At 70.3% G+C, this 56325-nt stretch carries 52 protein-coding genes and 2 tRNA genes (2 of these 54 running past the window's edge); 23 read left to right on the top strand and 31 right to left on the bottom strand.

Annotated features, from left to right (window positions below; translation table 11 throughout):
• On the bottom strand, positions 1–184 hold the start of the coding sequence (locus BLU79_RS06930; RefSeq protein ID WP_093904699.1) for an MMPL family transporter. Its footprint begins 2045 nt before the window's first position; the window shows 184 of its 2229 coding nt (coding positions 1–184); it begins with the start codon at positions 182–184; its stop codon lies off the left edge, out of view.
• Between the two features lie 181 nt (positions 185–365).
• Positions 366–965 (bottom strand): TetR/AcrR family transcriptional regulator, encoded by a 600-nt coding sequence (locus tag BLU79_RS06925; RefSeq protein ID WP_093904698.1) that lies wholly within the window; start codon positions 963–965, stop codon positions 366–368.
• Between the two features lie 188 nt (positions 966–1153).
• Between BLU79_RS06925 and BLU79_RS06920 the strand changes: the two genes are divergently transcribed.
• Positions 1154–4387: a S41 family peptidase gene (locus BLU79_RS06920; RefSeq protein WP_093904697.1), complete on the top strand. Its 3234-nt coding sequence runs from the start codon at positions 1154–1156 to the stop codon at positions 4385–4387.
• Between the two features lie 253 nt (positions 4388–4640).
• Here BLU79_RS06920 and BLU79_RS06915 read toward each other — a convergent pair whose 3' ends face one another.
• From BLU79_RS06915 to BLU79_RS06900, 4 genes are all read right to left on the bottom strand, one after another.
• Positions 4641–4859: a hypothetical protein gene (locus BLU79_RS06915; RefSeq protein WP_093904696.1), complete on the bottom strand. Its 219-nt coding sequence runs from the start codon at positions 4857–4859 to the stop codon at positions 4641–4643.
• A gap of 89 nt (positions 4860–4948) precedes the next feature.
• Positions 4949–5842 carry an SDR family oxidoreductase gene (locus tag BLU79_RS06910; protein WP_093904695.1) on the bottom strand — a complete coding sequence of 298 codons (894 nt, stop codon included), beginning with the start codon at positions 5840–5842 and terminating at the stop codon, positions 4949–4951.
• A complete protein-coding gene (locus BLU79_RS06905) occupies positions 5839–6789 on the bottom strand; it encodes an alpha/beta fold hydrolase (protein WP_093904694.1) in 951 nt (316 codons plus the stop codon). The genes BLU79_RS06910 and BLU79_RS06905 overlap by 4 nt, the downstream gene beginning before the upstream one ends.
• On the bottom strand, positions 6786–8309 hold the full coding sequence (locus BLU79_RS06900; RefSeq protein WP_093904693.1) for a flavin-containing monooxygenase: 1524 nt from the start codon (positions 8307–8309) through the stop codon (positions 6786–6788). Before BLU79_RS06900 ends, BLU79_RS06905 begins: the two co-directional genes overlap by 4 nt.
• Positions 8310–8465: 156 nt before the next feature.
• Here BLU79_RS06900 and BLU79_RS06895 point away from each other — a divergent pair, with 156 nt between their 5' ends.
• The gene (locus BLU79_RS06895; RefSeq protein ID WP_093904692.1) at positions 8466–9146 is read left to right on the top strand and encodes a MerR family transcriptional regulator; all 681 of its coding nucleotides are present in this window, start codon (positions 8466–8468) and stop codon (positions 9144–9146) included.
• Here the strand turns inward: BLU79_RS06895 and BLU79_RS06890 are convergent.
• On the bottom strand, positions 9143–9946 hold the full coding sequence (locus BLU79_RS06890; RefSeq protein WP_093904691.1) for an exodeoxyribonuclease III: 804 nt from the start codon (positions 9944–9946) through the stop codon (positions 9143–9145). The genes BLU79_RS06895 and BLU79_RS06890 overlap by 4 nt on opposite strands.
• Before the next feature lie 77 nt (positions 9947–10023).
• Here BLU79_RS06890 and BLU79_RS06885 point away from each other — a divergent pair, with 77 nt between their 5' ends.
• Complete coding sequence (locus BLU79_RS06885; protein WP_093904690.1) at positions 10024–10500, top strand: GNAT family N-acetyltransferase; 477 nt, start codon at positions 10024–10026, stop codon at positions 10498–10500.
• Positions 10501–10512: 12 nt separating this feature from the next.
• On the opposite strand, the gene BLU79_RS06880 is transcribed toward BLU79_RS06885, so the two are convergent.
• The 8 genes from BLU79_RS06880 to galU all read right to left on the bottom strand — a co-directional run bounded on the left by BLU79_RS06880 (position 10513) and on the right by galU (position 17456).
• On the bottom strand, positions 10513–11724 hold the full coding sequence (locus BLU79_RS06880) for an MFS transporter (RefSeq protein ID WP_093904689.1): 1212 nt from the start codon (positions 11722–11724) through the stop codon (positions 10513–10515).
• Positions 11725–11865: 141 nt separating this feature from the next.
• Positions 11866–11939 (bottom strand) — tRNA-Ala (locus tag BLU79_RS06875).
• 88 nt (positions 11940–12027) lie between these two features.
• Entirely contained in the window at positions 12028–13272 is a 1245-nt protein-coding gene (glpR, locus tag BLU79_RS06870) for a divisome protein SepX/GlpR (RefSeq protein ID WP_093904688.1), read from the bottom strand.
• A 184-nt stretch (positions 13273–13456) separates the two neighbouring features.
• A complete protein-coding gene (locus BLU79_RS06865; RefSeq protein ID WP_093904687.1) occupies positions 13457–14128 on the bottom strand; it encodes a GNAT family N-acetyltransferase in 672 nt (223 codons plus the stop codon).
• Positions 14129–14148: 20 nt separating this feature from the next.
• The gene (locus BLU79_RS06860; protein ID WP_093904686.1) at positions 14149–14649 is read right to left on the bottom strand and encodes a MogA/MoaB family molybdenum cofactor biosynthesis protein; all 501 of its coding nucleotides are present in this window, start codon (positions 14647–14649) and stop codon (positions 14149–14151) included.
• The gene (moaC, locus tag BLU79_RS06855) at positions 14646–15140 is read right to left on the bottom strand and encodes a cyclic pyranopterin monophosphate synthase MoaC (RefSeq protein ID WP_093904685.1); all 495 of its coding nucleotides are present in this window, start codon (positions 15138–15140) and stop codon (positions 14646–14648) included. The genes BLU79_RS06860 and moaC overlap by 4 nt, the downstream gene beginning before the upstream one ends.
• Positions 15141–15226: 86 nt before the next feature.
• On the bottom strand, positions 15227–16549 hold the full coding sequence (gene glp / locus BLU79_RS06850) for a molybdotransferase-like divisome protein Glp (RefSeq protein ID WP_093904684.1): 1323 nt from the start codon (positions 16547–16549) through the stop codon (positions 15227–15229).
• 4 nt (positions 16550–16553) lie between these two features.
• The gene (gene galU, locus BLU79_RS06845) at positions 16554–17456 is read right to left on the bottom strand and encodes a UTP--glucose-1-phosphate uridylyltransferase GalU (RefSeq protein WP_093904683.1); all 903 of its coding nucleotides are present in this window, start codon (positions 17454–17456) and stop codon (positions 16554–16556) included.
• Between the two features lie 133 nt (positions 17457–17589).
• On the opposite strand from galU, the gene BLU79_RS06840 reads away from it, so the two are divergent.
• Complete coding sequence (locus tag BLU79_RS06840) at positions 17590–18171, top strand: 5-formyltetrahydrofolate cyclo-ligase (protein WP_371131824.1); 582 nt, start codon at positions 17590–17592, stop codon at positions 18169–18171.
• 73 nt (positions 18172–18244) lie between these two features.
• Here the strand turns inward: BLU79_RS06840 and BLU79_RS06835 are convergent, their stop codons facing one another.
• Positions 18245–21031, bottom strand: a complete 2787-nt coding sequence (locus BLU79_RS06835; protein WP_093904681.1) for a penicillin acylase family protein — start codon at positions 21029–21031, stop codon at positions 18245–18247.
• A 239-nt stretch (positions 21032–21270) separates the two neighbouring features.
• Between BLU79_RS06835 and BLU79_RS06830 the strand changes: the two genes are divergently transcribed.
• From BLU79_RS06830 to mscL, 6 genes are all read left to right on the top strand, one after another.
• Entirely contained in the window at positions 21271–22797 is a 1527-nt protein-coding gene (locus tag BLU79_RS06830) for a potassium/proton antiporter (RefSeq protein ID WP_093904680.1), read from the top strand.
• A 270-nt stretch (positions 22798–23067) separates the two neighbouring features.
• Positions 23068–24360, top strand: coding sequence for an MFS transporter (locus BLU79_RS06825; RefSeq protein ID WP_093904679.1), 1293 nt, complete (start codon positions 23068–23070; stop codon positions 24358–24360).
• Positions 24361–24427: 67 nt separating this feature from the next.
• The gene (locus BLU79_RS06820; protein WP_093904678.1) at positions 24428–24757 is read left to right on the top strand and encodes an FmdB family zinc ribbon protein; all 330 of its coding nucleotides are present in this window, start codon (positions 24428–24430) and stop codon (positions 24755–24757) included.
• 77 nt (positions 24758–24834) lie between these two features.
• Positions 24835–25677: an S-methyl-5'-thioadenosine phosphorylase gene (locus BLU79_RS06815; RefSeq protein WP_093904677.1), complete on the top strand. Its 843-nt coding sequence runs from the start codon at positions 24835–24837 to the stop codon at positions 25675–25677.
• A 164-nt stretch (positions 25678–25841) separates the two neighbouring features.
• Entirely contained in the window at positions 25842–26414 is a 573-nt protein-coding gene (locus BLU79_RS06810) for a hypothetical protein (protein ID WP_093904921.1), read from the top strand.
• 129 nt (positions 26415–26543) lie between these two features.
• Positions 26544–27002: a large conductance mechanosensitive channel protein MscL gene (gene mscL / locus BLU79_RS06805; RefSeq protein WP_093904676.1), complete on the top strand. Its 459-nt coding sequence runs from the start codon at positions 26544–26546 to the stop codon at positions 27000–27002.
• Between the two features lie 47 nt (positions 27003–27049).
• Here mscL and BLU79_RS06800 read toward each other — a convergent pair whose 3' ends face one another.
• Positions 27050–27238 carry a hypothetical protein gene (locus BLU79_RS06800; RefSeq protein WP_093904675.1) on the bottom strand — a complete coding sequence of 63 codons (189 nt, stop codon included), beginning with the start codon at positions 27236–27238 and terminating at the stop codon, positions 27050–27052.
• Between the two features lie 158 nt (positions 27239–27396).
• Between BLU79_RS06800 and BLU79_RS06795 the strand changes: the two genes are divergently transcribed.
• The 4 genes from BLU79_RS06795 (at position 27397) to BLU79_RS06780 (ending at position 32140) form a co-directional block, all read left to right on the top strand.
• Positions 27397–28635 carry a low temperature requirement protein A gene (locus BLU79_RS06795; protein ID WP_093904674.1) on the top strand — a complete coding sequence of 413 codons (1239 nt, stop codon included), beginning with the start codon at positions 27397–27399 and terminating at the stop codon, positions 28633–28635.
• 129 nt (positions 28636–28764) lie between these two features.
• Complete coding sequence (locus tag BLU79_RS06790) at positions 28765–29793, top strand: P1 family peptidase (protein WP_093904673.1); 1029 nt, start codon at positions 28765–28767, stop codon at positions 29791–29793.
• Positions 29794–29997: 204 nt separating this feature from the next.
• Entirely contained in the window at positions 29998–31215 is a 1218-nt protein-coding gene (locus tag BLU79_RS06785; protein ID WP_093904920.1) for a L,D-transpeptidase, read from the top strand.
• A gap of 178 nt (positions 31216–31393) precedes the next feature.
• The gene (locus tag BLU79_RS06780) at positions 31394–32140 is read left to right on the top strand and encodes a DUF6227 family protein (RefSeq protein WP_093904672.1); all 747 of its coding nucleotides are present in this window, start codon (positions 31394–31396) and stop codon (positions 32138–32140) included.
• 71 nt (positions 32141–32211) lie between these two features.
• Here BLU79_RS06780 and BLU79_RS06775 read toward each other — a convergent pair whose 3' ends face one another.
• From BLU79_RS06775 to BLU79_RS06755, 5 genes are all read right to left on the bottom strand, one after another.
• A complete protein-coding gene (locus tag BLU79_RS06775; protein WP_093904671.1) occupies positions 32212–32469 on the bottom strand; it encodes a hypothetical protein in 258 nt (85 codons plus the stop codon).
• 120 nt (positions 32470–32589) lie between these two features.
• On the bottom strand, positions 32590–34710 hold the full coding sequence (locus BLU79_RS06770) for a PTS fructose transporter subunit IIABC (RefSeq protein WP_093904670.1): 2121 nt from the start codon (positions 34708–34710) through the stop codon (positions 32590–32592).
• 250 nt (positions 34711–34960) lie between these two features.
• Positions 34961–35908 (bottom strand): 1-phosphofructokinase, encoded by a 948-nt coding sequence (gene pfkB, locus BLU79_RS06765; protein WP_093904669.1) that lies wholly within the window; start codon positions 35906–35908, stop codon positions 34961–34963.
• The gene (locus tag BLU79_RS06760; protein WP_093904668.1) at positions 35905–36666 is read right to left on the bottom strand and encodes a DeoR/GlpR family DNA-binding transcription regulator; all 762 of its coding nucleotides are present in this window, start codon (positions 36664–36666) and stop codon (positions 35905–35907) included. Before BLU79_RS06760 ends, pfkB begins: the two co-directional genes overlap by 4 nt.
• A gap of 238 nt (positions 36667–36904) precedes the next feature.
• A complete protein-coding gene (locus BLU79_RS06755; protein ID WP_371131823.1) occupies positions 36905–38500 on the bottom strand; it encodes an MFS transporter in 1596 nt (531 codons plus the stop codon).
• A 62-nt stretch (positions 38501–38562) separates the two neighbouring features.
• Here BLU79_RS06755 and BLU79_RS06750 point away from each other — a divergent pair, with 62 nt between their 5' ends.
• Positions 38563–39528: a helix-turn-helix transcriptional regulator gene (locus BLU79_RS06750; RefSeq protein ID WP_093904919.1), complete on the top strand. Its 966-nt coding sequence runs from the start codon at positions 38563–38565 to the stop codon at positions 39526–39528.
• A 489-nt stretch (positions 39529–40017) separates the two neighbouring features.
• On the opposite strand, the gene BLU79_RS06745 is transcribed toward BLU79_RS06750, so the two are convergent.
• Positions 40018–41016 carry a sigma-70 family RNA polymerase sigma factor gene (locus BLU79_RS06745; RefSeq protein WP_093904666.1) on the bottom strand — a complete coding sequence of 333 codons (999 nt, stop codon included), beginning with the start codon at positions 41014–41016 and terminating at the stop codon, positions 40018–40020.
• Positions 41017–41196: 180 nt separating this feature from the next.
• Between BLU79_RS06745 and BLU79_RS06740 the strand changes: the two genes are divergently transcribed.
• A complete protein-coding gene (locus BLU79_RS06740) occupies positions 41197–41727 on the top strand; it encodes a GNAT family N-acetyltransferase (RefSeq protein WP_093904665.1) in 531 nt (176 codons plus the stop codon).
• Between the two features lie 12 nt (positions 41728–41739).
• Here BLU79_RS06740 and BLU79_RS06735 read toward each other — a convergent pair whose 3' ends face one another.
• Entirely contained in the window at positions 41740–42525 is a 786-nt protein-coding gene (locus tag BLU79_RS06735) for a dioxygenase family protein (RefSeq protein ID WP_093904664.1), read from the bottom strand.
• A 120-nt stretch (positions 42526–42645) separates the two neighbouring features.
• Here BLU79_RS06735 and BLU79_RS06730 point away from each other — a divergent pair, with 120 nt between their 5' ends.
• The gene (locus tag BLU79_RS06730) at positions 42646–43200 is read left to right on the top strand and encodes a MarR family winged helix-turn-helix transcriptional regulator (RefSeq protein ID WP_093904917.1); all 555 of its coding nucleotides are present in this window, start codon (positions 42646–42648) and stop codon (positions 43198–43200) included.
• A 110-nt stretch (positions 43201–43310) separates the two neighbouring features.
• Here BLU79_RS06730 and BLU79_RS06725 read toward each other — a convergent pair whose 3' ends face one another.
• On the bottom strand, positions 43311–44852 hold the full coding sequence (locus tag BLU79_RS06725) for an MFS transporter (RefSeq protein ID WP_093904918.1): 1542 nt from the start codon (positions 44850–44852) through the stop codon (positions 43311–43313).
• A 119-nt stretch (positions 44853–44971) separates the two neighbouring features.
• Positions 44972–45616, bottom strand: a complete 645-nt coding sequence (locus tag BLU79_RS06720; RefSeq protein WP_093904663.1) for a TetR/AcrR family transcriptional regulator — start codon at positions 45614–45616, stop codon at positions 44972–44974.
• Positions 45617–45882: 266 nt separating this feature from the next.
• Between BLU79_RS06720 and BLU79_RS06715 the strand changes: the two genes are divergently transcribed.
• Both BLU79_RS06715 and BLU79_RS06710 read left to right on the top strand, forming a co-directional pair.
• On the top strand, positions 45883–47166 hold the full coding sequence (locus tag BLU79_RS06715) for a M6 family metalloprotease domain-containing protein (RefSeq protein WP_177000898.1): 1284 nt from the start codon (positions 45883–45885) through the stop codon (positions 47164–47166).
• A 124-nt stretch (positions 47167–47290) separates the two neighbouring features.
• The gene (locus tag BLU79_RS06710; RefSeq protein ID WP_093904661.1) at positions 47291–48967 is read left to right on the top strand and encodes an IclR family transcriptional regulator domain-containing protein; all 1677 of its coding nucleotides are present in this window, start codon (positions 47291–47293) and stop codon (positions 48965–48967) included.
• Positions 48968–48969: 2 nt separating this feature from the next.
• Here BLU79_RS06710 and BLU79_RS06705 read toward each other — a convergent pair whose 3' ends face one another.
• The 3 genes from BLU79_RS06705 to BLU79_RS06695 form a co-directional block, all read right to left on the bottom strand.
• Complete coding sequence (locus BLU79_RS06705) at positions 48970–49581, bottom strand: NADPH-dependent FMN reductase (RefSeq protein ID WP_093904660.1); 612 nt, start codon at positions 49579–49581, stop codon at positions 48970–48972.
• A gap of 138 nt (positions 49582–49719) precedes the next feature.
• Positions 49720–50331: a TetR/AcrR family transcriptional regulator gene (locus tag BLU79_RS06700; protein ID WP_371131822.1), complete on the bottom strand. Its 612-nt coding sequence runs from the start codon at positions 50329–50331 to the stop codon at positions 49720–49722.
• Entirely contained in the window at positions 50328–50663 is a 336-nt protein-coding gene (locus BLU79_RS06695; RefSeq protein WP_093904659.1) for a non-heme iron oxygenase ferredoxin subunit, read from the bottom strand. Before BLU79_RS06695 ends, BLU79_RS06700 begins: the two co-directional genes overlap by 4 nt.
• A 455-nt stretch (positions 50664–51118) precedes the next feature.
• On the opposite strand from BLU79_RS06695, the gene BLU79_RS06690 reads away from it, so the two are divergent.
• Positions 51119–51191 (top strand) — tRNA-Arg (locus tag BLU79_RS06690).
• Between the two features lie 87 nt (positions 51192–51278).
• Positions 51279–52931 (top strand): tyrosine-type recombinase/integrase, encoded by a 1653-nt coding sequence (locus tag BLU79_RS06685; protein WP_093904658.1) that lies wholly within the window; start codon positions 51279–51281, stop codon positions 52929–52931.
• 811 nt (positions 52932–53742) lie between these two features.
• Here BLU79_RS06685 and BLU79_RS06675 read toward each other — a convergent pair.
• Positions 53743–53979, bottom strand: a complete 237-nt coding sequence (locus BLU79_RS06675; protein WP_093904657.1) for a hypothetical protein — start codon at positions 53977–53979, stop codon at positions 53743–53745.
• Between the two features lie 70 nt (positions 53980–54049).
• On the bottom strand, positions 54050–54418 hold the full coding sequence (locus BLU79_RS06670) for a hypothetical protein (protein ID WP_143052462.1): 369 nt from the start codon (positions 54416–54418) through the stop codon (positions 54050–54052).
• Between the two features lie 708 nt (positions 54419–55126).
• Between BLU79_RS06670 and BLU79_RS06660 the strand changes: the two genes are divergently transcribed.
• Together BLU79_RS06660 and BLU79_RS06655 are read left to right on the top strand one after the other, a co-directional pair.
• Complete coding sequence (locus BLU79_RS06660; protein WP_093904655.1) at positions 55127–55492, top strand: hypothetical protein; 366 nt, start codon at positions 55127–55129, stop codon at positions 55490–55492.
• A gap of 346 nt (positions 55493–55838) precedes the next feature.
• Positions 55839–56325: the start of a pentapeptide repeat-containing protein gene (locus tag BLU79_RS06655; protein ID WP_256333178.1), read on the top strand. The gene runs 617 nt beyond the window's last position; the window shows 487 of its 1104 coding nt (coding positions 1–487); it begins with the start codon at positions 55839–55841; its stop codon lies off the right edge, out of view.

Genomic DNA, 56325 nt, shown 5'->3' with positions numbered 1-56325 from the left:
GCTGGTCCAGCAGGTCGAAGGCCTTCTGCGCCTCGGTGCCGGGGATGGAGAAGGAGCTGGATCCGGCGCTGGGGGCGCTGGCCGCGCCGACGCCCGCGAGGGTGAGCAGTGCGACCCATATGAGGGCGACGAAATGCCGTCGCCTGAAGGCGAGCCGGCCGAGTTTGTAGAGGAACGTGGCCACGAGGGCAACTCCCGGTCAGGTCGTGTGTTGGGGCGCCCGGCCGGAGTTCCGACACAGGCCCCAGGGCAGGGGTGATCAGCCCGACGACGTGAGCGGTTACGTCAGGTGGAGGGCTTGCTTGGGGAACCCGTCAGCCAAGGGGACTCGTCGGCTGAGGGGAATCGTCAGGTGACGGGACTCGTCAGGTGACGGGTGCGCCGAGGGCGGGGAGGACCACGGCGTCGATGTACGACATGAGAAACGCCTGCGTCGGCGGCCGGTCGTCGATCAGCGTGCGGGTGGCGAACGCGCCGACGAGCATGTGCACCACGTAGTCCAGCGCGGGACAGTCGGCGCGGACCTCGCCGCGGTCGACGGCCCGTTGGACCACCCGGTGGAACTCCTCCATCTCCGGCTCGATGAGCAGTTCCTTGAAGGCCTGGAGAAGGTCCGGGTTGGCGTGCACCGCCATGAACAGACCCCGCATCAGCGCGGCGTTCTGCTGCATGGCGCAGTCGTCCTCACGGGACGTGAGGGCGTGCAGGTCGCCCCGCAGGGTCCCGGTGTCGACGTCGGAGATGTTGCCCGGCTTGTTGTGCCGGATCGCCTTCGCCACCAGCTCCGGCTTGCCGCCCCACTGGCGGTAGAGCGTCGCCTTGCTGGACCGGGTGCGGGCCGCCACGGCGTCCATGGTGAGGGCGTCGTAGCCGACCTCCCGGAGCAGGTCGAGCACGGCGCCGTACAACTCGGCCTCGCGCTCGGGGGTGATACGACTGCGCCGTGCTGTTGCCGCCTCGGTCACGGTCCTCACCTTCCCACTCCGAACGACACGGTTTCGTACACGACGACGATAGCGCACCCCGACTGCGAAACGAAACGGTTTCGTTCGTGTTCTGGCTCACGCAGGTCTCGGCCATGTCCCACTCGGATCCCACTCGGATCCTTATGTCACGAGTTGCTCAGGTACGTCTGTGGGAAAAACATGGGGACGTGAGCTATCTGCGCCTGCCGCACCTCCATGACGACCTGCTCTGCTTCGTGGCCGAGGACGACCTGTGGCTGGCCCCCCTCGACGGCCCCGGCCGCGCCTGGCGGCTCACCGTGGACCGCACCAAGATCGGCCACCCCCGCTTCTGCCCCGAGGGCCGGCGCATCGCGTACACGAGCTGGCGCAGTCTGGTCCCCGAGATCCATCTGGTCCCGGTGGACGGCGGCCCCGGCGAGCAGCTCACCCACTGGGGCTCGGCGGACACCCAGGTGTGCGGCTGGACACCCGACGGCGTGATCCTCGCCGTCGCCTCCCACGGCGAGCCCTTCTCCCACTTCACCTGGGCGTACAAGGTCCGCCCCGACGGCGACCCCGGCCGCAAACTCCCCTGGGGCCCGTGCTCCGACATCCAGGTCGCCGACATCGACGGAGAGCGCAAGAGCCTGCTCCTGACCGGCACCCCACCGCACGAACCTGCTTCCTGGAAGCGCTACCGGGGCGGGGCCACGGGCCGCCTCTGGCTGCACGGCGAACGCCTGCTCCCGGACATCGGCGGCCATCTGCACTCCCCCATGTTCGTCGGCGGCCGGATCGCCTTCCTCTCCGACCACGAGGGCGTCGGCAACCTCTACTCGTGCGCGTACGACGGCTCCGACCTGCGCCGGCACACCGACCACGACGCCTTCTACGCCCGGCACGCTTCCGGCGACGGCACCCGGGTGGTGTACCAGTGCGCGGGCGACCTGTGGATCGTGGACGACCTCGCCGCGGACAGCAAACCGCGCAAGCTCGACGTACGCCTGAGCGGGCCGCGTGCGGGACGCCGTACGTACCAGGTGCCGGCCGCCCACCACATCGACGGCATCTCCGTCGACGAGACGGGCCGCGCGAGCGCGGTGGTCGTACGCGGCAGCCTCTACTGGCTCACCCACCGGGACGGCCCCGCCCGCACGATCACCGACACCCCGGGCGTACGGGTCCGGCTCCCGGAGATGCTCGGCTCGGTCGGCCAGGTCGCGTATGTGACGGACGCCGAGGGCGAGGACGCGATCGAGATCGCCTACCTCCCCCGGGCGACCGGCGACCGGGAACCCCGCCGGCTGGCCTCCGGCGAGCTGGGCCGGGTCCTGGAGATGGTCGCCGACCCGGGCGGAGAGCGCCTCGCGATCGCGGCGCACGACGGACGGCTGCTCCTCCTCGACGTGACGGAGGACTCGAACGGCGAGGTCACGGAGCTGATCCGGTCGATCAACGGCCCCGTACGGGACCTGGCCTTCTCCCCGGACGGGACCTGGTTGACCTGGTCGCACCCGGGGATCGGCCGCTCCCTGCGCCAGATCAAGCTGGCCCGCATAAAGGACACCCTGATCGTCGACGTCACCAACGGCCGCTTCGAGGACGAGAACCCCGTGTTCACCCGGGACGGCCGCTACCTCGCCTTCCTCTCCTGGCGCGGCTTCGACCCGGTGTACGACGTCCACACCGGCGACCTGTCCTTCCCGCTCGGCTGCCGCCCCTACCTGGTCCCCCTGTCCTCGGCCACCCCCTCCCCGTTCGCCCTCAACCCCGAGGGCCGCCCGGCGGCCGGCGGTCTGGACCCGGTGGAGGACGAGGAGGGCGGGGAGGCCGGCACGACGACCATCGAGGTCGAGGGCCTGGAGAGCCGGGTCACCCCCTTCCCGGTCGCCGCCTCCAAGTACTCGGCGCTGTACCCGGTCGCGGGCGGCGGACTGGTCTGGCTGCGCTGGCCGATCTCGGGCGCGCTGGGCGAGACGTTCGCCAACCCGGACGACATGACCGGCCGGCCGACCCTCGAACACTTCAACATCAGCAAGGCGAAGAAGTCCGAACTCGTCGACCATCTGGACTGGTTCGCGGTGAGCGGCGACGGCAGCCGCCTGGTCCTGGTCGACGAGGGCGACCTGCGCGGGGTGCCCGCGAGCGAGTCCGGCGACAGCGACACGACGGTCTGGATCGACCTGCGCCGCATCCTGCACGAGGTGGACCCGACGGCGGAGTGGCGACAGTCGTACGAGGAGGCGGGCCGCCTGATCCGGGCGTACTTCTGGGAGCCGGACATGTGCGGCATCGACTGGGACGGAGTGCTGGCCCAGTACCGCCCGTTGGTCGACCGCGTGGCCTCTCCCGACGAGTTCGCGGACCTCCTGCGCGAGGTACTGGGCGAACTCGGCACCTCCCACGCGTACGTCTCCGCCGCCCGCCGCAACGAGGGCCCGCCCCACTACCAGCGCCGGCAGGGCCTGCTGGGCGCCAACTTCGAGCGCAGGGACGAGGGTTGGACGGTCCGGCGCATCCTCCCCGGCGAGTCGTCCGACTCCAAGGCCCGCTCTCCCCTGGCGGGCACCGGAATCCGCGAGGGAGCGGTCCTCACCCACGTGGACGGCCGCCCCGTGGACCCGGTCACGGGCCCCTTTCCCTTGCTGGCCGGCTCCGGCGGTACGACGGTGGAGCTGACGTTCAGTCCGGCGGAGGGCGAGGCGGGCAGATCACGCCGGGCGGCCGTGGTCCCGCTGCTCGACGAACGCCCGCTGCGCTACCAGGACTGGGTGGCCAAACGGCGCGCCGTGGTCCGGGAGTTGAGCGGCGGCCACTGCGGCTACCTGCACATCCCCGACATGGGCGGCTCGGGCTGGGCCCAGTTCAACCGGGACCTACGGATGGAGATGTCACGCCCCGCACTGATCGTCGACGTACGCGGCAACGCGGGCGGCCATATCAGCGAGCTGGTCGTGGAGAAACTGACCCGCACGATCCTGGGCTGGGACCTGACGAGAAACGCCCAGCCGGTGTCGTACGCGTCAAACGCCCCGCGTGGCCCGATCGTCGCCCTGGCCGACGAGGCGACGTCCTCAGACGGCGACATGATCACGGCGGCCTTCAAACTCCTGAAGCTCGGCCCGGTGGTCGGCCAACGCACGTGGGGCGGAGTGGTCGGCATGACCGGCCGCCACCGCCTGGGCGACGGCACGGTGATCACGGTCCCGATGAACGCGGCGTGGTTCGACGCGTACGGCTGGACCATCGAGAACAAGGGCGTAACCCCCGACCTGGAGATCCTCCGGACCCCCCTGGACTGGGCGGAGGGCAGACACGCCCAGCTGACGGACGCGGTGGAACTGGCCCTGAAACTACTGGAGTCCAACCCCCCGGCAACGCCCCCGGACTACGCACACGTACCGAATCGATCGAGGCCAGAGCTTCCCCCACGCCCCTGAGCTCTTGAGCGACGCCGGCGCAGCCTGCCTAGGGGCGCGGGGCTGTATCAGTTTGCGGCTCCGCCGCGCGGGCGCGACAAACCCCCACGTCTCTCGAGACACGGCAACCCATGCAACCCAGGGGCGCGGGGAACTGCGCGACCAGCCCCCACTCACCCGCACCCGACAACGCACCTCTCAACGCACGCCAAAACGCGGGGCACCCACCAAACAGGGGGCACCCCGCGTCCATCGGCTCAGCCGACCACGACACTTACCGGTCGTAGTCCTGGTCGAACCGCTCCTCATCGTCACGAGTAGGGCGCTCGCGCTCATCCTCACGCTGCGGCCGCTGACGACCCCGCTCCGGCTGACCCGGCTGACCGGGGTGGCCCGGCTGACCCGGACGCCCCTGCTGACCCTGCTGCCGCTGCTGCTGCGCGCGCTGCTTGAGCTGCTCGGACTTCTCCTGGAACTGGTCCTTCATACCCATGTGGGTTCACTCCCGTAGTGAGTGGGGGGGTTGGCCCCTCGCTGGGGCCTCGACCAGATTCACACGGGCGATAACCTCACGCATGTCGATCAGTTACGCGGCGTTATCCGCCCAGTTCGCTCCCGCTCATCGGCGGAGCCCCCCGCCCCGACCAGCCCCGTCCGCATCCCCTCCAGCCGGTCCGCGAACCGCCGCATCTCCCGCTGCCCCACGGTCCCGATGACCCCCGGCAGATACCCGCGCACCCCCTGCATCCCGCGCAGCCACCACTGCCCGTACACATGGCTCGACCGCCGCTCGATCCCGGCCACGATCCGGTCGACCGCCGGCCCCAGCGGATACGTCTTGTTGGACGGCCACGGCAGCCGCTTCCTCAACTCCCGCATGACGTCGTCCTGATCGGCCCCGCGCACCATGTCGGTGTCGGTCCAGGACAGATACCCGACGCCCACCCGCACGCCCTTGTACCCGACTTCGGCCCGCAGGCTGTGCGCGTACGCCTCCACACCCGACTTGGACGCGCAGTACGCGGTCATCATCGGCGCCGGAGTGATGGCGGCCAGCGAGGCTATCTGCAGCAGATACCCCCGGCTCTCCATCAGCACCGGCAGAAACGCACGGGCCGTCACCGCCGACCCGATGAGATTGACCTCGATGACCCGCCGCCACGCGTCCGGATCGGAGTCGACGAAGGGCCCACCGGAGGCGACCCCCGCGTTGGCGACCACGATGTCGACCTTCCCGAACCGCTCCTTGACCTCCCGCGCGACCCGCGACATGGCCTCATGGTCCGTCACATCGGCGTACCAGTGGTCGCTGTCGCTGTGCAGCCGCTCGGAGACCTGCTTGAGCTCGTCCGGCTCCAGCCCGACGAGCGCCACCTTCGCCCCGCGCGCGGAGAGCTTACGGGCGAGCAGCTCACCGACACCCCGCGCCGCCCCGGTGACGACGGCGACCTGACCTTCGAGACTCACCTTGCTCATGCGCCCTCCTTCACCTGCGTGTACGGCACGTCCTGCGGAGCCGTCGCCTTGGCATACGTGGTGACAAGCCGCCGTATCTTCCCGGTCACCAGCTCCGGCGCCTCCACGGGTGTCATGTGCCCGAGGCCGGGCAGTTCGGTGACACCGAGGCAGTCGGGCAGCGCGGCGGCCAGCGCACGGGCGTGCACGGGCGGCGTCAGCCTGTCCGCCGTACCGACGACGACCTCGGTCGGCACCGTCAACTCCCGTACCCCGTGGTCGAGATCGAGCAGGTCGAGCACGTGCGACCAGGCGTACCGCACCTTGCGCGGGCACGCGTGCACGATCCGCGCGCACGCCTCGACCATGTGCGGGGCCGAACCCGGGCCCATCGTGGCGTACTTGAGGATCGCCCGGGCGACCGGCGTGACCGGCCCGAGCGGCGCCCGCGACCCGAGGATGTGCTTGGTCAGCCAGGTCCGCAGCCGCCCCGGCCGCATCGGCAGGACGGTCGACTCGGCGACCAGCCGCGAGGAGCCGGTGCTGCACAGCAGGACGGCAGCGGCGTGCTCCCGCAGCGCCGGGCGCGTGGCGGCGGCCATCACCGTCATGCCGCCCATGGAGTGCCCGGCGATCACGGCCTGCTCACCGGGTGCGAGGGTCGCCTTCAGTACGGCTTCGAGGTCGTCGGCGAGCGCGTCGGAGGTGCAGCCGGAGCCGGCCGGGCTGCGTCCGTGACCACGCTGGTCGTAGGCGATGACGCGGTGGTCGGCGGCGAGGTCCCGTATCTGCGCCGCCCAGAAGGCGGTCGAGCAGGTCCAGCCGTGCGCGAGGACGACGGCGGGCGCGTTCTCGGGCCCGTGCACCTCTATGTGCAGCCGGGCGCCGTCGGCGGACACGGCCGTCAGCTCACGGGCGGGGACGGGTGGGGCGTACGGCCCAGAGGCCACGTGCATGAGACGGCTCATGCCGTCACCTCCGCGTTGTCGTTGCTGTCGTTGCCTTCTGCGCTTCCCCCGTCGGCCCGGACAACGGCGTACTCCGCGAGATCCACCCGCCGCGTGGCCCGCCGGAACTCCGAGGTCGTACCGGGCCAGATGGTGGAGTTACGGCCGTTGGCATCCAGGTACCAACTCGTGCACCCACCCGTGTTCCACACGGTCCGCTTCATGCGCTCCTGCACCCGCCGGTTCCAGGCGTGCACGGCGCTGGGCCGCGCGTCGAGGGCGACCTTGCCACCGAGGACGTTCAACTGCCGTACGAAGTCGGCCATGTAGTTCAGCTGGGACTCGATCATCAGGATCATGGACGAGTTCCCGAGTCCGGTGTTGGGCCCGATGATGGTCATCCAGTTCGGGAACCCGGCGGCGGAGGCGCCCCGCAGGGCCTCCATCCCGCCCTTCCAGGTCTCGGCGAGCGTCCGGCCGTCCGCGCCCACCACCCGGTCGGCGATGGGCATGTCGGTGACATGGAAGCCCGTACCGAAGACGATCGCGTCGACCTCGGCCTCGCTGCCGTCGGCGGCGACGACGGTCGAGCCGCGGATCTCGCTGAGCCCGCTCGCGACGACGTCCACGTTGGGGCGGGCGATCGCCGGGTAGTACTCGCTGCTCAGCAGGATCCGCTTGCAGCCGATGCGGTAATCGGGGGTGAGCTTGGCGCGCAGGGCGGGGTCCTTGATGGCACGCCCCATGTTCCGCTTGGCCAGCTGCTCGATGAGCCCTAGTTCGTTGGGGTGCTTGGTGAACGCCTGGACCTGCAACTCCCGGAGCCCCCACAGCAGTCCGCGACGCATCTGGGTGGTGAAGGGCAGGGCCCGGTGCAGGGAGCGCTCGGCGCCGCTGATCGCGCGGTCGACGCGGGGCATGACCCACGGCGGGGTGCGCTGGAAGAGCGTGAGCCGCTCGACCTCCGGCTGGATGGCCGGCACGATCTGGATGGCGGAGGCGCCGGTGCCGACCATGGCGACGCGCTTGCCGCGCAGGTCGTAGTCGTGGTCCCAGCGGGCGGAGTGGAAGACCTTGCCGGGGAAGGAGTCCAGCCCCGGGATGTCGGGCATCTTGGGGTCGGACAGCGGCCCGGTGGCGGAGACGACCAGGTCGGCCGACAGACTCCCGCTGCTGGTCTCGATGTCCCAGCACAGCCGCTCGGCGTTCCAGGTCATCCGCTTCACCTCCGAGTCGAAGCGGAGGTGCGACCGCAGCCCGAAGACGTCCGTGACGTGCTCCAGGTAGGCGCGGATGTGTTCCTGGCCGGAGAAGGTGCGCGGCCAGTCGGGGTTGGGCGCGAAGGAGAACGAGTACAGATGGGACGGCACATCGCAGGCGCACCCCGGGTAGCTGTTGTCCCGCCAGGTGCCGCCGACGCTGTCGGCCCGCTCCAGGACGACGAAGTCGGTGACGCCCTCGCGCCGCAGCCGGACGGCGGCCCCCAGCCCGCCGAACCCGGACCCGACCACCGCGACCCGCACATGTTCGCGTTCGGCCATGCCTGTGCCTCCATGCCTCAACCGGAACCATGCCAGTGAACACTGGCGCAATGGGAGAGTAGAGGAGGTCCGTACCGACCGGTAGGGGTCGTTCGGGGTTCGTTTACATCAGCGGCTGCCGCCGCGGGTACCGCCCGTACGAATTAAGGTTCCGGAGTGACCGAGAAGCGCGAGTACCGCATGGAGGAGCTGGCCCGCCTGGCCGGCATCACGGTGCGCACCCTGCGCTTCTACCGCGAACGCAAGCTGATACCGCCGCCCCGCCGCGAGGGCCGTATCGCCTGGTACGACGACCACCACCTGGCCCGCCTGCGCACGATCGCGGCCCTGCTGGAGCGCGGGCACACCCTCACCGGCATCGGGGAACTGGCGGAGGCCCTCGACCACGGCCGGGACGTCGCCGACCTGCTCGGCGTCGCCGCCCCGACCGAGGAGGAGCCGGTCCGCCTCACCCCCGAGGAACTCGCCGCCCGCTTCGAGGGCCAGGTCACCCCGGAGAACCTCGCCGCCTCGCTGGAACTCGGCTACCTCGGCACCGACGGCGACGAGATCGTGCACGTCAGCCGCCGCCTGCTGGACGTCTCCTCGGCCCTGGTCCGCGAGGGCATCCCGCTCTCGGAGGTGCTGGCGGCGGCCAAGAAGGTCCGCGAACACGTCGACGACCTGGCGGAGATGTTCGCCGACCTGGTCCTGCGCCACACCCACGAGGACGACCTCCAGCGCCTGCGCCCGCTCGCCCGGAGCGTCGTGGAGGCGGAGCTGTCCCTGGCACTGGACCGCCGCCTGCGCAAGCAGACCGAGCGGGACCAGCCCGAGCGGCCGCCGGACAGGCCCTAGCGGTCGTAGACCACCGTCACCGGCGCGTGGTCCGACCAGCGCTCCGCGTGCGTCGCCGCGCGCTCGACATACCCCTTGAGCGCCTTGGCGGCGAGCCCCGGCGTCGCGATCTGGTAGTCGATACGCCAGCCTGTGTCGTTGTCGAAGGCCCGCCCGCGGTACGACCACCACGAGTACGGCCCCTCGGCGTCCGGGTGCAGCGCTCGCACCACATCGACATAGCCGCCGTCGACGGGGTCGAGCACCTGCGTGAGCCACTCCCGCTCCTCCGGCAGGAAGCCGGAGTTCTTGGTGTTGCCCCGCCAGTTCTTCAGGTCGGCCTGTTGATGGGCGATGTTCCAGTCGCCGCAGACGACGACCTCACGGCCGTCGGCGGCGGCACGCTCGCGCAGATCCTTCAGATGGGCCAGGAACTCGCCCATGAACCGGACCTTCTCGTCCTGCCGCTCGGTGCCGACCTCACCGGAGGGCAGATAGAGCGAGGCGACCGTCACACCCGGCAGATCGGCCTCGACGTACCGTCCGCTGCCGTCGAACTCGCTCGACCCGAAGCCGACCTGGATCCGGTCGGGCTCACGGCGGGTGTAGAGGGAGACGCCGGCGCGGCCCTTGGCGGCGGCGGGGGCGTGCACGACATGCCAGCCGTCGGGCGTCCGCACCTGCTCCGGCAGCTGCTGCGGCTCCGCGCGCACCTCCTGAAGGCACAGCACATCGGCTTCCGTACCGCCGAGCCACTCCACGAAGCCCTTCTTCGCGGCGGCGCGCAGCCCGTTCACATTCACAGAGGTCACAGTGAGCACCCGGGCACCTTACCGGCACACTGGACGGTGTCCGGTTCTGGAACCTCTTGATCTTGAATTGATATACGGTATCTAGCATGCATATACGTCACGTCTCCTTCGACCACCCCGACGCCGTCAAACTCAACGACGAGGTCCAGGCCGAGTACGGCGTCCGCTACGGCGACGGCGGCGACGCGACGGCCATGGACACGGCGGACTTCGAGCCGCCGAACGGCCGGTACCTGATCGCGTACGACGACCTCGGCGCCCCGGTCGCCTCCGGCGGCTGGCGGGTCCAGGACGAGAACGGCGAGGGCAACCGGGACGGGGACGCCGAGCTCAAGCGGATGTACGTGGTCGAGTCGATGCGCGGCCGGGGCCTCGCCAGACGCATCCTGGCCGCACTGGAGGAGGACGCGCGGGCCGCGGGCCGCATCCGCATGGTGCTGGAGACCGGCATCAAGCAGCCGGAGGCGGTGGCGCTGTACGCGTCCAGCGGGTACGAGCCGTGCGAGAAGTTCGGCTACTACCGCCACCACGAACTGAGCCTGTGTTACGCGAAGACGCTGTAGACCCTGTAAGCGTCACCTCCGTGGCGCGTTGCCGCGCTCCACGGCCTGGTCGGGTGCCACGGCGTCGACGCGTTTCACGGCGTTGATGCGATACACGTCCCGCACACAGAGGTTGAGGACGGCGGAGGCAACGACCAGACCGGCGCACGCCATCAGCACCGTCCGGTTGCCCCAGGTGCCGGCCGCGAGGGCGGTCAGCAGATAGCCGAGCGGAATCGCCAGCCGCTCACCCACACTGTTGAAGGCGCTCATGCGCCCCAACTCCCCCTGCGGCACATGCTGTTGGAAGGCGGTCGTCCACGCGACGATCGCCACGTCCAGCCCGATCCCCGCGAGCAGCATGGCCAACAGCAGCCAGGGCAGCGACAGTCCCCAGCCCATGACGAGCAGGGGCGCGGCGAGGGGCGCACCGGCCGCGACGGCCACGACCAACAGCCGATACGGCCGCCAGCGCAGACACACCACCGTGCCGGCCAGCAGCCCCGCCGCGAACGCGCCCTGCGCAAGCCCCCAGTCACGCGCCCCCGCGTACCGCTCCGCCGCGACAACCGGACCCAGCAGCTGGAACCCCGCCAGCCACGCGGCGACAAGGACGGTCCCCGCGACCGTGTACGTCCACAACCAGGTCCGCGCCCAGAAGCCGGCCCACCCCGCACGCAGGTCACTCAGCGCGCTGGTGGCGGTGACTGGCGCGTCCAGGCGCAGCCCGAGCAGCAGGAAGGCGGCGACGGCGAAGGTGAGCGCGTCCCAGGCCAGCGCCCAGGCCGGACCGCTGACCGCGACGACGACTCCACCGACCGCCGGCCCGAGCACCTTGACCGCGTTGGTCGGCAGCCTGAGCAGGGCGTTGGCCCGCTGCAACTGCTCCGCGGGGACGATCTGGGCGACGGCCCCCTGAGTGGCGGGCACGGTGAAGGCCACCGCCGTCCCCGAGACGAAACCGCAGGCGGCGATGGAGGCGGTCGTCGCGTGCCCGGTGGCCACCAGGGCCGCCAAGGCCCCCTGGGCGACGGCCGCCAGCAGATTCCCGAGGAAGAGCAGCCGACTGCGGGACACACGGTCCGCGAGCACTCCGCCCACGAGGAGGAAGACGACGGTCGGCACGGTGTTCATGGCGAGCACCACACCGAGGTCCCCGGCTCCTCCGCCCTCTTCGATGACGGAGTAGGCGAGCGCGAGGGTGGCCATCGCGGATCCGGTGGCTGAGATCAGACTGGCAGCCATGAACCGCCAGAAGTTCGCCCTCAAGACACGCCCCCCTGGGAACAAGCCGGGAACTAGCTGGGAACAACAAAGATCCCGCCCGATCAACCGATCGGACGGGATCTCGCCAACTCCCCAAGTTCCCTTGGAAAGTCGTTGCTGTGGACCTGAGGGGATTTGAACCCCTGGCCCCCTCGATGCGAACGAGGTGCGCTACCGGACTGCGCCACAGGCCCTTGCAACGAGTGAAACTTTAGCACCCCGATCGGGCTGCTTGGAAATCCGTTCCTGGTCGGCGGCCCGGCCCGCCACCGGGGCGGTCGGCTACTCGTTCGCCGCGCGCGGCCGGCCGCCGTCCTCGTACTGGTCGAACAGTGGCGTACGGCCCCGCTCGCGCGCCCGGCGAGCGGAGGCGGCGCGGCGGGCGTCGCTGCGGCCGCTCCCGTCGTCCTTCTCCTCACCGCGGTCCGCGTCCGCAGGCTCCGCGCCCCGTGCGGCACCGTCGCCCGCGTCGGCGCGCGCGTCCCGGTCCCGGGTGACGGAGCTGGACCGGGCCGAGCTCCATGCGTCCGGGGCCCCGAGGTCCACGTCGGAGGTGGCCCGCGGAGCGACCGGCGCGGTCACATACGTCGGCAACGGCACCGGGACCGGGTCCCAGCTGTCCCCGTGTCCGGGCCGCCGCTGCCGCTCGCGCTGCTGGTCGACCCACTCGGCGTGGTCGGTCTGCTCGACGAGGGCGCGGCGGTCCGCGGCGAGCGCGGACGTCCCGGTGTCGGTACCTGGTTCGGGCCTCTCGTCGGGCTCGTCGACGCCGTCACCGGCGTCGACGGCGCCGCGCCGGCGCGACTGGCGGGCGTGCTCGCGCACCCGCTGGGCGGCGGCCTCCGCCTGGCGCCGGTCCATCTGGTAGGCGAAGCGGCGGCGCTCCTGGGAGCGCAGGTACGCGATGTACCCGCTGAGCATCACGGCCGGAACGCCGGGCGCCCACAGGAACGCGAGCCCGCCGACCGCGGCGACGATCGCGCCGAGCGTGAAGGCGAAGAAGAGGACGACGGTGGTACGCCGACGGCGAGCGAGCGCCTTGGAGCGCCGCGCACGTGCCACGGCCGCCTCGTCCGCGGGGGCACGCCGAGCGGCGGGTACCCGCTTGGGCGCCGCCTTGCGGGCCGGGGCGGAGCCCGGTTCGTGGACGGGCGCGTTGCCGCGTTCGGAGGCCGGCCTGGACGCCTGTTCAGGCGTCGGCTCAGGGCGTCCGGGCGGTTGTGTCGGGACCGTTGCCTGGGTCTGCGGACGGGTCGGAGGCATGGCGAAGGCCCGGACGTCCACCGACTCGGTGACATCGCCCGGATCATCGGCGCTGGGCTCCCCCTCCTCGGTGGAGCGCGCGCGCAGGTCCTTGGCGTACCGGCGCTCCATCCCCGCCCGTCCGGACAGCAACCGGATGGCCGTGCTGAAGCGTTCCGTCGGACGGGCCTCGTTCAGCTCGTCCTGCCTACGGAGCCACATCGGCACCAAGTAGGCGGCCCAGGCCCCGACAATGACTGCGTAGATGAGGCCGCTGCTGCTCACGCCTCACACGGTAGAGGGGTTTGCGTGAGGCCATCTGCCAATTGAGCCGGTGTGTCGCACGATCTGGCTGATATTTCGAACTTTTTTTGTGACCGATGCGATCAGCAGCCCACCGAGGGAGCGAATTTATTGCCCCGAGCCGGTCATCGGGCGATCAATTTCGAACACTTATTCAATTTCCGGGCTACGCGGGATTCCCCTGGGTGTTGTGCCGGGTGTTGTGCCGGGTGTTCTGTCGGGTGTCCTGCGGGTTCGTGCGCGGCGTCTGCTGCGAGCGTGCCCGCTGCCAACGGCTCAGCAACCCTTCCGGCACCTCTTCCGCCGTGAGCGCGAAGACGAGATGGTCGCGCCAGGCCCCGTCGATGTGGAGATATCGCGGACGCAGCCCCTCCTCACGGAATCCGAGTTTCTCCACGACCCGGCGGCTGGGCCCGTTCTCGGGGCGAATGCAGACCTCGATGCGGTGCAGACCGACGGACCGGAAACAGTGGTCCACGGCGAGCGCCACGGCGGTCGGCATCACCCCGCGGCCCGCCACCGCCTCGTCCACCCAGTAGCCGACGTGCCCCGAGCACATCGAACCCCAGGTGATCCCGGCCACCGTCAACTGCCCGACCAGCCGCCCCTGGTACTCGATGACGAACGGCAGCATCCGGCCCGCGTTCGCCTCGGACCGCAGGTGCCGGACCATCTGGCGGTAGGTCGGCCGGTGCGTGATCGGCCCGCTGGGCGTGGGCGGCGGAATGGTCGCCTCCCAGGGGCGCAGCCAGTCCCGGTTGCGTCGGTTGACCTCGCGCCAGGCCCGTTGGTCGCGCATCTTTATCGGCCTCAGGACAACATCGCCGTCCCTCAGCACGACGGGCCAGGATGGGCTGTTCAGCTCGCACCCCCACTGCTGTGTCTGGGGTGGTCGCCGCCGCGGATCTGGTCGACGGCATGGACCAGCAGGGGCTCCAGGACGGCCAGTCCGTCCTTCACCCCGCCGCTGGAACCGGGCAGGTTCACGATCAGGGTGGCTCCCGCCACTCCGGCCAGGCCCCGGGAGAGCGCGGCGGTCGGCACCTTCTCCCGACCGAACGCCCGGATGGCCTCGGCGATGCCCGGCACCTCGTGGTCGATCACCTCGCGGGTCGCCTCGGGCGTGCGGTCGGTGGGCGAGATGCCGGTGCCGCCGGTGGTCACGATGACGTCGTACCCCGCCTCGACCCCCGCGCGCAGGGCGGCCTGGACCGGGTCTCCGTCGGGCACGACCTGCGGCCCCTCGACGTCGAATCCGAAGCCCTTCAGGCCCTGGGCGATCAGCGGACCGCCCTTGTCCTCGTAGATCCCGGCGGCAGCCCTGTTGGAGGCCGTGACCACCAGAGCGCGATACGTCATGACCGGCTCCAGTCGCCCGACTTGCCGCCCGTCTTCTGCTCCACCCGCACGTCCGTGATGACCGCTCCCTTGTCGACCGCCTTCACCATGTCGATCACGGTGAGCGCGGCGACGGAGACCGCGGTGAGGGCCTCCATCTCGACGCCCGTACGGTCCGTGGTCTTCACGGTGGCCAGGATCTCCACGGCGTCGTCCGCGACCGACAGGTCCAGTTTCACACCGGACACCGCGAGCGGGTGGCACAGCGGGATCAGATCCGGGGTGCGCTTGGCACCCATGATGCCCGCGATGCGCGCGGTGGCCAGGGCGTCGCCCTTGGGGACGCCCTCGCCGCGCAGCAGCTCGATCACACGGGGCGAGACCAGGACGCGTCCGCTGGCGCGTGCCGTGCGCGCGGTGACGTCCTTCTCCGAGACGTCGACCATGCGGGCGGCGCCCGCGTCGTCGATGTGCGTGAGGTGGTCCTGGCTGGGTGGGTCCTGCGTGCTCATGCTGGCGTGGCGCTCCCGGTCCGGGCCCGTCGCGGTGCGGCGCACGGGCCTGCTGTGCGCGACACGGTACCGCGGGCCAGGGCCGCTCAGCCGAGCAGGACCACCTCGACCTCGGTGCCGGGCTCGACGCTCTCCACGTCCTCGGGGACGACGATCAACGCGTCCGCGTGCGCGAGGGCCGCGATCAGATGGGATCCGGCGCCGCCGACCGGCCGCACCTCGCCCGCGGCGTACGTCCCGCGCAGGAACTGTCTGCGCCCCTTGGGCGAGCTCAGCGCCTCGTCGGCCGTCAGGGTCGCGGTCGTCCGCGTCCGGTGGACGTCCTCCAGGCCCATCAGCGTGCGGATGGCGGGGCGCGCGAAGACCTCGAAGGAGACGTACGACGACACCGGGTTGCCCGGGAGGGCGAGCAGCGGGGTGTGGTCGGGGCCGATGGAGCCGAAGCCCTGGGGCTTGCCGGGCTGCATGGCGAGCTTGCGGAAATCGACGCCGCTGCCCGCCTCGTCCTCGTCGCCGACGTGCGACAGCGCCTCCTTGACGACGTCGTACGCCCCGACGCTCACCCCGCCGGTGGTGACCACGAGGTCGGCGCGGACGAGCTGGTCCTCAATGGTGGACCGGAGTGTCTCGACGTCGTCGGCGACGGCGCCCACGCGGTAGGCGATGGCGCCGGCGTCACGGGCGGCCGCGGTGAGGGCGAAGCTGTTGGAGTCGTAGATCTGCCCGCTGCCCAGGGTCTCGTCGGGCTGGACGAGTTCGCTGCCGGTGGACAGCACGACCACACGCGGGCGCGGGCGCACCCGTACCGTGCCGCGGCCGATCGCGGCGAGCAGGGCGATCTGCGACGGCCCGAGGACCGTGCCGGCCTCAAGGGCACGGTCGCCGGCCTTCACGTCGCTGCCCTTCGCCCGCACATGCGCGCGTGCCTCGGCGGGCCGGTAGATGTGCACATCGCCCCGGTCGCCCTCGGGGGCCAGGCTGCGGGCGCGCATGCCGGTCACCGGGCCCTCCCCGAGGCCTCCGTCGGTCCACTCCACCGGAACGACGGTCTCGGCGCCGGGCGGCAGCGGGGCGCCGGTCATGATGCGGGCGGCCTGGCCGGGGCCCACGTGGGGCGGTTCGGCCTGGCCCGCCGCGACGTCCCCGACGACCTCCAGGACGGCGGGGAACTCCTCGCTCGCGCCCGCGACATCCGCGACCCGCACCGCGTACCCGTCCATGGAGCTGTTGTCGAACGGCGGCAGGGAGACCGGCACCGTGACGTCCTCGACCAGGACGCAGCCCTGGGCGTCGAGCAGTTGCAGCTCGATGGGTTCGAGGGGACGGACGGTCGCGAGGATGTCCTCCAGGTGTTCGTCCACCGACCAGAGGTGGTCCTGGTCGGCCGGGCGGGTCGCGGCGGTGCTCAAAGCGCTACATCTCCTCGGCTACGTAACTGCGAAGCCAGGTCCGGAAGTCCGGGCCCAGGTCTTCACGTTCGCATGCGAGTCTGACAATGGCACGCAGGTAGTCGCCGCGGTCACCGGTGTCATAGCGGCGGCCCTTGAAGACGACGCCGTGCACCGGGCCGCCGACCTTCTCGTCCTGCGAGAGCTGCTGGAGGGCGTCGGTGAGCTGGATCTCGCCGCCCCGACCGGGCTCGGTCTTGCGCAGTATGTCGAAGATGTGCGGGTCGAGGACATAGCGGCCGATGATGGCGTAGTTCGACGGGGCGTCCGCCGCGGCCGGCTTCTCGACCAGGTCGTGGACCTTGACCACGTCACCGTCCTCGGTGGGGTCGACGGCCGCACATCCATAAAGGTGAATCTGCTCGGGCGCGACCTCCATGAGCGCGATGACGCTGCCGCCGCGCTGCTCCTGGACCTCGACCATCCGCTTGAGCAGCGGGTCGCGCGGGTCGATCAGGTCGTCGCCGAGGAGGACCGCGAAGGGCTCGTGGCCGACGTGCGGGGCGGCGCACAGGACGGCGTGGCCGAGGCCCCTGGGGTCGCCCTGGCGGACGTAGTGCATGGTGGCGAGGTCACTGGACTCCTGGACCTTGGCGAGCCGTTCGGCGTCGCCCTTCTTCTCCAGGGCGGACTCGAGTTCGTAGTTGCGGTCGAAGTGGTCCTCCAGGGGCCGCTTGTTGCGGCCCGTGATCATGAGGACGTCGTCGAGGCCCGCGGAGACGGCCTCTTCGACCACGTACTGGATCGCCGGCTTGTCGACGACCGGCAGCATCTCCTTGGGAGTGGCTTTGGTGGCCGGAAGGAAGCGGGTACCTAGGCCCGCTGCTGGGATGACAGCCTTGCTGATCCGAGGGTGCGACTGAGTCATGCCCGCCACCTTATCCGGTGCCTTTGTAGGGAATCTGAGGCTCCGGTTATTTGGAACTCATATGAGCCCATTGGGATGGGTACGGAAGCGACGGGTGAGTCACATCGGACGTTCGGGCGAGACTGACAAGCGAATGTTGCGGCGAGAGTTCCTCGCGGTGAGAAGCAGGTTGACGGCGGATGACGTGCGGGCGTCCGCTGTCGCGTTGGCCGAACGGGCCCTGGACCTGCGCGAACTGGCGCACGCGCGCGTGGTGGCGGCGTACGTCTCCGTCGGCACCGAACCGGGCACGCTCGCGCTGTTGGACGCACTGCGCGCGCGGGGCGTGCGCGTCCTGATCCCCGTCCTGCTGCCCGACAACGACCTCGACTGGGGCGCGTACACCGGGGAGGACTCCCTCGCCCGGGTCCAACACGGCAAGTTGATGGCCCTCTTGGAGCCGAGCGGCGAACGCCTCGGCCCGGACGCCGTGACCGACGCCGACGTGGTGCTGCTGCCGGGCCTCGCGGTCGACGCGCGCGGGATGCGGCTGGGGCGCGGCGGCGGGTCGTACGACCGCGTTCTCGCCCGTCTGGAACGCGCGGGCGCCCGTTCCTCGCTCGTGGTGCTGCTGTACGACTCCGAGGTCGTCGAGCGCGTCCCCGAGGAGCCGCACGACCGTCCGGTGCACGCGGTGGTGACACCGTCGGGTGTGCGCCGCTTCCCGGAGCCCTGAGACGCGTCCCGCATGCGAAGGGGCCCTCACGCGTGCGCGTGGAGGGCCCCTTCGGTCGTTCGCCGTCAGCGGGTCACGGCCTGAGCACCAGGGTGTCCTCGGTGCTCTCGTCGACCGCGCCGTCCGAGAAGGACCAGTCGAGCAGTTCGCCGTCGGCCCACTTGTCCGTCTGGTCGGTGTAGTGGGCGTTGTAGGCGTGCCCGGAGGCACCGGTGAGGTTGATCCACTTCGACTTGTCGAGGTCGCCGAGGTTGACCACCATCCGCATCGACGGCACCCAGACGACGCCGTAGCCGCCCGCGGCGTTCCAGCCGGTGGCGTTGACCGTGGCCTCGCCGCCGCTGAGCTTCCAGGGGCCGCGGTTGAGGGCGTACTGCAGGAAGCCGGGGCCCTCGGTGCCGAGGGTCTGGTTCTTCAGGAACAGGCGGTGCAGCCGGCCCCAGCTCCAGGTGTCGATGTCCTTGCCGAGCTTGGCGGTCAGCTCCCATCGGGCGTCGACCATGGCGCGCATGAAGAGGTCGTCGCGGTTGGTGGCGCCGGGGCGGTTGCCCGAGCTCGGCGTCGTCCACCAGTCGCTGTCCTCGTCGTCCATGAGGCTGCGCACGACCTCGAACCAGCGGTCGCCGCCGTCCGGCTGCGCCTGGTCGGCGTCGCGCTCACCGCACTCACGCACCTTGTCCGTCTGATCCGCGGGGCCCGTGGTGTTGACCGGGTCGACCAGCAGGCACTGGCCCTTGACCCGCAGCTCCTTGGGCAGCTTGTTGCCGAAGGCGAGCTTGAGGATGTTGCGCCAGACCGAGTTGAAGTAGGCGGCCGCCGCGGAGTCGGCGTCCTGGGTGTAGTCCCAGCCCTCCAGGAGCTCCTGCGCCTCCCGGACGTCCTCCGCGTCCCGGACCTTCTTGTCGTCGATGTCGATCTTCAGCAGCTTGGGCACGAGCAGCTTGGCGATCTCGCTGCTGTTGTCGAGCTGCATCTGGCGCATGTCGTCGGTGGAGATCTTGCCGCCGTCGTCGATCTTCGACTGGATCAGGTCGGTGATGCGCTGGCTGCGGCTGCCGTAGCCCCAGTCCGTGGTGAGCGTGTAGGGGTACTTGGTCTTGTCGACCACGGCCTGGTTGGCGGTGACGATGTAGCCGCGGGACGGGTCGTACTCGTACGGCAGCTCGTCGTCGTCGATGTAGCCGGTCCAGCGGGACTTGGAGTCCCAGCCCGGCGCCGGCACGGAGCCGTCGTAGCCGCTCGCGCGCGTGGGGATCTTTCCAGGCAGCGTGTAGCCGATGTGGCCCTTGGTGTCGGCGTAGACCAGGTTCTGCGAGGGCACGTCGAACAGGGTGGCCGCGGCGCGGAAGTCGTTCCAGTCCGCCGCCTTGTTCATGGCGAACACGGCGTCCATGGAGGTGCCCGGATCCAGCGCGGTCCAGCGCAGCGAGATGCCGTAGCCGTCGCCGCGGTCGGGGGCGGCGGTGTTGACGGAGGCCTTCTTGCCGACCTTCACCAGCTCGGAGCTGCGGTCGGACAGCAAGGGGCCGTTGTTGGTCTCACGGACGACGATCTTCTTGGACTCGCCGCCGGCGACCTTGATGGTCTCCTCGCGCGTCTTGAAGGGGACCGTCTTGGCGTCGTACAGGTAGCCGTCGCCGGACAGCTTCTCCAGGTAGAGGTCGGTGACGTCCACGCCGGAGTTGGTCATGCCCCAGGAGATGTTCTGGTTGTGGCCGATGATCACGCCGGGCATGCCCGCGAAGGTGTAGCCGCTGACGTCGTACTGGCACTTGCTGGAGACCGCGCGGCAGTGCAGGCCCATCTGGTACCAGACGGACGGCAGCGAGGCCGACAGGTGCGGGTCGTTGGCGAGCAGCGGCTTGCCGGTGATGGTGTGCTTCCCGGCGACCACCCAGGAGTTGGAGCCGATGCCGTTGCCGTTCACGCCGACGGCGGTGGGGAGGCCGTCCAGGACGTCCTGGAGGCCCGCCAGCTGGCTCTGCAGGCCGTTGGCGGCCGAGGAGGAGGCGGTGCCCGTCGAGCCGCTCGTGGAACCGCCGGTGGACGAGCCCGCGGTGGACGCGGAGCCGCCCTGCTCGAACGTCTTGGTGATCTCGTCGTACTGGCCGCTCTGGACGATCGTCTTGTTACGGCTGTACGGATACCCCGGGTACAGGTCCGCGATCTCCTTGGGGCCGAGGCGGCTGGTCATCAGGGCCCGGTCGATCTCGTCCTGCATGTTGCCGCGCAGGTCCCAGGCCATCGCCTTGAGCCAGGCGACCGAGTCGACCGGGGTCCACTTCGCCGGCTTGTAGTCGTTGGCGAACCCGAGCGCCGCGTACTCCAGGGAGATGTCCTTGTTGTCCTTGCCGTCCAGGTAGGCGTTGACGCCCTTGGCGTAGGCCTGGAGGTACTTCTTGGTGGAGGCCGACAGCGTCTTGTCGTACTCCTCCTGCGCGATCCGGTCCCAGCCCAGGGTGCGCAGGAACTCGTCGTTCTCGACCTGGCTCTTGCCGAACATCTCCGACAGGCGCCCGGAGGTCATGTGCCGGCGCACGTCCATCTCGTAGAACCGGTCCTGCGCCTGGACGTAGCCCTGCGCCATGAACAGGTCCTCGTCGGAGGACGCGTAGATCTGCGGGATGCCGTAGTCGTCGCGCTTCACGTCGACGGGCCCGGACAGGCCGTCCAGCGAGATCGAGCCCTTGGTCTGCGGGAAGGAGGCACGGACGGTGCTGATGGACCAGTAGGCACCGCCGGTGACGCCTGCGATCAGGGCCAGCGCCAGCACCAGGACGATCAGACGGGCTCTGCGCCCCTTCTTCCTGCCGGACTTGCCGGGCTGCTGACCCGTGGAGGCGGTGGTATTCGGGGGCATCGCTGTCCTTGCTGTCCTAACGCGAGCGGCAGGGCTGGCTGTCCTTTTGAATGAGCGCTGGAGCAACCATAGGCGCAGGGCCTGGTCCCCCTTGACGCGGAGTGGGGATCCAGCGCGGACGGGCGTTCGATCATGCCTCGCCGATCGTCAAGAAATCGTCAAGAGTTAGGTAAGGTAACGAAGTAGTTGGGTGCGGAGAACCACCACTTCGTGTCCTATGTACGTGAGCCCACGCGCGCGTGCGTGCGGGCCAGGGAAGGGAACGGCCGCTGACTGTCCACGACCTCAACCAGCTCCTGCTCGTCTGCTCGCTCGTCCTGCTCGTCGCCGTCGCAGCGGTCCGGATCTCCTCGCGCAGCGGGCTCCCCAGCCTGCTCGTTTACCTGGGCATCGGCACGCTCATGGGCCAGGACGGCATCGGCGGCATCCGCTTCGACGACGCCGAGCTGACGCAGGTCATCGGCTATGCGGCCCTGGTCGTGATCCTGGCCGAAGGTGGTCTCGGCACGAAGTGGAAGGAGATCAAGCCGGCCCTTCCGGCCGCCACCGCGCTGGCGCTGGCCGGGATCGGGATCAGCGTCGGGGTCACCGCTGCGGGCGCGCACTACCTGGTCGGGCTGGACTGGCGGCAGTCGCTCATCATCGGGGCGGTCGTCTCCTCCACCGACGCGGCCGCGGTCTTCTCCGTGCTGCGCAGGATCCCCCTGCCCGCGCGCGTGACGGGCACCCTGGAGGCCGAGTCCGGATTCAACGACGCCCCTGTGGTCATCCTGGTGGTCGCCTTCTCCCAGTCCGGCCCGATGGAGCACTGGTACGCGCTGGTGGGCGAGATAACCCTGGAGCTGGCCATCGGCGCCGCCATCGGCATCGCGGTGGGCTGGCTGGGCTCCTGGGGCCTGCGGCACGTCGCGCTGCCCGCCTCCGGCCTCTACCCGATCGCCGTCATGGCCATCGCCGTCGCCGCCTACGCGGCCGGCGCCATGGCGCATGGCAGCGGCTTCCTGGCCGTGTATCTCGCCTCGATGGTCATGGGCAACGCCAAGCTGCCGCACTGGCCCGCCACGCGCGGGTTCGCCGACGGGGTCGGCTGGATCGCCCAGATCGGCATGTTCGTCCTGCTCGGACTGCTGGTCACCCCGCACGAACTGGGCGACGACATCCTGCCCGCACTCGTCATCGGGCTGGTGCTGACCATGGTGGCGCGTCCGCTGAGCATCGTGGCCTGCCTGGTGCCGTTCCGCGTCCCCTGGCGGGAGCAGGCGCTGATGTCCTGGGCCGGGCTGCGCGGCGCCGTGCCCATCATCCTGGCGACGATCCCCATGGTGGGCGGCGTCCCGGACAGCGAACGCATCTTCAACATCGTCTTCGTCCTGGTCGTCGTCTACACCCTGGTCCAGGGCCCGACGCTGCCCTGGCTCGCCCGCAAACTGCACCTCGGCGACGGCCCCGCGCCCTCCGACCTCGGCATCGAGTCGGCGCCCCTGGAGCAGCTGCGTGGACACCTGCTGTCCTTCGCGATCCCGAACGGCTCGAAGATGCACGGCGTCGAGATCAACGAGCTGCGGCTGCCCGCCGGGGCCGCCGTCACCCTGATCGTCCGCGACAAAGAATCGTTCGTTCCGCTGCCGACGACGGTGCTGCGGCGCGGGGACGAGCTGCTCGTGGTCGCCACGGACCCGGTACGGGACGCCGCCGAGAACCGGCTGCGGGCCGTGGCGGCCGGGGGCAAGCTGGCCGGGTGGCTGGGGACGAACGGGACAAGCTGACAGAGCAGGGCGGGGCGACCCATTCGCAGGCGGTGCACCGGGAAGTGCTCATTTTCACAGGATCACCAGGCGCTTCTCCCTGTACTATGCAGGCGTAACCCAGATCAAACCAACTCTGCCTGACGCAGAGCTGGCGCGACCGTATGGCGGCCGGGACGTCCTTCCTCAGTGGGCATCGGCATCTACCGCAGTTCCGCGCAAGAGGACAGCTCTCGGCGCCGCCCCCCACCCGACGGGGCCGCGCTACCAGGCGGCAGAAAGGCACGGACCGTGGCGTCCACGGTCACCACCGAGCCGACGAAGGACTCGCCGGCCGCCTCCCGCCCCGGATACGGACAGCTGCTGCGCACCCGCGGCGCCTGGACGTTCCTGCTCCCCGGCTTCGCCGCCCGCCAGCCGTTCGCGATGCTGACCATCTCCATCGTGCTGCTGGTGCAGCACACCACCGGCTCCTACGGTGCGGCGGGCGCCGCCGCGGCCGTCACCGGCGTCTCCATGGCGCTGTTCGCGCCCTACAGCGGCCGTCTCGCCGATCGCTACGGGCAGCGCGCCGTGCTGATCCCCGGCGTCCTGGTGCACGTCCTGTCCGGCCTGACCCTGACCGCGCTCGCGCTGGCCGACGCCCCCCTGTGGGCGCTGTTCGCGGCGGCCGTCCCGACCGGTGCCTCGGTGCCGCAGATCGGGCCCATGGTGCGGGCCCGCTGGGGCGTGAAGCTCCAGGGCTCGCCCCTGATGACGACGGCGGCGGCCTTCGAGTCGGTCACGGACGAGCTGACCTTCGTGGTCGGCCCGCTGCTGGCCACCGCCCTGTGCACGGCCGTCGACCCGGCCGCGGGCCTGGTGACGGAGGCCGCGCTCACCCTGCTGGGCGGTCTGCTGTTCGCCGCGCAGAAGAGCACACAGCCTTCGGTCACCGCCGTCGGGCACGCGCGCGTGGAGCACACTTCCGCGCTGCGCATCCCCGGGGTGCGCGTACTGATCGTGACCTTCCTGGGCATCGGTTCCGTCTTCGGCGGCATGCAGGTCTCGCTGGCCGCCTTCACCGAGTCGATCGGCGAGCCCGGCCTGAACGGCGTCCTGTACGGCACGTTCGCGGCGGGCAACATGCTCTCCGGCATCGTCTGCGGAGCCATCGCGTGGAAGGTGGCCCCGCAGCGCCGCCTCCTCGTCGGATACGCCGCTCTGGCGCTGGCCGCGTCCGGGCTGTGGGCCGCGCACTCGGTGCTCGTCCTGGCCGGCCTCGGCCTGCTCGTCGGTATGTGCATCGCGCCCGCGCTGATCACCGGGTACACGCTGGTCGAGAGCCTGGTCCCGGCCGGCGCCCGCACCGAGGCGTTCACCTGGCTCACCGGTGCGGTGGCGCTGGGCCAGGCCGCCGCCGTCACGGCCGCCGGGCAGCTGGAGGATCGCTTCTGGGGCGGCGCCGGGTTCCTGGTGCCGATGGGCGGCACACTGCTCGCCCTGGCGACCCTGGTGGCGCTGCGCTCACGGCTGGCGGCACGGCCCCGCGGCCGTACCGTCGCACGTGGCGTCGGTCACCGCGTGCCGGTGGCGGTGGACTGAACGGCTGGAATACGACACACTTGACCGTCGTTAGCACTCATCGAGTGAGAGTGCCAGGAGGAAGACAGTGCCGACGTACCAGTACCAGTGCACCGAGTGCGGCGAGGGCCTCGAGGCGGTGCAGAAGTTCACCGACGACGCCCTGACCGAGTGCCCCAGCTGCCAGGGCCGCCTCAAGAAGGTGTTCTCCGCGGTCGGCATCGTCTTCAAGGGCTCCGGCTTCTACCGCAACGACAGCCGCGGCTCCTCGTCGAGCAGCTCGCCGGCGTCGTCGAAGTCGTCGACGTCCACGTCGTCCGACTCGACCTCTTCCTCCACGTCTTCGTCTTCTTCGTCGTCCTCCTCGGACTCGAAGTCGTCGAGCACCGGCACTTCCTCCAGCAGCTCCGCCGCGTAGCACCCACGGCTCGCGGGACCCTGTCGTCGTACGACGGCGGGGTCCTCGGCGTTTTCTGGTGCGGTTAGGGTGCGGGCATGGCGAACAAGGCGAACACCGAAATCGGCGTGATCGGCGGCTCCGGCTTCTACTCGTTCCTCGACGACGTCACCGAGATCCAGGTGGACACCCCTTACGGGCCGCCCAGCGACTCCCTCTTCCTCGGCGAGATCGCCGGCCGCCGGGTCGCCTTCCTGCCCCGACACGGACGCGGCCACCATCTGCCGCCGCACCGGATCAACTACCGGGCCAACCTCTGGGCGCTGCGCTCGCTGGGCGTGCGCCAGGTCCTCGGCCCGTGCGCGGTGGGCGGTCTGCGTCCCGAGTACGGGCCGGGCACGCTGCTCGTGCCGGACCAGCTGGTCGACCGTACGAAGTCCCGGGTGGGGACGTACTTCGACGGGCTGCCGCTGCCCGACGGCACCGTGCCGAACGTGGTGCACGTGTCGCTGGCCGACCCCTACTGCCCGGCGGGGCGCGCGGCCGCGCTGAAGGCGGCGCGCGGGCGGGACTGGGAGCCGGTGGACGGCGGGACGCTGGTGGTCATCGAGGGCCCGCGCTTCTCGACCCGTGCCGAATCGTTGTGGCACCAGGCTCAGGGCTGGTCGGTGGTGGGCATGACCGGCCACCCCGAAGCGGCCCTCGCCCGTGAACTGGAGCTCTGCTACACCTCGTTGACACTGGTCACCGACCTCGACGCGGGCGCCGAGACCGGCGAGGGGGTCTCGCACGACGAGGTGCTGCGGGTGTTCGCGGCGAATGTGGACCGGCTGCGGGGGGTGCTGTTCGACACGGTGGCGGGGCTGCCGGAGAACGGGGATCGGGACTGCCTGTGCACCAGCGCGCTGGGCGGGATGGATCCTGGGTTCGCGTTGGCGTAGGGCCTGGCTGAGGAGCCGTAGCGCCTGACCCGGGGGGCAGAACTCCTCGTTCGGGTGGGGGAGTTTTCCACAACCGGTCAGTAGTCCACCGGCGTCGGCGGGCGGCGGCGAGATGCCTCATCGTGGCGTCGCAAGCCGTTCCGTCGTCGCAGGTGGTGGTCTTCATGTCCGTTGCTCCGTCGTCCCCTTCTTCTTCGTTTTCGTCGGTCGTTCCGCTCCCGCCCGGCTCGGACGCCCCGGCCACGTGCGAGGTGCCGCACTTCGCGCCGGTACGGGTGCGCGGCGGGCGGTATCGACTAAGTCGACTCGTACGGCACCGGAGGCGGGCCGTGGCGGCGGGGCTCGCCGTGACCGCGGCGGGGCTCGCCGTGACCGCGGCGGCGCTCGTGGCGGCGGGGCCGCGGGAGGCCGACCGGGCGCGCGGGCATCCGGTGGCGGAGCCGGTGCGCCAGCAGCGGGCCGTCGAGCGGGTGTCCGCGCCGGTGCGGATCGCCGATGGGGCCACGGTGCGGCTGCTGCGGCCCGGCGACCGGGTCGATGTGATCGCCGCGGAGGAGACGGCGACGGGCGGCGACGCCCAGGTGATCGCGCGCGGGGCGCGGGTGACGAAGGTGCCGGAGCCGCTGGACGCCGCGATCGACAGCGGGGCGCTGGTGGTGCTGTCGGTGCCGCGTGCCACCGCGGCGCGCCTCGCGGGGGCGAGTGCTACGGCGCGGTTGGCGGTGACGCTGTGCTGAGCAAGATCAAGCATGCCCTCCTGTCAAGTCCCTCGTTCAGGTGGTGCAATTGGACAGGATGGCCTAACCCTGCCGTAGGTTGCGGAGCTGTTCGTTCCACAACCTGTGCATGCGAGGAGAGGCTCCGCGGTGAGCGAGAAGAAGGAACCGAGCGTCTGGGACGGCTTCAAGGCCTTCCTGATGCGCGGCAACGTCGTCGATCTGGCAGTGGCGGTGGTCATCGGTGCCGCGTTCACCAACATCGTCAACGCGGTGGTGAAGGGGATCATCAATCCGCTGGTCGGAGCGATCGGCACCAAGAACCTCGATCACTACAGCTCGTGCCTGAGTACGACGTGCGAGGGCGATCAGGGGATTCAGATCCTGTGGGGCTCGGTCCTCGGCGCGGCCCTCAGCTTCGTGATCACCGCGGGCGTCGTGTATTTCCTCATGGTCCTGCCCATGGCGAAGTACCTGGCCCGCGTGGAGGCCCGCCGCAAGGCGAAGGAGAGCACGCACGAGGTCATCGAGGTGACCGAGCTGGAGGTACTGAAGGAGATCCGCGACGCGCTGGTCGCCCAGCGCGGGTCGGGGCACAACGAGCCCTAGGACCTGGTTCAGAGGCCCGGAAGGTCGAGCGGCGCCAGGCCCCCGTCTCAGATGTGGTGGGGCGGCTTCTCGTCGAGAAACCGCTTCAGCTCGGCCGCACTGTCGCCGTCCGTACCCGGCCGCTCGCCCCATCCACGGTCCGTGTCGTCCGAGGACTGCTGGTCCAACGGGTCGTCGAAGATCAGCACGGGCTTCGGCGCAGGCGGCTCGGGGGCGGGGACAGGGGCGGTACTCATGCGTCCAGGGTACGGCCCTCGGGGCGAGGGCATGCCGGGCCAGGGGCCTCGGGGCCACGGCCGCTCAGCCCCGGCTCCCCCACCCCCCGCCCCCGCTCTTGCGCGCTTGTGAATCGCCAGGCGAGAAATTCCGCGCCCCATCTGCTGTGCTTGAGCCCATGACGTCCAGTTCGACTCCCGCGCCGGACTCCCCCCGCGCACACGAAAGCCACCGCCCACTGCGCAGACTCACGGCCCGTGGCCGTGGTGAGGCGCATCGGACCGCCACCCCGCTGGAGCTCTTCTTCGACCTGTGCTTCGTCGTGGCCATCGCCCAGGCCGGGATTCAGCTGGTGCACGCCGTGGCCGAGGGGCATGCGGGCGAGGGGATCCTCAACTACGCGATGGTGTTCTTCGCCATCTGGTGGGCCTGGATGAACTTCACCTGGTTCGCCTCGGCGTACGACAACGACGACGTCCTCTACCGAGTCGTCACCCTGCTGCAGATCGCCGGTGTGCTGGTCCTGGCGGCCGGGGTCTCCTCCGCGTTCGAGGACCACGACTTCCTGGCGGTCTGGCTGGGCTACGTGATCATGCGGCTGGCCATGGTGACGCAGTGGCTGCGCGTGGCCAGGTCGAGTGAGGGCCCGGAGAGAACGATGGCCCTGCGGTACGCCGGCGGTGTGCTGGTGTGCCTGATCGGCTGGCTGGGGCTGGTGGTCCTGCCCGAGGGCGCCAGAGCCTGGGTGTTCCTGGTGATGGCGATCCTCGAACTGTGTGTGCCGCCGTACGCGGAGAAGGACCACCCCACGTCCTGGCATCCACGCCATATCGCCGAGCGGTACGGGCTGTTCACCATCATCGTGCTCGGCGAGACCATCGCCGCGGCCACGGTGGCGGTGAAGGCCGGTATCGACGAGAGCGACGAGCTGGGCGACCTGCTGCCGATCGCCGCGGGCGGGCTGCTGATCATCTTCGCCGCGTGGTGGATCTACTTCGTGGTGCCGATCCACGGTCACCTGCGCTCCAACCAACAGGCGTTCCTGTGGGGTTACGGCCACTACCTCGTCTTCGCCTCGGCGGCCGCGATCGGCGCCGGCCTGGAGGTGGCGGTCGAGCAGGCCGTCGGCAAGGCGCACATCTCGACGCTGGCGGCGTCGGCCGCGGTGACCCTGCCGACCGCGCTCTACCTGCTCACCGTCTGGGCACTGCACTCACGCCACTTCAAGTTCGGCATCACCCAGCAGCTGGTGCTGCCGACCTCGGCCCTGCTGGTGATCTGCTGCACGTTCCTGGGCGACTGGGCCGTGCTGGCGGCCGGCCTCGTGGCGGCACTGACGGTGGCGACCGGGACCACGCTGACGGCGCGTATGACGAGACGGGAGAACAGACGGCGGATGAAGGAGCAAGTCACCTAGGGATAGGGAGGGGTCTGCCAGAGACGGGTCTGCCAGGGAGGGGCCGGCTAGGGAGTGGTCTGCGCAACGGACGGCGAGGGTCGGACCAGGGTCATAGGACGGCGCCGGTCACTCGACGAGACTGGGCGCATGACAGTTGACGCTCTGACAGACGTCGCGGGGATCCGGGTGGGGCACGCGACCCGCACCGGCGACGGTTGGCTCACCGGCACCACGGTCGTCCTCGCACCCGAGGGCGGGGCCGTCGCCGCCGTGGACGTACGCGGCGGAGGCCCCGGCACCAAGGAGACCGACGCGCTCGATCCACGCAACGTCGTGCAGAAGGTCGAGGCGATCGTGCTGACCGGGGGCAGCGCGTACGGACTCGACGCGGCGTCCGGGGTGATGGCCTGGCTGGAGGAGCAGGGGCGCGGGGTGCGCGTGGGTGCGGATCCGGCGCATGTCGTGCCAGTGGTGCCGGCCGCCTGCGTCTTCGACCTCGGGCGGGGCGGCGACTTCCGCGCGAGGCCGGACGCGGCCACCGGGCGGACCGCGGTCGAGGAGGCCGCGGCGAGCGAACCCGGCGCGCCCGTGCGGGAGGGGTGCGTGGGCGCGGGTACGGGGGCGACCGCCGGGCCGGTGAAGGGCGGAATCGGTACGGCGAGCGTCGTCCTGGACTCGGGGATCACGGTGGGCGCGCTCGTGGTGGCCAACGCGGCGGGGTCGGCGCTGGATCCGGAGACCGGCGTGCTGTACGGGGAGTTGTTCCAGGGGCGGGTGGAATACCCCGAGGCACCCGTCCACGAGGCCGCGCGCAGGCGCCTCGCCGAGGTCGCGGCCAAGAACGCACCGCCCCCGCTGAACACCACGCTCGCGGTGGTCGCCACCGACGCGGACCTGACGAAGGCACAGGCGCAGAAGCTGGCCGGCACGGCTCACGACGGCATCGCACGCGCGGTGCGGCCGGTGCACCTGCTCCACGACGGGGACACGGTCTTCACCCTGGCCACCGGGGACCGCCCGCTCGACTCCGAGCACCCCCTCGCGCTGAACGACCTCCTCGCGGCGGGCGCGGACATCGTGACGCGCGCGATCGTGCGCGCCGTACGCGCGGCCGAGTCGGTGGACGGGCCGGGTGGAGCGTGGCCGTCTTACCGGGAGTTGTACGGGGAGCGCTGATCAGCGAGCTGACCGGGCGGAACTCGGAGTCGGCCGGCGGCACCTGGAGCTGACGGGGCGACAGCTGCCCGGTGCGCGGGATTGTCGCGGTTCTGTCACGTGATGGCGTTCACCGCGCACAACGGGAACCCGGGTCGGTGGCGGTGGCCTCTTCCACCGTGGAACGGAACGGATCTCGCAGATCACTCGAAGATGGAGCAGCTCGTGACAACGCCGGACATAGCAGCGCGGCGCGCACTCGGGGCCTGTGCCGCCCTGATGATCGGCGCTTTGACCCTCACAGCCTGTGGTGGGAGCGCCAATGCCGACAACGGGGACGGGAAGGGCGGCAAGGACTCCGGGACGTCCGCCGCGAAGATCGTGATCTCGGCGAAGGACGGCTCGACAGGCGCGTCGATCAACACGACCGGCGTGAAGGTCAGCGACGGGAAGCTGACCGACGTGAAGATGACGCTGGCGGAGAGCGGGCAGGCCGTGCCGGGCTCCCTGGCCGGCGACGGGGGCAGCTGGAAGCCGAAGGAGCAGCTGGAGCGGGGGACGAAGTACCAGATCTCGGCCAACGCGAAGGGCGCGGACGGGCGTACCGTCGCCGCCGACTCGACCTTCACCACGGTCAGTTCGGCCAACAGCTTCATCGGGACGTACACGCCCGACGGCGGTTCGACGGTCGGCGTCGGTATGCCGGTGTCGTTCACCTTCGACAAGGCGATCAGCGACAAGAAGGCCGTGCAGTCGCACATCACGGTCACCTCCAGCAGCGGCCAGAAGGTGGTCGGGCACTGGTTCGGGGAGCAGCGGCTCGACTTCCGGCCCGAGGAGTACTGGAAGACCGGCTCCAAGGTCACCATGAAGATCGACCTGGACGGCGTCGAGGGCGCGAACGGCGTCTACGGCGTGCAGAAGAAGACCGTCGACTTCACCGTCGGGCGCTCGCAGGTCTCGACGGTCGACGTCAACACGCAGACGATGACGGTCGTGCGGGACGGCAAGACGATCAAGTCGGTGCCGATCTCGGCGGGCAGCTCCGAGTTCTCCACCTACAACGGGCAGATGGTGATCTCGGAGAAGTTCAAGCAGCTCCACATGGACAGCCGCACGGTCAATCTCGCCGACGCGTACGACATCAAGGACGTACCGAACGCGATGCGACTGACGACGTCCGGGACGTTCATCCACGGCAACTACTGGTACAACAAGGGCAACCCGCCCTTCGGCAGCCAGGGCACCAGCCACGGCTGCGTCGGGCTGCAGGACGTGAAGGGCGGACAGGGGGACACCCCTTCCAAGTGGTTCTACGACAACTCGCTCATCGGCGACGTGGTGATCGTGAAGAACTCCCCCGACAAGAGCGTGACTGCGGACAACGGGCTCAACGGCTGGAACATGGCGTGGGACGAGTGGGTCGCGGGCAGCGCCGCGTGATCCATTGAAGTACCGCCCGAACAGGGATTACTGACGGTTCGTCGGGCCGCGCGGGAACCTCTCGCGCGGCCCGTGCGTTTTACCGGACGTACGTTTTCTCGGTTCCCGGACATGATGTCCGACCGAGGGGCTACGGTATGCACCCACAAGGTGACATGCAGCAACGCCGGGAGAAACCTTGAGCGTTCCGTACGAGACGGCAGCGTACGAACCACCCGAGTCGCCGGAGTCTCCGGAGGAGCACCTCGCGCGACTCCTCGGCCGCGCCCTGAACTCCTTCGAGTTGCCCGACGAGACGATACGGCTGCTCGACTGTGCGCTGGCTCATGACAGCTCGCTGCACTCCGCGCACCACAGCGCCGGGCTGCACCGCGAGACGTATCGGCACACCTGGCTGCTCGCCGACGGCTCGGCACTCACGCTGTGGGAGCTCGTGCACAACACGGCACGGGACGGGGCGGCCCAGCACGAGGTGTACGTCGACGAGGAGGAGCTGCGCGCCGCGACCGCGCGGCTGCCGCTGCCGCCGGACGCGCCGGACTTCGAACTGCCGGTGACGGTGCAGTTGTCGCCGATCCCCGCACCCCGGCACGCCTACATGCCGGGCGACTCGGCGGACCACGCCCGCCGGCTGCTGCGCCGGGCGGAGAACGCCGACCGGCCGGACGCGGAGACGGCCGCGCTGCTGGCCACGGCGTGCGCGCACCAGATCACACAGGCCTTCGGGCGCCCATGCCGTGCGGGGCGCGCCGGGCTGTGCTTCTCGCTGTACGAGCACGCTTTCCTGCTGCGCGACGGCAGCGAGATCTCCCTGTGGGAGGTCGAGCACACGGCGACGCCGGACGGGCGGCACATGTGCGAGGTGTACGTCGACGAGGACGCGGCGCGCGATGCGATGGAGCGCCGGGCGGCGCAGCTGTCGTAACACCGGCCCCGCTGTTCGGCACCGGTACAGGAGTCCCTACCGCGCACCTGCCGTAACGCCGCCTCAGCCGGTCAGCGGCCGTCGCTGAGCTGTCGTACCAGTCCCGCGAACGCGTCCCGTTCCGCCGGGGACAGTTCCACGGCCTCCAGCTCGGGGGGCGTCTGCCGCTGGTGCGGGAGTGCGGAGAGGGCCGAGCCGCCCGGGTGCCACGGCGACCGCTCGGGGCGGACGCCGCGCAGGAGGCGGATCAGGCCGGTCACCCAGAGCACGGCCGCCAGGGCCAGGACGACCGGGCCCAGCAGTTGGAGGAACGAGACGTGCTCAGGCATGGGCCCCAGTAGACACCACGGTCCGGGCCATTGGGCCCGGACCGTGACGTATCTCGCAGGTGCCGTGAACAACTCACAGCGCCCCAAAGGGACAAGCGGGAGGCCTGCCCGGCGGAGGACTTACGCCGCCACCGGCTGCTTCGCCTCCGCGGTCGTGGCCGCCGGGGACTCGGTGACCGGAGTTCCTTCCGGGGTCGTCTTGCGCATGCCCTTCAGGAGGATGACCAGGCCGGCCGTGACCGCCGTACCGGCCGCGATGGCCAGCAGGTAGAGGAACGGCTTGCCGATCAGGAAGGTGACCCAGATGCCGCCGTGCGGGGCGCGCAGGGTCGAGCCGAACGCCATGGCCAGCGCGCCGGTGACCGCGCCGCCCGCCATGGAGGCGGGGATGACGCGCAGCGGGTCGGCCGCGGCGAACGGGATCGCGCCCTCGGAGATGAAGGAGGCGCCCAGCACCCAGGCCGCCTTGCCGTTCTCGCGCTCGGCGGTGGTGAACAGCTTCTTGCGGATGGTGGTGGCGAGGGCCATGCCGAGCGGGGGGACCATGCCGGCGGCCATCACGGCGGCCATGATCTTCATCGCGGAGTCGCTGGGCGCCGCGACCGTGATGCCGGCCGTCGCGAAGGTGTAGGCCACCTTGTTGACCGGGCCGCCGAGGTCGAAGCACATCATCAGGCCGAGCAGCACGCCGAGCAGGATGGCGTTGGTGCCGGAGAGGCTGTTCAGCCAGTCGGTGAGGCCCTTCTGCGCCTCGGAGATCGGCTTGCCGATCACCACGAACATCAGGAAGCCGACGACCGCCGAGGAGACCAGCGGGATCACCACCACCGGCATGATGCCGCGCATGACCGGTGGGATGTTGATCCGCTGGATGCCGAGGACCACACCACCGGCGATCAGACCGGCGACCAGACCGCCGAGGAAGCCGGCGCCGATCGTGACCGAGATCGCGCCGCCGACGAAGCCGGGCACGAGTCCTGGCCGGTCGGCCATGCCGTAGGCGATGTATCCGGCGAGGACCGGGACGAGGAAGCCGAAGGCCGCGGCGCCGATCTGGAAGAGCAGCGCGCCCCAGCTGTCGACCTGGCCCCAGTCGAAGTGCTCGGTGACCGACTTGGCCTCGTTGATCTGGTAGCCGCCGATCGCGAAGCCGAGGGCGATCAGCAGACCGCCGGCCGCGACGAACGGGACCATGTAACTCACGCCGGACATCAGCCACTTGCGCAGCTTGGTGCCATAGCCCTCGCCCGGCTCGCCCGCGCGCTCGACCGGGGTGCCGCCGGGCCGGGCGGCCGCGGTGGCCTCGCCGCGGGCCGCCTTCTCGCGGACCTCGGCGATGAGTTCGGCCGGGCGGTTGATGCCCGCCTTCACTCCGGTGTCCACGGTCGGCTTCCCGGCGAACCGGTCCTTCTCCCGTACGGCCACGTCGTGGGCGAAGATCACGCCGTCCGCCGCCGCGATGACGGCCGGATCGAGCCGGGTGAAGCCGGCCGAGCCCTGCGTCTCGACGACGAGCTCGACGCCCGCCTCGCGGCCCGCGTTCTCCAGCGACTCGGCCGCCATGTAGGTGTGGGCGATGCCGGTCGGACAGGAGGTGACGGCGACGATACGGAAGGGGCGCTCGCCATCGGCGGCAGCCGCGGTCGGGGCGCCCGGCGCCGGGGCGTCCGCGCCGTCGGCGTGCGCACCCGGCGCCGGGGCCGTGTTGCCCGTGGCGGCGTCGGCGGAGGCCGCCACCGACGACGCCACGGAGTCTTCGGAATCGGCAGAAGCAGCAACGGCTGCGTCGGCCGCCGGGGGCTCCTCGCCCCGGATCAGCGCCGCCGCCGACGCCGCGTCGCCCGCCGACCGCAGCGCGTCCGTGAACTCGGCGTTCATCAGCTGCCGGGCCAGCGACGACAGGATCGTCAGGTGGGCGTCGTCCGCGCCCGCCGGGGCGGCGATCAGGAAGATCAGGTCCGCGGGACCGTCCGCCGCACCGAAGTCGATGCCGGCGGCGCTGCGCCCGAAGGCGAGCGTCGGCTCGGTGACGTGCTCGCTGCGGCAGTGCGGGATGCCGATGCCGCCGTCGAGGCCGGTCGGCATCTGTGCCTCACGGGCGGCCACGTCGGCGAGGAAGCCCTCCAGGTCGGTCACCCGGCCCAGGGCGACCATGCGCTCGGCGAGGGCACGCGCCGCTGCTTCCTTGGTATCGGCGGACAGGTCGAGATCGACCAGATCCGCGGTGATCATGTCGCTCATCGCGGGCTCCTTCGCACGCGTATCGCCCGGGGAGTCTGGTGGGCGGTGAAGGGGACGGGGGTGCCGTGGGGGGCGGCATGGGTGCGGTGGGGGGAGATGGGGGTGGAGGGGGCGGGGCCGGGGAAACCTCGCCCCCTCCGGGCGGCAGAGCGGCTCAGGAGGCCCTGCCGTCCGTCGGCGGCCGTGAGTAACAGCGAGCTTCGCCGCTCAGGGAGCCGATCGGCAAGAACTGTGACAACCGAGACATTCTTCATGACACCGGCTCCTTCAGTACGCGATCCACCGGCACCTCGGCCGTGACCGTCACCGCCGCCAGGTCCAGGTCGGCCGGGGACGGCATCACGCTGCCGGGAAGCTGGACGGCCGCCGCGCCATGGGCGACCGCCGAGGCGAGGGCCTCCGGGCCACTGCCACCCGCGATCAGGAAGCCGGCGAGAGAGGAGTCACCGGCGCCGACATTGCTCCGTACGGCGTCCACGCGCGCGCTGCCGAACCAGGCTCCCGAGCCGTCCACCAGCAGTTGCCCGTCGGCACCCAGGCTCGCGAGCACGGCGCGGGCGCCCATCTCGCGCAGTTCCTCGGCCGCCTTCACCGCGTCGCCCACGGTCGCCAGGGGGCGCCCGATCGCTTCCGCGAGCTCCTCGGCGTTCGGCTTCACCACATCGGGCCGCGCGCGCAGCGCTTCGAGGAGGGCGCGCCCGGAGGTGTCCAGCGCGATCCGCGCGCCCCCTGCGTGCGCCCGGGCGACCACATCGGCGTACCAGGACGGGGCCAGCCCGCGCGGCAGGCTCCCGCAGCAGGCGATCCAGTCCGCGTCGTGCGACTGCTCGCGCACCGTCTCCAGGAGCAGCTCCTGCTCGGCCGCCGACAGTTCGGGGCCGGGCGCGTTGATCTTCGTCAGTACCCCGTCCGACTCCGCGAGCGCGATGTTCGAGCGGGTGGCGCCCGCGACCGGCACCGGCGCGACCTCGATGCCCTGCGCGTCGAGCAGGTCGGCGACGAGCGCGCCGGGCGCACCGCCCAGGGGCAGGACGGCTATCGTGCGCTGCCCTGCCGCCGCGACCGCGCGCGAGACGTTCACACCCTTGCCGCCCGGGTCCATGCGCTCGCCGGTGGCGCGGATGACCTCGCCGCGGTCGAGGGACGGCACCTCGTAGGTGCGGTCCAGGGACGGGTTCGGGGTGACGGTGAGGATCATGCGCGCACTACTTCCGTGCCGCCGCGCTCGATCGCGGTGGCGTCTTCGGGGCTCAGCCCGCTGTCGGTGATCAGCAGGTCCACGTCGCTCAGGTCACCGAAGCGGGCGAAGTGCTCCTGGCCGTGCTTGGACGAGTCGGCGAGCAGCACCACACGGCGGGCCGCGGCCACCGCCGCGCGCTTCACCGCGGCCTCGGCGAGGTCGGGGGTGGTCAGACCGTGCTCGGCGGAGAAGCCGTTGGCCGCCACGAACAGGACGTCGGCGCGGATCTCGCCGTACGCGCGCAGCGCCCAGGCGTCCACGGCGGCGCGCGTACGGTGCCGTACGCGCCCTCCGACCAGGTGGAGCTGGATGCCCGGGTGGTCGGCGAGGCGGGCCGCGATGGGCAGGCTGTGCGTGACGACGGTGAGGGACGTCTCCAGCGGCAGCGCGGCGGCCAGGCGGGCCACCGTCGTACCGGCGTCCAGGATCATCGTGCCCTCGGTGGGCAGCTCGGCGAGGGCCGCCTTCGCGACCCGGTCCTTCTCGTCGGCCGCCGTCGACTCGCGCTCGGCGAGGTCCGGCTCGAAGTCCAGTCGCCCGGCCGGGATCGCGCCACCGTGCACCCGGCGCACGAGCCCGGCGCGGTCGAGGGCCTTCAGGTCCCGGCGGATCGTCTCCGCGGTCACCTGGAACTCCTCGGCCAGCGACAGGACGTCCACTCGGCCGCCGTCACGGGCGAGCCGGAGGATCTCCTGCTGCCGCTCCGGTGCGTACATGTCCGTTCGCCTCCGAACTGTGCCCGAACTTGTGGTTTCGCTGGGAGGCTACGCCTGGATTTCCGGAAAGTAAACAGGTTCGGGCCCAATCGGGCATGAACGGGCTTCCGGCGTGGACAGACACGGAGAGACACGGAAACGACGAGGGGCCCGGCACCGAAGTGCCGGGCCCTCCCCCGCTCTCAGAAATCCGCCCTCAGAACACCGCCCTCTGAAGACCACCCGCGGAACACCGCCCTCACGGCACCAACGCGGGCTCCTTCTCCACAGCCGTCGCCTCCGGCCCCGACTCCTCGGCCGCCCCCTCGACCTGCTCCGCATGCTCCGCCGACCGCCTGGGCAGCGCGAACATCAGCAGGAAGATGACGCCCATCACCGCGGCGACCCACCCCAGCGCGTGCTGGAAGCCGTCCGCGAAGGCCGCGCCCGCCGCCGGGCCCCGCGCGCCTTCCGCGCCGCCGGCCAGCCGGTCGTCGATGATGCCGAAGAAGACCACGGAGACCAGACCCAGCCCGAGCGCGTTGCCCATCTGCTGGACGGTGCTGATGAGGCCGGATGCCGAGCCGGCGTGCTCGCGCGGCACCTCCGAGAGGATCGCGTCCGTCAGCGGGGCCACGATCAGGCCCATGCCGAGGCCCATGACGACCAGGGGCAGCGCCATCTGCCAGGGGGCGATGTCCAGGCCGTAGTGGCCGGACTCCCAGATGTAGAGCAGGACGCCGATCGCCATCACCAGCGCGCCCGCCTGGAGCACCTTGCGGCCGAAGCGCGGGACCAGCTGCTGGACGGACAGGCCGGCCGCCACCGAGACGGCGATCGAGAACGGGATCCCGGTCAGGCCGGCCTTCAGCGGGCTCCAGCCCAGGCCGTACTGCATGTACAGCGTCCAGACCAGGAAGAAGATGCCGAGCGCGACACCGAAGACCGTCTGCACGGCGATGCCGGCCGCGAAGCTCTTCACCTTGAACAGCGACAGTTCGACGAGCGGGGAGCCGTCGCGGGCGGCCTTGCGCCTCTCGTACGCCACCAGCGCCCCGAGGACCACCAGTGCGCCGCCCATCGACACGTACCCCCACAGCGGCCAGCCCAGCTCACGGCCGCGGGTCAGCGGGTAGAGCAGCATCAGCAGGCCGAGCGTGACCAGGGCGACGCCGACCATGTCCAGCTTCAGCGCCTTCGGCGCCTTGGACTCGGTGATGAAGCGGCTGCCGAGGATCAGGCCCGCGATGCCGACCGGGAGGTTGATGAGGAAGATCGGGCGCCATTCGAGGCCGAAGAGGTTCCACTCCGTCAGCAGTGCGCCGAGGAGCGGGCCGGTGACCGCACCGAGTCCGACGACCGCGCCGAACAGGCCGAAGACCTTGCCGCGTTCGTGCGCCGGGAAGGTGGCGTGCACGATCGACAGGACCTGCGGGACCATCAGCGCCGCCATGCCGCCCTGCAGGATCCGGGCCGCGACCAACATCTCCGGGTTCGCGGCGAACCCGCACAGGGCCGAGGCCAGGGTGAAGCCGCCGATACCGAAGAGGAACAGCCGCTTCCGGCCATGGATGTCGCCGAGGCGGCCGCCGGTGATCAGGCCCGCGGCGAAGGCGAGGGCGTAGCCGGCGGTGATCCACTGGATCTGGCTGAAGCTGGCCCCGGCGTCCCGCTGGATCGACGGGATCGCGACGTTGACGATCGTGACGTCGACGAGGTCCATGAAGGCCGCGGTCATCACGATCGCCAGGGCGAACCAACGGCGGCGGTCGCCTGCGGTGGGCGTTTCGATCGCGCGGGTCACAAGGTCTGTCCCGTCTGTCCCGGGTTCGGGTGAGGTCTCGGTGGAGGTCATGGCTTGAAGCTATGCCGTCATTAGGTCAGATCGTGTCCTACTTCTACGGCATCCTCGGATTCATGACGACGGATACTCCGGCACGGCTGCTGACGCTCCTCTCCCTCCTGCAGACGCCTCGCGAATGGCCCGGCGGTGAGCTCGCCGAGCGGCTCGGGGTGTCCCGGCGCACGGTGCGACGGGACGTCGACCGGCTGCGGGAGCTCGGCTATCCCGTGCAGGCGAGCAAGGGGGCCGACGGCGGCTACCGGCTCGTCGCGGGCAAGGCGATGCCGCCGCTCGTGCTGGACGACGAAGAGGCCGTCGCGATCGCGGTCGGGCTGCGGGCCGGGGCGGGGCACGCGGTCGAGGGGGTGGAGGAGGCGTCGGTGCGGGCGCTGGCGAAGCTGGAGCAGGTACTGCCGTCGCGGCTGCGGCACCGGGTGGCCACGCTGCAGGCCGCGACGACGCCGCTGACCAGTGGGGACGGGGCGAGTATCGCGCCCGAGACGCTCACCGTGATGGCGTCGAGCGTGGCGGGGCAGGAGCGGCTGCGGTTCGCGTACCGGGCGAAGGACGGGACCGGGTCACGGCGGCTGGTGGAGCCGTATCGGCTGGTGTCGACCGGGCGGCGCTGGTACCTCGTCGCCTACGACCTCGACCGGGCCGACTGGCGGACGTTCCGGGTCGACCGGGTGAGCGAGCCGTTCGCCACGGGGGCGCGGTTCACGCCACGGGAGCTGCCGTCGGGGAGTGCGGCGGAGTATCTGCGGCAGTCGATGTGGCGGCGACAGGAGACGTACGACTTCTCGGTGGCGTTCGATGCGCCCGCCGAGTTCGTCGCGGCTCGGTTGCCGGGGTGGTTGGGGGCGCCGGAGTCGGTCGGGGACGGGCGGCGGTGTCGGCTGCGGGGGTCCGCGGGGGATGCGGTGGAGTGGATGGCGGTGCGGTTGGCGATGGTGGACTGCGAGTTCGTGGTGGAGTCACCGGAGGAACTGGTGCTGTGCGTACGGGAGTTGGGTGAGCGGTTGCGTCGGGCCGCGGGGTGAGTGGGACTCGGCGTGCGGGGTTGGCTGCGCCGGGCGGATACGGCTCCCCGCGGGATCCGTCGTGATGTACCGCTATGCCCATGTGGCACAATCTGCCATTCGGGTGAGCCACCCCGTGGTTCAGGTACGGGGTGGCCCGCCCCCTCCCCACTGCCTCGCCGCCATGGCCCTTGAGACATCAAAAGAGCCGGGCCTCGGCACCCAGGGGGGATGGGCGCCGAAGCCCGGCTCGGGGAAAGTCCCGGCGCCGGGGGGAGTGCGTCGGGACTTGGTCCGTACTTGCTTCCGTACTTGGCCTGTTGGTGTGCGCGTGTCGCGTTCGGCGGGGTACGTCGATCTCCGTCCGGGCCCGAACTCCCTTGCCCGGAAGTCTTGTTCCCGGTGCCCTGACAGTTGAAGCGGCGTTACATCGCCATGTTTGCGCGGTCTTTCGCCACCCGGCGTACGCCGCCTGCGGCCAGACTCCCCCGGCCCTCCCGCCGGAAGGCACTACGCGGCCGCGTCGAACCCCGTGCTCCGCGCCAGCTTCTTCAGCTCCAGCAACGCGTGCTTCTCGATCTGCCGGATCCGCTCGCGGGTCAGCCCGTGCTCCTTGCCGACCTCGGTCAGCGTGCGCTCGCGGCCGTCCTCGATGCCGTACCGCATCTTGATGATGGACGCCGTGCGCTGGTCCAGCCGGCCGATCAGGTCGTCCAGTTCCTCGCTGCGCAGGAGGGTCAGGACGGACTGCTCGGGCGAGACCGCCGACGTGTCCTCCAGGAGGTCGCCGAACTGGGTGTCGCCGTCGTCGTCCACCGACATGTTCAGGGAGACCGGGTCGCGGGCCCAGTCCAGGACGTCCGTCACCCGGTCCGGGTTGGAGCCGAGCTCGGCGGCGATCTCCGCGGGCTCCGGGTCGCGGCCGTGCTCGCGGTTGAACTCGCGCTGGACGCGGCGGATGCGGCCCAGCTCCTCCACGAGGTGGACGGGGAGGCGGATGGTGCGCGACTGGTCCGCTATCGAGCGGGTGATGGCCTGACGGATCCACCACGTCGCGTACGTCGAGAACTTGAAGCCCTTGCGGTAGTCGAACTTCTCCACCGCGCGCACCAGGCCGGCGTTGCCCTCCTGGATCAGGTCGAGCAGGGGGAGGCCGCTGCGCGGGTAGCGACGGGCCACCGCGACGACCAGGCGGAGGTTGGAGCGGATGAAGACGTCCTTGGCCCGCTCGCTCTCGGCGACCAGGGCCTCCAGCTCCTCACGGGTGGCGTCCGCCCTGGCCTCCTCGAAGCCGTCGAGGACCTGCCTTGCGAACACACCCGCCTCGATGATCTGCGACAGCTCGACCTCTTTGGCCGCGTCGAGAAGCGGCGTGCGCGCGATCTCGTCGAGGTACATGCCGACCAGGTCGCGGTCCGCGATCTCGCCGCCATGGGCGCGAACACTGCGTGCCGCGTCGGTTGCCCCGCCAGTGGCGGACTTACGACGGGCGACGGCACGGGTTGCCATGCGTGCTCCCTTGCGATGTGGGGCGGGCGGGTGATTCGTGAACGCTTGGGACTCTGCTCGAGTGCCCTGCATCCGATGGAAACAACGACTGGAATCAGGACAGAATTCCCAACCCGCCCCTCTATTTTTCTGATCTTGCAGTACCCTGTCCGGCCACGTCCGGCCACGCGAGGAGACCCGATGCCACCGGAACGTAGAGAGGTGCAGGTCAGAGCGGGAGTCGAGAGTGACCTCGAAGCCCTCACCGACCTCTACAACCACTACGTACGTGAGACGCCCATCACATTCGATACGGCGGTCTTCACGCCGGAGGAGCGACGCCCTTGGCTGCTCTCCCACCCTGAAGACGGGCCGTACCGGCTGATGGTTGCCGTGGAGACGGGCCTCGCAGGGAACTCACAGCGGATCCTGGGCTATGCCACATCCAGCGCCTTCCGGCCGAAGCCCGCCTACGAGACCTCCGTCGAGGTGACGATCTACCTCGCACCCGACGCCGGCGGTCGTGGCATCGGCACCCTCCTCTACAAGGCCCTGTTCGAGGCCCTGGCCGAGGAGGACCTGCACCGCGCGTACGCCGGCATCGCTCAGCCCAACGAGGCGTCGGCCCGTCTGCACGAGCGCTTCGGCTTCCGGCACGTCGGGACGTACCGCGAGGTGGGCCGCAAGTTCGGCCGCTACTGGGACGTCGCCTGGTATGAGAAGGAGCTGTAGCCCGGCCCGGCCTCAGCCGAACTGCACTGACCGCTTCGCCAGGCCCATCCAGAACCCGTCGATCACCGACTTCTGGCCGTCGAGCCCACCGGCCGCGTCCGCCGCGCCCATCGCCACGAACAGCGGGGCGAAGTGCTCGGTGCGCGGGTGGGCGTAGCGGCCGGCCGGGGCCTTGTGGAGGAAGTCCAGCAGGGAGTCCCAGTCACGGCTCTCCAGCGCCCGGCGGCCCCAGTCGTCGAACTCCACGGACCAGGCGGGGATGCCGCCCTGGCGCAGGGCGGCCAGGTTGTGGGTAAAGAAGCCGGAGCCGACGATCAGCACGCCCTCGTCGCGCAGGGGCGCCAGCTTGCGGCCGATCTCCAGCAACCGCAGCGGGTCGAGGGTCGGCATGGAAATCTGGAGGACAGGGATGTCGGCTTCGGGGTACATCTCGACGAGCGGTACGTAGGCGCCGTGGTCGAGGCCGCGGTCCGGGATGTCCTGCACGGGCATGCCGGGGGCGCGCAGCAGCTTCCGTACGGACTCGGCGAGTTGGGGCGCGCCGGGTGCCGTGTACGTCACCTTGTAGTAGTGCTCGGGGAATCCCCAGAAGTCGTAGACGAGAGGAACGGTCTCGGTGGCACCGATGGCGAGCGGGGCCTCCTCCCAGTGGGCGGAGACCATGAGGATCGCCTTGGGGCGCGGCAGGCCGGCGGACCATGCGGCGAGCTCACCGGGCCAGATCGGGTCGTCCGCGAGCGGCGGGGCGCCGTGACTGAGATAGAGGGCAGGCATGCGCTCCTGCGCGACGGCGGACATGGTGGCGACTCCCTCCGGAGAGCTGAAGCCTTATTTGCTTCAAATCTAAAGCTTCTCTCTTCGAAGACAGTACGCCCGGGTAGTTAAAAATTCAAGGAGAGCTCTCGTACAGTGGAGTACATGAATACGGCATCGACCTCCGCGCCACCCGCGGCCGAACCCGAACCCGAACCCGAATCCGCGCCCACGGGCGAACCGCGCTGGCTCACCCACGAGGAGCAGCTCGTCTGGCGCTCCTACATGGAGGCGTCCACCCTGCTCTGGGACCACCTGGACCGCCAGCTCCAGCGGGACGCGGGCATGCCGCACGTCTACTACGGCCTGCTGGTCAAGCTCGCCGAGGCCCCGCAGCGCAGGCTGCGGATGACCGAGCTGGCGATGCTCGCGAAGATCACCCGCTCCCGTCTCTCGCACGCCATCGCGCGGCTGGAGAAGAACGGCTGGGTGCGGCGCGAGGACTGCCCCGACGACAAGCGGGGCCAGTTCGCGGTGCTGACCGAACAGGGCGTGCAGGTCCTGCGGGACACCGCGCCGGGCCATGTGGAGGCCGTACGCCAGGCGATGTTCGACCGGCTCAGCCTGGAACAGCAGAAGACCCTCGGCGAGATCATGAAGATCGTCGCCGAGGGCCTGCAGCCGAGCGAAGCGGGTGCGGACCTGCCCTGGCTGCGCTGAGCCGCTCGGTCAGCGAGCCGGGGCAGGTCCGGTGAGGCCGTACGTACGGAGCGTCCCCATCCCCGTACGTACGCCTGGTCCCAAGGGGTAAGGCCGTGTCGTCGCCGGTATCAGTGCGCGACGACCGGCACCGGCACCTCGTCCGCCGCGCCCTCCTCGGAGGACGCCACCGCCGTACCGCCCGGGCGGCCGGCGTTGACGAAGGTCAGGGCGATGGCCGCGGCCGCCACCAGGATGCCGACGGCGAACCAGATGGCGCTGGTGTAGCCCTGCACCATGCCCTCCAGCTGGACCAGCTGCTGCTGGGACTTGCCGGCCGCGCCGCCGATGTGGTCGGCGATGTAGGACGTGGTCGCCGAGGCGGCGATCGTGTTCAGCAGGGCCGTACCGATCGCGCCGCCCACCTGCTGCGAGGTGTTGACCATCGCGGAGGCGACACCGGCGTCCTGCGGCTTGACGCCCTGCGTGGCCAGGGACATCGCCGGCATGAACGCCGTACCCATGCCCAGGCCGAGCAGCACCATCGCGGGCAGCAGGAGCGCGGCGTAGGAGGAACCGATCTCCAGCTGGGTCAGCAGCAGCATGCCGAGGGCGGCGACCACGAAGCCGGGGCCCATCAGCAGCCGCGGCGCGACCCGGGTCATCAGCCGGGTGCCGATCTGGGTGGACCCGACGATCATGCCCACGATCATCGGCAGGAAGGCGAAGCCGGTCTTGACCGGCGAGTAGCCCTTCACGATCTGCAGGTAGTAGGTCAGGAAGAGGAACAGGCCGAACATCGCGATGATCGCGAGGCCGAGCGAGAGGTACACCCCGCCACGGTTGCGTTCGGTGACCACACGCAGCGGCAGCAGCGGGGCCTTGACCTTGGCCTCGACGAGGACGAAGGCCAGCAGCAGCACGCCGGAGGCGACGAACATGCCGACCGTCAGCGAGTCGCCCCAACCGTTGGACTCGGCGCGGGTGAAGCCGTAGACCAGCGCGACCAGACCGAGGGTGGAAAGGATCACACCGGGGATGTCGAGCGAGGAGCGGTTGCGGCCGCCCTCCGGCTCACGGATGACGAACCAGGCGCCGGCCGCCGCGACGATGGCGAACGGGATGTTCACGAAGAACGTCCAGCGCCAGTCCAGGTACTCGGTGAGGAATCCGCCGAGGATCAGACCGACGGCACCGCCACCACCGGCGATGGCGCCGTAGATGCCGAACGCCTTCGCGCGCTCCTTGGCGTCGGTGAACATCACCGCGAGCAGCGAGAGCGCGGCCGGCGCGAGCAGCGCGCCGAAGGCACCCTGCAGGGCACGGGCACCGAACATCATGGCCTCGTTGGTGGCCGCACCGCCCAGCGCGGAGGCGGCGGCGAAGCCGCCCAGGCCGATCACGAAGGCACGCTTACGGCCCCAGAGGTCGGCGATACGGCCGCCGAACAGCAGCAGACCACCGAAGGCCAGGGCGTAGGCCGTGACGACCCACTGCCGGTTGCCGTCCGAGATGCCCAGGTCCTGCTGGGCGGAGGGCAGGGCGATGTTCACGATGGTCGCGTCCAGAACGACCATGAGCTGGGCTATCGCGATGAACGCGAGCGCTTTCCAGCGGTTGGGATCGACGGCGCCGAGGGCGCTGCCGGGAGCCTTTGCGGCTGTTTCAGACATGGAGATACCCACTTCGGGACTTCGTGACGGAAAAAGTGAAAGGTAAGGGGACGGCTCGTCGGCTGTGACGGCCGGTGAGATTCGGTGTGGTGACTGCTGTTGCGCTCTGAACTAATTGGTCAGGCCTGGCGCAGGTCCTCCATGGTCATCGCCGTGCCCGGCAGGACCGAACGGGCCGGGGCCCGCAGTCCGTCCAGGAACAGCTGCAGATGGCGGTGCACGTAGCGGTCGGCGATGTCGCACCCGGTCCCGGCCGGGGGCCGGCTGAGCTGGGCCGCGACGAGCATGACGTCACCGACGTCCACGTCGGAGCGCAGCTGGCCGGCCTCCTTGGCGCGGTCCATGATCTCCCCGGCGAGCTGCTCGACCCGCTCGCGCGCCGCCTCCAGGTCCGGATGGTTCTGGTCGAAGGTGCTCTGGACCATCGGGCACAGCGCGCTGATCCGCTCGTCGGCGGCGGTGTGCACGAAGCGCTCCAGGGCCTCGAAGGCATCCCCGGTCTCCGCGAGCGCGACCTCGGCCGCCGCCGCCGTACGGTCCATGACCGAGCAGACGACCTCGCGTACCAGCGCGTCGCGGTCGGGGAAGTTGCGGTACACCGTGGCGTTGCCGACGCCGGCCCGGCGGGCGATCTCGTCGAGCGGCACGTCGGGGCCGAACTCGACGAACATCTCCCGGGCGGCGGTGACGATCCGCTCCCGGTTGCGCAGGGCGTCGGCGCGCGGCCGGGTCGCCTTGCGCGCTACGGGGGTTGCGGTCTGCACGGCGTACTCCTGAGGTCGGTGAGTTCCAGTGAGTGGCGATCCGGGGAAGGTCTCCCCGTTTCGCTCGGACACATGGCTAAACGGGGAAGAGCTCCCCGGTTATTTCCCGCCCTGGAGATGTTTTCTTGTGACCTGAGTCACAAACCCCTCCTCCTGAGACCCACGTTCGGTCTCTTCCAACGCGCGCCCGCGCACCCCTCGACACAGGGTGATCGAGAGGGCGCAGCGCGCGGTCGGCGGGCTGCCATGGACTGAAGGGCCCATGCATGCAGCCGAGCCGCCGGATACGTCCCCGCCGTTTGGTCGCCCTCGCCTCCGTGACCGTCCTGACCCTGGCGGTCAGCACCTCGGCAGGCACCGGGCACCACACGGCGGGCACCCTGACGGCGACGGGAGCGGGACCGATCGCGCTCGCCCGCTCCTCCCCCCTCGGCCCCTGCATGATCAGCGGCCGCCCGACGGTCCAGATGTCGGAGGGCGTACCGACGACCCACGGCTACTCCCGCTCCACCGGCACCGTCCACGCCCTCACCGTGATGGTCGACTTCCCCGACGCACACGGTCAGGGCCGCGCGCTCGACCGCTACGCGGAGTTCTTCCCGCAGACCCAGGACTGGTTCCGCACCAGCTCCTACGGCCGCCTCGACTACCGCCCCCGGACCCCGATCCCCGGCTGGCTGCGCATGCCCAAGTCGTTCCACGCCTACGGCATAGAGCGCGGCGCCCCCTTCGACCCCGGGTACCGGCAGCTGGTCCAGGACATCGTGGCCGCGGCCGATCCCAAGGTGGACTTCAAGTCGTACGACTTCCTCAACGTGCTGGTGACGCCGAACGCCGGCCCCTCGGCCCTGGACACGGTCCTGTCGGTGTCCTTCGCCGGCAACACGGAGGCCCCGGTGGCCGACGGCGTCTCCGTCGCGAACGCCTCCTTCGTCTACTCCCGCCAGGACGACGGCTCCGGCACCTACCACCGCACCGGCTACCGGGTCCTCCCCCACGAGAACGGCCACGTCTTCGGCCTGCCCGACCTGTACACCTCGGAGGGCGGCAGCGCGGTCGGCCACTGGGACATCATGAGCGAGGACTGGGGGGCCAACAACGACATGCTCGGCTGGCACAAGTGGAAGCTGGGCTGGCTGGACGCGGCCCAGGTACGGTGCGCGACCACCACCGGCACCGCCGAGTACGAGTTGACACCGCTGGCCCGCGAGGGCGGCCCGAAGCTGGTGTTCGTCCCCCTGGACCGCCGCAGCGGCTACGCCATAGAACTGCGCACCCGGGAGGGCAACGACGAGACCGTGTGCCGCCCCGGCGTCCTGATCTACCAGGTCGACGCGGACGTGGACACCGGGATGGGACCGGTCAAGGTCCACGACTCCCGCAAGGACAGCGGCGGCTGCACCCGGAGCCCGAACGTCCACGCGGAACTGTCGGACGCGACGTTCGTGCCCGGGGAGGAGTTCCGGGACGCGAAACGGGGGGTGCGGGTCGCCGTGGTGGGGGCGGATCTGACGGGGAGCTATCGGGTGCGGGTCGCTCGGGAGTGGTAGGGGGTGCGGGGCAGGTGCGGGGTGGCGGGCCCGGTTGCCGCACGCACGGGTAGGTCGAGGTCGCCGTACGCGCGCGTGGGGCGGATTACGGTTAGGGCTGCCGCGAACGCCGTACGGAGAACTGATGCCCGCGAAGACGACCCTGGACGACGACCGTGCCGTGCCGGCGGAGGCGGTCACGCCGCTGATCCGGGGGGTGGCGGTGCTGCGGCGGCTGACGGAGGCGGGCGGGACGCTGAGCGCGAGCGGGCTGGAGCGGAGCACCGGGCTGGCGCGCTCGACGGTGGACCGGATCGCGTCCACGCTCGCCCGCATGGGGTACGTCCGCCTCGACGGCCGCGACGTGGTGCTGGCCCCCCGCGTGATGGAACTCGGCAACGCCTACCTGGCCGCCCTCGGCCTGCCCGCCCTCCTCGCCTCCCACGCCGACGCGCTCGCCGACGAACTGGACGAGTCGGTGTCCCTGGCGGTCGCCGACCGCGACGGCATCCGCTTCATCCACCAGGCGACCCGCCGCCGCGCGATGTCCCTCAGCTTCCGCATCGGCGACCTGCTCCCCGCCGAACGCACCGCGCCGGGCCCGCTGTTCGCGACGGAGTGGACGGACGCGCAGTGGCAGGCGTGGCACGAACGCCGGGCGGCCGACCCGGAGGACCGGGACTTTCCCGCCGTACCGCCCCGGGAACACACGTCCCCCGACGCGGACGACGAGGACTTCGCACGCCGGGCGGAGCGGGCCGGCAAGGACGGCTGGGCGCTGGACGACCAGTTGATCGAGCCGGGTCTGGTGGCGGTGTCCGTACCGGTGCGGGACCCCCGCGCGGGCGGCCGTATCGCCTGCGTGGCGAACGTGGTGAGCCACACGAGCCGGCACACGGCCGCGAACCTGCGCGACACGCTCCTCCCCCGCCTGCGCACGGCGGTGGCGGAGATGGAACGCGAACTGCGCGAGGCACCCGAGCCCGCGCCCGGCCCGGCACCGGCCGGCCTGGCGACCTGGACGGGCGCCTCCAAGCAGGAACTGGGCAGGGAGTTCGTCGAGTCGCTGGCCCGCGGACTGACCGTACTGACCGCCTTCGGCGCGGGACGGGCCGAGCTGACCCTCACCGACGTGGCACGGGCGACGGGCCTGTCCCGGGCCACCGCACGCAGGGCACTCATCACCTACGAGCACCTGGGCCTGGTACGCCAGTCCGGCACCCGGGGCTTCGCGCTCACCCCCCGCGTCCTGTCGCTGGGCTTCCCACCCCTGTCCCGCACCTCCTTGGCCCAGATCGCCACCCCCCACCTGGCCGAACTGGCCGACCGCGTCCACGAGTCGGCGTCCCTGGCGGTCCTGACACCGTCGGGCGAGGAGATCCAGTACACGGCCCGCGCCGCCACCAGCCGCGTGATGAGCGTCAACGTGACGGTCGGCACGAGACTGCCGGCGTACGCGACATCGATGGGCCGGGTGCTCCTGGCGGATCTCCCGCCCGGGGAACGCCGGTTGGGCAACCTGTCCCCGCTGACACCGCACACGACCACGGACCCCACGACTCTGACAGCCGCTCTGGAGAACGTCCGGACACTCGGATACGCCCTCGTCGACGAGGAGTTGGAGGCGGGTCTGCGCTCGGTGGCGGTACCGGTCCGCGACCGCACGGGCCGGGTGGTCGCCGCGGTGAACGTGGCGATGCATGCGGCTCGGCGGTCGGTGGAGGAGTGCGTACGGGAGGTGCTCCCGGAACTGATGGAGACGGCCGGGCGGGTGGAGGGGGACTTGGCGGTTGCGGGGCGGTTCGCCCGGGTCTCGGGGTGACCTCAACCGTCGTACGGCCTGGCGGCACGCCCCTCGCGCAGGGTCAGCCCCCACCAGGCGAGCTGGTCCAGCAGCACCGAGGCCGCCTTGGACGTGCCGTCCGTGTCATGCGGGCGGCCCTCGTCGTCGAACTGCTCCCACGCCATGTGGAAGCTGACGGTGTCGCGCAGGGTGACGGCGTGCAGTTCGGCGAAGACCTGACGCAACTGCTCCACCGCGCGCTGACCGCCGGCCATCCCGCCGTAGGAGACGAAGCCGACCGGCTTGGCCCGCCACTCCCGGTAGACGTAGTCGATGGCCAGCTTCAGGGAGGCCGGGTACCCGTGGTTGTACTCGGGCGTGACGACGACGAACCCGTCGAGCCCGCCGATCCGCTCGGCCAGCGTCGGGGCGGCGTCCGGATCGCCGTCCGGGGCGGGCGACCGCTCCAGGGTGAGCTTGAGCTCGTCGGCGAGGGCGGGTTCGGACAGGTCGATGACGTGCGTCTCCATGTCGTCACGCCGCCCGATCTCGGAGACGAACCACTGGGACACCTTGTCGGCGAAGCGGCCGGGGCGGACGCTTCCGATGAGGACGCCGATCTTGAGTGGGGACTGGGACGTGGGTCGGGACATGGGTGTACCTCGATTTCGGTAGGTAGGCAGGCAGGCGGACAGGCAGGCAGGCGGACAGGCAGGCCGGTCGGGAGAGATCGCGAGCCGCCTTTGGGTGGGGCCCGCCCAAACAACGTAAAATCTCAAGCTAACTTGAGGTCAAGCGGGCCCGGGGGACCCGGCTCGGATCATCCGCCGGACCAGGTCCACCCACGCGGCTTGGAGGCGCCCGACGGGGAACCCGCACCCGGCATACAGGTAGTCCGTCGTCTCGAAGTTCGCGAAGGCGAGCAGGGCGTGGGCGAGCAGGTCGCGATCCCCGTCAACTCCGGCTTCTCGCAAGAGACTTGAGACATGCTGATGGAACGCACGGCCGGTGTCGGAGGCATGGCGGCGCCTGTGGAGCACCTGACGGCTCAGCGCGGCACCCAGGTCCGCGTCGGCGACGATGCGCTCGATCAGCGCACAGCCGAACGCCTCCAGCCGATCCCGCGCGGGCGCGCCCGGGCCCAGCGGCGGGGGACCTTCGGTGTACGCCTCCTGGAACTCGGCCTCCGCCTCACCGAGGAGGGCGAGCAGGAGCCCGTCACGGTCGCCGAACCGGCGAAAGAGCGTGGCCTTGCCGACCCCGGCCGTCTCGGCGACCTCCCGCATCGTCACGTGCTCGGCCCCGCGCTCGGCCACCAGCAGGGCAGCGGCCTCCAGCAGCCGGGCACGGTTGCGGGCGGCATCGGCCCGCTCGATGGCGGCGTCGTCCGATGGATCGATCACGGTGTTTCTGTCATTCCTGCCACTTGTGCGTATACGCGTCCGTCCTCGATCCGCACCGCGTACACGGGTACGGGACGGGTCGCCGGCGGATCGAGGGGGTGGCCGGTGCGCAGATCGAAGCGGGAGGCGTGCAGCCAGCACTCGACGGTGAAGGCGTCCACCTCCCCCTCGGAGAGCGAGACGGCGCTGTGCGAACACACGTCGTGGATCGCGAAGACCTGCTGCTCGGTCAGGACGAGGGACACGGGCACGCCCTCCACCTCGAAGCGCCGCGGGACGCCCTCCTCCAACACGTCGAACTTGCAGACGTACGTGTATCCGCTGCCGGCCATCGCTCTCCTCGGGTGCATCCATGGCGCCGGTGGTGTGCCATCCGGTTCACAGGGGTGCATCGGGCGGACTGCCGGCTCGCGCTCGGCGTCCGGCCCGGAGCGGCACGTGTGAGTGGGGCTGATCGCCGAGGCTAACGACGCGGGGCCGAGCCGGGACCCGACCCCGGTCCGAGGTGACCTCGGCAGATGGGCCTAGGCCTCGTCGCAGGGCTTGCTGTGGCTCTCCGTGCCGGGGCGGGTGGTCTCCTGGAGTTCAGGTCAGAGGCCCTCACACTTGCCACCCGCCTCACCTGCTCCCTATGCCGACGACGCTCGCTGGCGCGCATCCGCTACTCTGTCCCTGGTCGGTCATTGGTACGCCGCATTGTCTGCTCGAGTGACACTGCAGAGTGGGTCGTATCGTGTCTGACCAGCGGGCTTGTACTCCGCAAGGTTTTCTACAAGCCCCCGCCTTCGCCTTCGTAGCTCAGGGGATAGAGCACCGCTCTCCTAAAGCGGGTGTCGCAGGTTCGAATCCTGCCGGGGGCACCGAGTCTGACCAGCGCGTTTACCTCTCCGAGGTAGGCGCGCTGTTCGTCGTAGCCATGGCATTAACCATGAATAGGTTCCAGAACCATGGCGAACACCAAGAACAAGCGACGTCAGCGCGGCAGCATCCGCCCCAACGGGGCTGGCTTCCAGGTCCGGGTCTACGCCGGGCGCGACCCGCTCACCAAGAAGGATCTCTACCTCCACGAGCAGGCCGACACAGAGGTCGGGGCCGAGAAGGCCCGCACGAAGCTCCTCCACCAGGTCGACGAGAGCCGCCACCCCAAGACACAGGTGACCATGTCGTTCCTGCTTGACCGGTGGCTGGGCGTCGCCGAGCTCGACGAGACGTCGTACGAGCGGACCGAGGGCATCATCCGCAACTACCTCAAGCCCACATTCGGCGACCTCAAGGCGGGCAAGCTGACCGCCGAAATGCTGGAGCTGTTCTACGCCCGCCTCCGGCAGTGTCAGGAACAGTGCGAGGGCCGGCGCAACGGCAAGACCGACCCCAAGACGAAGCAGAAGCACGCCTGCGAGCCGCTGGCCGCGAACTCGGTCCGCAAGATTCACTTCATCCTGCGCCCGGCGCTCAACCGAGGTCTGCGCTGGGGGTATGTGACGACCAACGTGGCAGCTCTGGCTGAGCCGCCGTCCCAGCCCAAGCCGAACCCCGACCCGCCCACTCCTGAGGAAGCGGCCCTGGTTCTGAACACCGCCTGGCAGCGGGACCTCGATTGGGGAACGTTCCTGTTCATGACGATGGTCACCGGCTCACGCCGCGGCGAGATGTGCGCTCTGCGCTGGTCGGACATCAACCTCGACCGGCTCGAACTCTTCGTGAAGCACTCCAACAACGGTCGCAGGATCAAGAACACCAAGACCCACCAGCGCCGTAAGCAGGCCATCGACGTGATCACACGCTCCGTTCTGGCAGCCCACCGAGCCCGCGCCGAGGACCGCTGCAAGGCGCTCGGCGGTGAACTCGCCCGCGACGCCTTCGTGTTCTCCGGTGAAGCCGACAGCACCGCCCCGCTCGTGCCGTCGAGCGTCAGCCAGCGGTACCGCCGCCTCGCGCAGAAGCTGAAGATCCACACCCACCGTCTGAAGGACCTGCGTGCGTACAACGTGACCGAGCTCCTGGGCGCCGGTGCCGACGTACGAACGGTCGCCGGCCGCGTTGGGCACGGCGGCGGAGGAGCGACCACGCTCAAGTACTACGCCGCGTTCCTGGCGACCTCCGACCGCCAGGCCGTCACCGCATTCGCCAAGCAGTTGCCGGTGCCGGCAGGGCTGTTGGCCGAGCAGCCGGTCACCGCCGTCATCAATGGGCTTCGCTTGCTCTGCGAGTGCGGCAACGAATCGCTGTGGGCGATGCTCGTGGTCACCGAGGACGGAGCAGAGGCCCTGTGCGGCCAGTGCGAGGCGGCCGTCCAGGGCCGGCCGGACGCGGACGTGGGCCCCATCGGCCGGACCATCAAGGCGGAAGCGGCCCCGCCGCGCGAGCTCACTCCCTGGGAAGTGATCGCGAAGGATCTCGCGGACGCCATCAAGGACGGCACGATGCTGCCCGGCGAGGACGTCCCCACCGTCGGCGACATCGCCCAGGCCCATGGCGTCTCGGTCGGCACAGCGCACCGGGCCTTCACCCAGCTGAAGAAGGACGGTCTGATCGAGGTCAGCCGGGGCCGCCGAGCCGTCGTCCGCCCGCGTCAGGAGAAGGCCGCCGATGCCGCGTAAGGGCCGCGCAATGCTCTTCCTCACCGAAGACGGCGGCGCGCTGGTGGCCTGCACTGGCGTACAGCGGGCTGGTGAGGAATCACCGTGTTAGGAGAAAGGCTGGGGTGCCTGGCTGGTTGCCTGGGCTTCTCTGATCGAACCTACGCGCACGAATGCACCTGTCGGAGCCTGCTGTTGACCCTGGCTGCCCGGCCGTGGCACGGGCCGCTCTGCGGTGTGCTGAGCAGTGACCTTCTGATCCGTAGCTCTAGCGCGATCAGCGGGGGTCATACCGGCCGCTGGGCGGGCCCGGAGAGACGCTACCGTGCGGGGGCGGTCACTAGGGTTGCGGTACCCGGCTGCTGTACCGCACGATCCAAACGGGGTGACCATGGAACGGCATGTGCTGGAATCGCTGTTGATCGGTGACGAGGCGTCCGTGATAGCTCTGGCCACCCTCCGCAGCGGCGCCCCCTACTCGGTGGAGGAGCGGGTACAACCCACTGGTGCGCATGCCGGAGTCTTCAGTCGCCGACTTCAGCGCATGCGGATGCGCGGATTCGAACCTCCTGGCCTGGAGCGAGCAGTGCAGCTCATCAGGGAATATGGCCGGCCTGTGCGCACAGCGCTGATCGATCCTAACAATCGGACACGGTTCACCCTGCTCTTCCTCACCGAGGATGGCAGCGCACTCGTGGCCTGCGTTAGCTGGCCACGGCCGCTGGTTGCCAGGAAGCCACCGCTTTAGGAGTTCGATCACCGGGGCTTCACAGTACTCGGGATCGCTGGAGTGGAGGCCGTCGTCGGCCGTCGTTGATGTCAGGGGCGGATATCAGAACGGGAGCTGATCCGGTTCCTCAGAGATCCGCCGGGCGAACTCGTCGACGACCTGCGGTACGACTCGTTGAGCGTCTTCATGCTGTAGCGCTTCGAGGAGGGCTTGCCGAACGATCGTGTACGGCTGCCCGGCGTGGGAGGTACGGGTCCGGCTGACTGCCCGCTCGACCTTCGCCAGATGGGCCGCCACGATCGGCATCGTGTTGTCGTACTCGCTTGGGTCGATGGCCATGGGACCAGCCGATCAGGGCGTACCTACGAGGTCAAGGCGGACGGCAGACCATCAGCTTGGGAAGCTGTGATCATTCGGGGCTGTCGTGCGGGCTGAGCTGGGCGAACGGCCGAACCGTGGTGCGAGGCGACCGGCTGCGGTCACCGTGGTTCCCCGCTCGATCTGGTGCGCTTGTGGTGCGGCGGACTTCAGCGCCGGGTCCGGATGCCGGCTCGATGACGTCAGCCCAGACACGGTCGCTCCATGGGTTGCCCTCCACACCGAGGCGTGCCGCGACGACATCGTCGAGGAAGCGCGCTTGGGTGACGCCGACCGTCTCGTGGGGCCACCACAGCGAGTCGCACTCGGTGCAGAGCAGGAAGCACGTCCCATCGGCCTTGAAGCGGTACGGCTGGACCCAGTCCTGCTCACAGCGCGGACAGACAGGTTCGGCTGACATGACCAGCACAGTACCCCGGGCGAAAGTGCACGCTTTCCAACTGTGGTGGTGGGGTCTGGGGCATCGGACGGGGCCGTTCACCTGCGTTCATCGACGGCCGGTCGTGCGTCCGGCTACCGCCTTCGGTCTCGTCTGAACGGCCGTGAACGGCGCTGAATGAGACGGAAACTGAGACGGACGGCGGGGCCGGGCTCGCTAGCACCTTCGCTGTTGAAGGGTGGAGCCATGGCACTGGTCCGCAAGGGATCACGACGGATCGTTGTCGACGGCACGGCCTACCGCTGGCGGCTGCGAGGCAGGCCGATGTACGACCAGGGCCTGGCATGGTCGCCTTGCACGTTCGCGGTCGAGCATGCAGACACCCCAGGTACGACGCTCGTGGTCACCACCGACCAGCCGCATCCGAGCAACTGGATCGGTCGAGGAGCTGTGCCTGTACTGCCGTCCGATGTTGCCGCGGCTGTTCGGCTCCTCATCAGGGGTGACGCGAAGGGAAGCGAGTCGGAGCACCCGGCGAGGCATCCGCAGCTTGAACGCGGCCCCTGCCACCCCGCACACCATGAAGGCCCGGGACGCCACCACCGCTCCCCTGGCCGACCTGTGCGAACTCCCGGTGCACCCTGAAGAGTTATAGGTACTCCGTGAGCGTCCGGCCTTCTACCTTGGCTGCGGTCGACCGACTACCACCGAATACGGGGAGAAGCCCTCATGCGTAAGCGCGCAGCGACAGTCCTCGGAGCCGCAGCAGCGGCCTTCATGCTGGCTACCACGCCCGCCTTCGCCGCCGACACGATCCTGATCGACAAGCCGGGCAAGTTCCAGTACGAGCGCTCGTGCAACAACATCTACACGCTCACCCTCACCTCCACGAAGGCCGTGGCCACCAAGACCGATAACCCCCTCGATGGGGCGGCCTGGTGCGCTGGCCACGTCTGGCTCCGCATGATGGGCGACAGCTTGGGCGACTGGAGCAACGACCCGACGTCGATCACTCGGACCAGCCCCAATGGCAAGTTCCGGTGGGCATACATCAAGGGTTGCGCTGACTGCCACGCATACAGGGTGACCCCGTAGGTTCTACGGGCGAATCTCGGCGAGCCCCCGTCACCAATGGCGACGGGGGCTCGCTCGTGTCACAGGTGCGCAAGAGTGTGGCGGCGAGGATGGCGGCCGTGACGAGCGCGGTTCTTCTGGCGAGCATGGTCCCCCCAAGCCCGTGGTGGTGTCCCCCACCGCGAGCTCAGGGCCGGGAGTACCACGGACCCAGGCGAGTGTTCCCGTTCCGCCGAACGGCGGCCACAGCGCTCCGTCAGGGCCAGAGCACGAGCATGATCAAGCCGTGACAGCTATGCCGCGACGGGGACATAAGGACCCGGCCTCGCGGGGCCGACACGCTCCCCGCTTGTGGCCCGTCTGGGTAGTGGGCCTGCTCGCCCTCCTGCTGGCCCTGGCCATGGGCTACGGGATCTACGAATTCCTTCACTCTCTCGCGTCGAAGGAGGCCACCCCGGAGAACCCCGTCGCTGCTCACGAGGTGATCCGCACCGCGCTGGCGACCCTCACCTTTGCCGGCGCTGTTCTCGCAGGGGTCTATGCCTACCGCAAACAGCGCCTTGCGGAGGGCGACGCTCATCGGGCCGACGACAAGCAGCTCGCTGAGCGCTTCACCACCGCCGCCGACCAACTCGGCCACGACCAGGCAGCGGTGCGCCTGGCTGGCGTATACGCCATGGCCCGGCTCGCCGACGACTGGATCGAGCAGCGACAGGTGTGCGTCGACGTTCTGTGCGCCTACCTGCGCATGCCGTACGAGCCCAATCCGGAGGCCGCCTCGACGGCATCGGTGGGCGAATCACTGTCGTCGACGCCCGCCGCATACAAGGAGGGCGAACGCGAGGTCCGCCTCA

The sequence above is a fragment of the Streptomyces sp. cf386 genome (assembly GCF_900103585.1).
Lineage (GTDB): Bacteria > Actinomycetota > Actinomycetes > Streptomycetales > Streptomycetaceae > Streptomyces.
This window is presented reverse-complemented; position numbering and strand designations above follow the sequence as displayed.

What these genes read in the sequence shown, in the direction of transcription:
- BLU79_RS06660 (WP_093904655.1), top strand. Translation starts at nt 55,127, where the DNA reads ATGCGTAAGCGCGCAGCGACAGTCCTCGGAGCCGCAGCAGCGGCCTTC.
- BLU79_RS06730 (WP_093904917.1), top strand. Translation starts at nt 42,646, where the DNA reads ATGAATACGGCATCGACCTCCGCGCCACCCGCGGCCGAACCCGAACCC.
- BLU79_RS06755 (WP_371131823.1), bottom strand. Translation starts at nt 38,500, where the DNA reads ATGACCTCCACCGAGACCTCACCCGAACCCGGGACAGACGGGACAGAC.
- BLU79_RS06740 (WP_093904665.1), top strand. Translation starts at nt 41,197, where the DNA reads ATGCCACCGGAACGTAGAGAGGTGCAGGTCAGAGCGGGAGTCGAGAGT.
- BLU79_RS06835 (WP_093904681.1), bottom strand. Translation starts at nt 21,031, where the DNA reads ATGCCCCCGAATACCACCGCCTCCACGGGTCAGCAGCCCGGCAAGTCC.
- BLU79_RS06800 (WP_093904675.1), bottom strand. Translation starts at nt 27,238, where the DNA reads ATGAGTACCGCCCCTGTCCCCGCCCCCGAGCCGCCTGCGCCGAAGCCC.
- BLU79_RS06715 (WP_177000898.1), top strand. Translation starts at nt 45,883, where the DNA reads ATGCAGCCGAGCCGCCGGATACGTCCCCGCCGTTTGGTCGCCCTCGCC.
- BLU79_RS06750 (WP_093904919.1), top strand. Translation starts at nt 38,563, where the DNA reads ATGACGACGGATACTCCGGCACGGCTGCTGACGCTCCTCTCCCTCCTG.
- BLU79_RS06710 (WP_093904661.1), top strand. Translation starts at nt 47,291, where the DNA reads ATGCCCGCGAAGACGACCCTGGACGACGACCGTGCCGTGCCGGCGGAG.
- galU (WP_093904683.1), bottom strand. Translation starts at nt 17,456, where the DNA reads ATGACTCAGTCGCACCCTCGGATCAGCAAGGCTGTCATCCCAGCAGCG.
- BLU79_RS06745 (WP_093904666.1), bottom strand. Translation starts at nt 41,016, where the DNA reads ATGGCAACCCGTGCCGTCGCCCGTCGTAAGTCCGCCACTGGCGGGGCA.
- BLU79_RS06860 (WP_093904686.1), bottom strand. Translation starts at nt 14,649, where the DNA reads ATGACGTATCGCGCTCTGGTGGTCACGGCCTCCAACAGGGCTGCCGCC.
- BLU79_RS06790 (WP_093904673.1), top strand. Translation starts at nt 28,765, where the DNA reads ATGACAGTTGACGCTCTGACAGACGTCGCGGGGATCCGGGTGGGGCAC.
- BLU79_RS06915 (WP_093904696.1), bottom strand. Translation starts at nt 4,859, where the DNA reads ATGGGTATGAAGGACCAGTTCCAGGAGAAGTCCGAGCAGCTCAAGCAG.
- BLU79_RS06770 (WP_093904670.1), bottom strand. Translation starts at nt 34,710, where the DNA reads ATGAGCGACATGATCACCGCGGATCTGGTCGATCTCGACCTGTCCGCC.
- BLU79_RS06810 (WP_093904921.1), top strand. Translation starts at nt 25,842, where the DNA reads ATGTCCGTTGCTCCGTCGTCCCCTTCTTCTTCGTTTTCGTCGGTCGTT.
- BLU79_RS06900 (WP_093904693.1), bottom strand. Translation starts at nt 8,309, where the DNA reads ATGGCCGAACGCGAACATGTGCGGGTCGCGGTGGTCGGGTCCGGGTTC.
- BLU79_RS06670 (WP_143052462.1), bottom strand. Translation starts at nt 54,418, where the DNA reads ATGTCAGCCGAACCTGTCTGTCCGCGCTGTGAGCAGGACTGGGTCCAG.
- BLU79_RS06675 (WP_093904657.1), bottom strand. Translation starts at nt 53,979, where the DNA reads ATGGCCATCGACCCAAGCGAGTACGACAACACGATGCCGATCGTGGCG.
- BLU79_RS06840 (WP_371131824.1), top strand. Translation starts at nt 17,590, where the DNA reads ATGTTGCGGCGAGAGTTCCTCGCGGTGAGAAGCAGGTTGACGGCGGAT.
- BLU79_RS06705 (WP_093904660.1), bottom strand. Translation starts at nt 49,581, where the DNA reads ATGTCCCGACCCACGTCCCAGTCCCCACTCAAGATCGGCGTCCTCATC.
- BLU79_RS06685 (WP_093904658.1), top strand. Translation starts at nt 51,279, where the DNA reads ATGGCGAACACCAAGAACAAGCGACGTCAGCGCGGCAGCATCCGCCCC.
- moaC (WP_093904685.1), bottom strand. Translation starts at nt 15,140, where the DNA reads ATGAGCACGCAGGACCCACCCAGCCAGGACCACCTCACGCACATCGAC.
- BLU79_RS06795 (WP_093904674.1), top strand. Translation starts at nt 27,397, where the DNA reads ATGACGTCCAGTTCGACTCCCGCGCCGGACTCCCCCCGCGCACACGAA.
- BLU79_RS06885 (WP_093904690.1), top strand. Translation starts at nt 10,024, where the DNA reads ATGCATATACGTCACGTCTCCTTCGACCACCCCGACGCCGTCAAACTC.
- BLU79_RS06695 (WP_093904659.1), bottom strand. Translation starts at nt 50,663, where the DNA reads ATGGCCGGCAGCGGATACACGTACGTCTGCAAGTTCGACGTGTTGGAG.
- BLU79_RS06735 (WP_093904664.1), bottom strand. Translation starts at nt 42,525, where the DNA reads ATGTCCGCCGTCGCGCAGGAGCGCATGCCTGCCCTCTATCTCAGTCAC.
- BLU79_RS06880 (WP_093904689.1), bottom strand. Translation starts at nt 11,724, where the DNA reads ATGGCTGCCAGTCTGATCTCAGCCACCGGATCCGCGATGGCCACCCTC.
- BLU79_RS06910 (WP_093904695.1), bottom strand. Translation starts at nt 5,842, where the DNA reads ATGAGCAAGGTGAGTCTCGAAGGTCAGGTCGCCGTCGTCACCGGGGCG.
- BLU79_RS06725 (WP_093904918.1), bottom strand. Translation starts at nt 44,852, where the DNA reads ATGTCTGAAACAGCCGCAAAGGCTCCCGGCAGCGCCCTCGGCGCCGTC.
- BLU79_RS06775 (WP_093904671.1), bottom strand. Translation starts at nt 32,469, where the DNA reads ATGCCTGAGCACGTCTCGTTCCTCCAACTGCTGGGCCCGGTCGTCCTG.
- BLU79_RS06905 (WP_093904694.1), bottom strand. Translation starts at nt 6,789, where the DNA reads ATGAGCCGTCTCATGCACGTGGCCTCTGGGCCGTACGCCCCACCCGTC.
- BLU79_RS06815 (WP_093904677.1), top strand. Translation starts at nt 24,835, where the DNA reads ATGGCGAACAAGGCGAACACCGAAATCGGCGTGATCGGCGGCTCCGGC.
- BLU79_RS06760 (WP_093904668.1), bottom strand. Translation starts at nt 36,666, where the DNA reads ATGTACGCACCGGAGCGGCAGCAGGAGATCCTCCGGCTCGCCCGTGAC.
- pfkB (WP_093904669.1), bottom strand. Translation starts at nt 35,908, where the DNA reads ATGATCCTCACCGTCACCCCGAACCCGTCCCTGGACCGCACCTACGAG.